49 protein-coding genes and 4 pseudogenes (1 of these 53 running past the window's edge) are annotated in these 57,671 nt (G+C 45.3%); 34 read left to right on the top strand and 19 right to left on the bottom strand.

The features are described 5' to 3' along the window. From mltG to OU793_RS10080, 6 genes are all read left to right on the top strand, one after another. Nucleotides 1-533, top strand: partial view of an endolytic transglycosylase MltG gene (mltG, locus tag OU793_RS10105; protein WP_025532771.1) — the 3' portion only. Its footprint begins 484 nt before the window's first position; only the last 533 of its 1,017 coding nucleotides appear in the window; its start codon lies beyond the left edge, outside the window; it ends in the stop codon at nucleotides 531-533. Further along, on the top strand, nucleotides 530-1,162 hold the full coding sequence (tmk, locus tag OU793_RS10100) for a dTMP kinase (RefSeq protein ID WP_005490472.1): 633 nt from the start codon (nucleotides 530-532) through the stop codon (nucleotides 1,160-1,162). Before mltG ends, tmk begins: the two co-directional genes overlap by 4 nt. A 24-nt stretch (nucleotides 1,163-1,186) precedes the next feature. Then, on the top strand, nucleotides 1,187-2,149 hold the full coding sequence (locus tag OU793_RS10095) for a DNA polymerase III subunit delta' (RefSeq protein ID WP_140103382.1): 963 nt from the start codon (nucleotides 1,187-1,189) through the stop codon (nucleotides 2,147-2,149). Then, nucleotides 2,140-2,907 carry a TatD family hydrolase gene (locus tag OU793_RS10090; RefSeq protein WP_005483719.1) on the top strand — a complete coding sequence of 256 codons (768 nt, stop codon included), beginning with the start codon at nucleotides 2,140-2,142 and terminating at the stop codon, nucleotides 2,905-2,907. The genes OU793_RS10095 and OU793_RS10090 overlap by 10 nt, the downstream gene beginning before the upstream one ends. A 445-nt stretch (nucleotides 2,908-3,352) precedes the next feature. Continuing rightward, nucleotides 3,353-4,783 carry a PTS glucose transporter subunit IIBC gene (gene ptsG / locus OU793_RS10085; protein WP_005453963.1) on the top strand — a complete coding sequence of 477 codons (1,431 nt, stop codon included), beginning with the start codon at nucleotides 3,353-3,355 and terminating at the stop codon, nucleotides 4,781-4,783. A 295-nt stretch (nucleotides 4,784-5,078) separates the two neighbouring features. Continuing rightward, nucleotides 5,079-5,480, top strand: a complete 402-nt coding sequence (locus OU793_RS10080) for a hypothetical protein (protein WP_005453959.1) — start codon at nucleotides 5,079-5,081, stop codon at nucleotides 5,478-5,480. 40 nt (nucleotides 5,481-5,520) lie between these two features. Here OU793_RS10080 and OU793_RS10075 read toward each other — a convergent pair whose 3' ends face one another. The 3 genes and pseudogenes from OU793_RS10075 to OU793_RS10065 all read right to left on the bottom strand — a co-directional run bounded on the left by OU793_RS10075 (nucleotide 5,521) and on the right by OU793_RS10065 (nucleotide 8,147). Further along, nucleotides 5,521-5,616: a MetS family NSS transporter small subunit gene (locus OU793_RS10075; protein WP_005494570.1), complete on the bottom strand. Its 96-nt coding sequence runs from the start codon at nucleotides 5,614-5,616 to the stop codon at nucleotides 5,521-5,523. Beyond that, nucleotides 5,613-7,079 (bottom strand): annotated as a pseudogene (locus OU793_RS10070) (sodium-dependent transporter). The gene OU793_RS10075 and the pseudogene OU793_RS10070 overlap by 4 nt, the downstream one beginning before the upstream one ends. 477 nt (nucleotides 7,080-7,556) lie before the next feature. Continuing rightward, nucleotides 7,557-8,147, bottom strand: a complete 591-nt coding sequence (locus tag OU793_RS10065) for an outer membrane protein (protein WP_140103834.1) — start codon at nucleotides 8,145-8,147, stop codon at nucleotides 7,557-7,559. A 127-nt stretch (nucleotides 8,148-8,274) separates the two neighbouring features. On the opposite strand from OU793_RS10065, the gene OU793_RS10060 reads away from it, so the two are divergent. Next, nucleotides 8,275-8,367, top strand: coding sequence for a YnhF family membrane protein (locus tag OU793_RS10060; RefSeq protein ID WP_005494575.1), 93 nt, complete (start codon nucleotides 8,275-8,277; stop codon nucleotides 8,365-8,367). A 30-nt stretch (nucleotides 8,368-8,397) separates the two neighbouring features. Then, nucleotides 8,398-9,549 (top strand): patatin family protein, encoded by a 1,152-nt coding sequence (locus OU793_RS10055; protein ID WP_005453952.1) that lies wholly within the window; start codon nucleotides 8,398-8,400, stop codon nucleotides 9,547-9,549. Nucleotides 9,550-9,617: 68 nt separating this feature from the next. Here OU793_RS10055 and pyk read toward each other — a convergent pair whose 3' ends face one another. After that, on the bottom strand, nucleotides 9,618-11,060 hold the full coding sequence (gene pyk, locus OU793_RS10050) for a pyruvate kinase (protein ID WP_005453949.1): 1,443 nt from the start codon (nucleotides 11,058-11,060) through the stop codon (nucleotides 9,618-9,620). A gap of 421 nt (nucleotides 11,061-11,481) precedes the next feature. On the opposite strand from pyk, the gene OU793_RS10045 reads away from it, so the two are divergent. Further along, nucleotides 11,482-12,699, top strand: a complete 1,218-nt coding sequence (locus OU793_RS10045; protein WP_021453636.1) for an ROK family protein — start codon at nucleotides 11,482-11,484, stop codon at nucleotides 12,697-12,699. Between the two features lie 288 nt (nucleotides 12,700-12,987). Next, nucleotides 12,988-13,941 (top strand): chemotaxis protein CheV, encoded by a 954-nt coding sequence (locus tag OU793_RS10040; protein WP_005494587.1) that lies wholly within the window; start codon nucleotides 12,988-12,990, stop codon nucleotides 13,939-13,941. Between the two features lie 58 nt (nucleotides 13,942-13,999). On the opposite strand, the gene OU793_RS10035 is transcribed toward OU793_RS10040, so the two are convergent. The 4 genes from OU793_RS10035 to OU793_RS10020 all read right to left on the bottom strand — a co-directional run bounded on the left by OU793_RS10035 (nucleotide 14,000) and on the right by OU793_RS10020 (nucleotide 20,059). Beyond that, nucleotides 14,000-17,074, bottom strand: coding sequence for an error-prone DNA polymerase (locus OU793_RS10035; protein ID WP_159404050.1), 3,075 nt, complete (start codon nucleotides 17,072-17,074; stop codon nucleotides 14,000-14,002). 6 nt (nucleotides 17,075-17,080) lie between these two features. Next, a complete protein-coding gene (locus OU793_RS10030) occupies nucleotides 17,081-18,484 on the bottom strand; it encodes a DNA polymerase Y family protein (RefSeq protein ID WP_159404051.1) in 1,404 nt (467 codons plus the stop codon). 4 nt (nucleotides 18,485-18,488) lie between these two features. Continuing rightward, a complete protein-coding gene (gene imuA / locus OU793_RS10025; RefSeq protein ID WP_140103837.1) occupies nucleotides 18,489-19,181 on the bottom strand; it encodes a translesion DNA synthesis-associated protein ImuA in 693 nt (230 codons plus the stop codon). Between the two features lie 131 nt (nucleotides 19,182-19,312). Continuing rightward, nucleotides 19,313-20,059: a YciK family oxidoreductase gene (locus OU793_RS10020; RefSeq protein WP_005453938.1), complete on the bottom strand. Its 747-nt coding sequence runs from the start codon at nucleotides 20,057-20,059 to the stop codon at nucleotides 19,313-19,315. Nucleotides 20,060-20,314: 255 nt separating this feature from the next. Between OU793_RS10020 and sohB the strand changes: the two genes are divergently transcribed. From sohB to OU793_RS09980, 8 genes are all read left to right on the top strand, one after another. Then, nucleotides 20,315-21,376: a protease SohB gene (sohB, locus tag OU793_RS10015; RefSeq protein ID WP_005494599.1), complete on the top strand. Its 1,062-nt coding sequence runs from the start codon at nucleotides 20,315-20,317 to the stop codon at nucleotides 21,374-21,376. Nucleotides 21,377-21,623: 247 nt separating this feature from the next. Further along, a complete protein-coding gene (gene cmk / locus OU793_RS10010) occupies nucleotides 21,624-22,304 on the top strand; it encodes a (d)CMP kinase (protein WP_005494601.1) in 681 nt (226 codons plus the stop codon). Between the two features lie 110 nt (nucleotides 22,305-22,414). After that, nucleotides 22,415-24,085, top strand: coding sequence for a 30S ribosomal protein S1 (rpsA, locus tag OU793_RS10005; RefSeq protein ID WP_005494602.1), 1,671 nt, complete (start codon nucleotides 22,415-22,417; stop codon nucleotides 24,083-24,085). A 204-nt stretch (nucleotides 24,086-24,289) separates the two neighbouring features. After that, the gene (gene ihfB / locus OU793_RS10000; protein ID WP_005491075.1) at nucleotides 24,290-24,571 is read left to right on the top strand and encodes an integration host factor subunit beta; all 282 of its coding nucleotides are present in this window, start codon (nucleotides 24,290-24,292) and stop codon (nucleotides 24,569-24,571) included. A gap of 250 nt (nucleotides 24,572-24,821) precedes the next feature. Next, nucleotides 24,822-25,115, top strand: coding sequence for a lipopolysaccharide assembly protein LapA domain-containing protein (locus OU793_RS09995; protein ID WP_005457987.1), 294 nt, complete (start codon nucleotides 24,822-24,824; stop codon nucleotides 25,113-25,115). 18 nt (nucleotides 25,116-25,133) lie between these two features. Beyond that, on the top strand, nucleotides 25,134-26,309 hold the full coding sequence (gene lapB, locus OU793_RS09990; protein ID WP_140103838.1) for a lipopolysaccharide assembly protein LapB: 1,176 nt from the start codon (nucleotides 25,134-25,136) through the stop codon (nucleotides 26,307-26,309). A 90-nt stretch (nucleotides 26,310-26,399) separates the two neighbouring features. Then, nucleotides 26,400-27,101: an orotidine-5'-phosphate decarboxylase gene (pyrF, locus tag OU793_RS09985; protein ID WP_025502055.1), complete on the top strand. Its 702-nt coding sequence runs from the start codon at nucleotides 26,400-26,402 to the stop codon at nucleotides 27,099-27,101. 434 nt (nucleotides 27,102-27,535) lie between these two features. Then, the gene (locus tag OU793_RS09980) at nucleotides 27,536-29,374 is read left to right on the top strand and encodes an extracellular solute-binding protein (protein WP_005457989.1); all 1,839 of its coding nucleotides are present in this window, start codon (nucleotides 27,536-27,538) and stop codon (nucleotides 29,372-29,374) included. A gap of 71 nt (nucleotides 29,375-29,445) precedes the next feature. Here OU793_RS09980 and OU793_RS09975 read toward each other — a convergent pair whose 3' ends face one another. Further along, on the bottom strand, nucleotides 29,446-29,685 hold the full coding sequence (locus OU793_RS09975) for a hypothetical protein (RefSeq protein WP_005481665.1): 240 nt from the start codon (nucleotides 29,683-29,685) through the stop codon (nucleotides 29,446-29,448). A 490-nt stretch (nucleotides 29,686-30,175) separates the two neighbouring features. Here OU793_RS09975 and OU793_RS09970 point away from each other — a divergent pair, with 490 nt between their 5' ends. Genes OU793_RS09970 through OU793_RS09955 form a run of 4 tightly spaced genes read left to right on the top strand, consistent with a single transcriptional unit; the run spans nucleotide 30,176 to nucleotide 34,369 of the window. Then, nucleotides 30,176-31,180 carry an NAD-dependent epimerase gene (locus tag OU793_RS09970; protein ID WP_159404052.1) on the top strand — a complete coding sequence of 335 codons (1,005 nt, stop codon included), beginning with the start codon at nucleotides 30,176-30,178 and terminating at the stop codon, nucleotides 31,178-31,180. Between the two features lie 53 nt (nucleotides 31,181-31,233). Continuing rightward, nucleotides 31,234-31,983 (top strand): glycosyltransferase family 2 protein, encoded by a 750-nt coding sequence (locus OU793_RS09965; RefSeq protein WP_005457975.1) that lies wholly within the window; start codon nucleotides 31,234-31,236, stop codon nucleotides 31,981-31,983. Continuing rightward, entirely contained in the window at nucleotides 31,980-32,648 is a 669-nt protein-coding gene (locus OU793_RS09960) for a TVP38/TMEM64 family protein (RefSeq protein WP_005457981.1), read from the top strand. The genes OU793_RS09965 and OU793_RS09960 overlap by 4 nt, the downstream gene beginning before the upstream one ends. Beyond that, entirely contained in the window at nucleotides 32,645-34,369 is a 1,725-nt protein-coding gene (locus OU793_RS09955) for a glycosyltransferase family 39 protein (protein WP_140103511.1), read from the top strand. Before OU793_RS09960 ends, OU793_RS09955 begins: the two co-directional genes overlap by 4 nt. A 91-nt stretch (nucleotides 34,370-34,460) precedes the next feature. Here the strand turns inward: OU793_RS09955 and OU793_RS09950 are convergent, their stop codons facing one another. From OU793_RS09950 to dsrO, 8 genes and pseudogenes are all read right to left on the bottom strand, one after another. Beyond that, nucleotides 34,461-35,039 carry a membrane integrity-associated transporter subunit PqiC gene (locus tag OU793_RS09950; protein WP_024700284.1) on the bottom strand — a complete coding sequence of 193 codons (579 nt, stop codon included), beginning with the start codon at nucleotides 35,037-35,039 and terminating at the stop codon, nucleotides 34,461-34,463. After that, the gene (gene pqiB, locus OU793_RS09945; protein WP_005457973.1) at nucleotides 35,039-36,685 is read right to left on the bottom strand and encodes an intermembrane transport protein PqiB; all 1,647 of its coding nucleotides are present in this window, start codon (nucleotides 36,683-36,685) and stop codon (nucleotides 35,039-35,041) included. Before pqiB ends, OU793_RS09950 begins: the two co-directional genes overlap by 1 nt. Beyond that, nucleotides 36,678-38,009: a paraquat-inducible protein A gene (locus OU793_RS09940; protein WP_029805403.1), complete on the bottom strand. Its 1,332-nt coding sequence runs from the start codon at nucleotides 38,007-38,009 to the stop codon at nucleotides 36,678-36,680. The genes pqiB and OU793_RS09940 overlap by 8 nt, the downstream gene beginning before the upstream one ends. A 313-nt stretch (nucleotides 38,010-38,322) precedes the next feature. Further along, nucleotides 38,323-39,375, bottom strand: a complete 1,053-nt coding sequence (locus tag OU793_RS09935; RefSeq protein WP_140103512.1) for a c-type cytochrome — start codon at nucleotides 39,373-39,375, stop codon at nucleotides 38,323-38,325. Nucleotides 39,376-39,383: 8 nt separating this feature from the next. Then, nucleotides 39,384-39,995 carry a cytochrome c gene (locus OU793_RS09930; protein WP_159404053.1) on the bottom strand — a complete coding sequence of 204 codons (612 nt, stop codon included), beginning with the start codon at nucleotides 39,993-39,995 and terminating at the stop codon, nucleotides 39,384-39,386. A 164-nt stretch (nucleotides 39,996-40,159) separates the two neighbouring features. Then, nucleotides 40,160-43,217: pseudogene (locus OU793_RS09925) on the bottom strand (tetrathionate reductase subunit A). 16 nt (nucleotides 43,218-43,233) lie between these two features. Further along, nucleotides 43,234-44,364 carry an NrfD/PsrC family molybdoenzyme membrane anchor subunit gene (nrfD, locus tag OU793_RS09920; RefSeq protein WP_140309756.1) on the bottom strand — a complete coding sequence of 377 codons (1,131 nt, stop codon included), beginning with the start codon at nucleotides 44,362-44,364 and terminating at the stop codon, nucleotides 43,234-43,236. Beyond that, on the bottom strand, nucleotides 44,361-45,128 hold the full coding sequence (gene dsrO, locus OU793_RS09915) for a sulfate reduction electron transfer complex DsrMKJOP subunit DsrO (protein WP_140351587.1): 768 nt from the start codon (nucleotides 45,126-45,128) through the stop codon (nucleotides 44,361-44,363). Before dsrO ends, nrfD begins: the two co-directional genes overlap by 4 nt. Before the next feature lie 178 nt (nucleotides 45,129-45,306). Between dsrO and OU793_RS09910 the strand changes: the two genes are divergently transcribed. Both OU793_RS09910 and OU793_RS09905 read left to right on the top strand, forming a co-directional pair. After that, entirely contained in the window at nucleotides 45,307-47,142 is a 1,836-nt protein-coding gene (locus tag OU793_RS09910; RefSeq protein ID WP_159404054.1) for a PhnD/SsuA/transferrin family substrate-binding protein, read from the top strand. A gap of 20 nt (nucleotides 47,143-47,162) precedes the next feature. Beyond that, nucleotides 47,163-47,774 (top strand): response regulator transcription factor, encoded by a 612-nt coding sequence (locus OU793_RS09905; protein WP_005457930.1) that lies wholly within the window; start codon nucleotides 47,163-47,165, stop codon nucleotides 47,772-47,774. A 19-nt stretch (nucleotides 47,775-47,793) separates the two neighbouring features. On the opposite strand, the gene OU793_RS09900 is transcribed toward OU793_RS09905, so the two are convergent. Beyond that, complete coding sequence (locus tag OU793_RS09900; RefSeq protein ID WP_025623342.1) at nucleotides 47,794-48,690, bottom strand: LysR family transcriptional regulator; 897 nt, start codon at nucleotides 48,688-48,690, stop codon at nucleotides 47,794-47,796. A gap of 140 nt (nucleotides 48,691-48,830) precedes the next feature. Between OU793_RS09900 and OU793_RS09895 the strand changes: the two genes are divergently transcribed. From OU793_RS09895 to OU793_RS09885, 3 genes are all read left to right on the top strand, one after another. Continuing rightward, the gene (locus tag OU793_RS09895) at nucleotides 48,831-49,229 is read left to right on the top strand and encodes a hypothetical protein (RefSeq protein WP_005494637.1); all 399 of its coding nucleotides are present in this window, start codon (nucleotides 48,831-48,833) and stop codon (nucleotides 49,227-49,229) included. A 61-nt stretch (nucleotides 49,230-49,290) separates the two neighbouring features. Next, complete coding sequence (locus OU793_RS09890) at nucleotides 49,291-51,402, top strand: protein-disulfide reductase DsbD (protein WP_025621811.1); 2,112 nt, start codon at nucleotides 49,291-49,293, stop codon at nucleotides 51,400-51,402. Further along, on the top strand, nucleotides 51,399-51,914 hold the full coding sequence (locus tag OU793_RS09885; RefSeq protein WP_005486384.1) for a protein disulfide oxidoreductase: 516 nt from the start codon (nucleotides 51,399-51,401) through the stop codon (nucleotides 51,912-51,914). Before OU793_RS09890 ends, OU793_RS09885 begins: the two co-directional genes overlap by 4 nt. A 49-nt stretch (nucleotides 51,915-51,963) precedes the next feature. On the opposite strand, the gene OU793_RS09880 is transcribed toward OU793_RS09885, so the two are convergent. After that, nucleotides 51,964-52,497 carry a hypothetical protein gene (locus OU793_RS09880; protein ID WP_140103516.1) on the bottom strand — a complete coding sequence of 178 codons (534 nt, stop codon included), beginning with the start codon at nucleotides 52,495-52,497 and terminating at the stop codon, nucleotides 51,964-51,966. 315 nt (nucleotides 52,498-52,812) lie between these two features. On the opposite strand from OU793_RS09880, the pseudogene OU793_RS09875 reads away from it, so the two are divergent. From OU793_RS09875 to OU793_RS09845, 7 genes and pseudogenes are all read left to right on the top strand, one after another. After that, nucleotides 52,813-53,109, top strand: a pseudogene (locus tag OU793_RS09875) (hypothetical protein); the annotation flags it as partial. A gap of 25 nt (nucleotides 53,110-53,134) precedes the next feature. Beyond that, entirely contained in the window at nucleotides 53,135-53,890 is a 756-nt protein-coding gene (locus OU793_RS09870) for a class I SAM-dependent methyltransferase (RefSeq protein ID WP_140103517.1), read from the top strand. Nucleotides 53,891-53,909: 19 nt separating this feature from the next. Next, complete coding sequence (locus OU793_RS09865) at nucleotides 53,910-54,335, top strand: GNAT family N-acetyltransferase (protein ID WP_005481688.1); 426 nt, start codon at nucleotides 53,910-53,912, stop codon at nucleotides 54,333-54,335. 3 nt (nucleotides 54,336-54,338) lie between these two features. After that, the gene (locus OU793_RS09860; protein ID WP_140103518.1) at nucleotides 54,339-54,899 is read left to right on the top strand and encodes a GNAT family N-acetyltransferase; all 561 of its coding nucleotides are present in this window, start codon (nucleotides 54,339-54,341) and stop codon (nucleotides 54,897-54,899) included. A gap of 227 nt (nucleotides 54,900-55,126) precedes the next feature. Beyond that, nucleotides 55,127-56,260, top strand: coding sequence for an efflux RND transporter periplasmic adaptor subunit (locus tag OU793_RS09855; protein WP_005376722.1), 1,134 nt, complete (start codon nucleotides 55,127-55,129; stop codon nucleotides 56,258-56,260). Beyond that, complete coding sequence (locus OU793_RS09850; RefSeq protein WP_025521065.1) at nucleotides 56,253-57,524, top strand: TolC family protein; 1,272 nt, start codon at nucleotides 56,253-56,255, stop codon at nucleotides 57,522-57,524. The genes OU793_RS09855 and OU793_RS09850 overlap by 8 nt, the downstream gene beginning before the upstream one ends. After that, nucleotides 57,521-57,671 (top strand): annotated as a pseudogene (locus OU793_RS09845) (ABC transporter permease); the annotation flags it as partial. The gene OU793_RS09850 and the pseudogene OU793_RS09845, both read left to right, overlap by 4 nt.

Here is a 57,671-nt window from a genome sequence, read left to right as displayed (position 1 = left end):
TGGCTGAAACGTACCACTACACCGCTGGTGCGAGCGAAAGTCAGTTGCTAAAGCGTGCACATTCCAAATTAAATAAAATACTGGATGCGAACTGGAACGCTCGTCAGGAGAAGCTGCCTCTCAAAGACAAGTATGAAGCGCTGATCCTTGCCTCGATTATCGAAAAAGAAACGGCGATTGATTCAGAACGCGAACGTGTTGCTTCTGTGTTTGTTAACCGTTTGAATAAACGTATGCGACTTCAAACGGATCCGACCGTTATCTACGGAATGGGGGATGCTTACGATGGTAACATCCGTAAGAAAGACCTACGCACCCCAACACCATACAATACCTACGTTATTAATGGTTTGCCGCCGACACCTATTGCAATGGCCGGAGAAGCCTCTATTGAAGCTGCACTAAACCCAGAAAGCAGTGATTACTTATATTTTGTAGCAAGTGGGACGGGCGGACACGTTTTCTCGAAATCACTTGCTGAGCACAATCGTGCTGTTCGAGCCTATTTAAGAGAACTAAGAAAGAACAAATGATGAAAGCAAACTTTATTGTCGTAGAGGGCCTTGAAGGCGCAGGGAAAAGCACTGCGATTAAAACGGTTTTGGACACGCTCAAACAAGCGGGAATCGAAAACATCGTTAACACGCGTGAACCTGGTGGGACACCTCTTGCCGAGAAAATGCGCGCTTTAGTCAAGGAAGAGCATGAAGGCGAAGAGTTGAAAGACATGACAGAGTTGCTTCTGTTGTACGCCGCGCGTGTTCAACTGGTTGAGAATGTGATTAAGCCAGCGCTTGCAAACGGACAATGGGTTGTTGGCGATCGCCATGACTTGTCATCACAAGCTTACCAAGGTGGTGGCCGTCAAATTGATGCGTCACTCATGAAAAACCTTCGTGACACCACGTTGGGTGACTTTAAGCCCGCATTTACACTTTATATGGACATCGACCCTCGTATCGGTCTTGAGCGTGCTCGTGGTCGTGGCGAGCTAGACCGTATTGAAAAGATGGATATCAGCTTCTTCGAGCGCACTCGTGAGCGTTATTTGGAAATCGCCAATGCTGATCCGTCAATTGTTGTGATCAATGCAGAACAATCGATTGAAGAAGTGTCTCGTGATATTCAAGACGCCTTGAATGAATGGTTGTCTCGCCAGTAAGTAAAAAGCGAATATAGGTTACGCATGTTTAATGATTTTCCTTGGCTAAAGCCAGCATGGGAGAACCTCAAATCTGGGTTGGATTCAGATCGAATTCCTGGAGCTTTATTGCTGCAAAGTGATAAAGGCTTGGCAGTAGAAAAGCTTGTTGAGTTTTTTAGTCATGCACTTCTTTGTCAAAACTACAGCAGTGAAGCTTGCGGTTTTTGCCATAGCTGTCAACTGACGAAATCTCAAAGCCATCCAGATTTGCACTGGATTAGGCCAGAGAAAGAAGGCAAGGCGATTACGGTTGACCAAATTCGCGCTTGCAATCGTCTAGCTCATGAATCTTCTCAGCTGAATGGTTACCGTTTGTTTGCGATTGAGCCAGCCGATGCGATGAATGAATCCGCTTCTAATGCGCTATTAAAAACGCTGGAAGAACCGGGCGAAAAATGTTTGTTTTTGCTGGTCACTCATAATCAAGAAAGATTGCTACCGACGATTCGTAGCCGATGCCAGCATTGGGTTGTGACGCCGCCTTCAACCGATCAAGCTATGCAGTGGATTGGGGAGCAAGGCTTGTCTCAAGTACCGGCTTTCGCGTTGAAACTGAATATGGGTTCTCCATTAAAAACGCTTGAGTCGTTGAAAAATGGTGAGCTAGAGGAGTATTCGGCTTTCGAACGTTGTTTGGTTGAAACACTGTTATCTCCGACGTCTGATGTCTCCAAATGTGCATCGTTAATGGCAAAAAATCCAGACCAAGCGCTGGATTGGGCATGGTTGTTATTGACGGATGCTCAGAAGGCGCAGTTTGGTGTTGTAGACGAAGGCATACTGCCTGGTGCCGCGAAATTTCAGCCCCATCATTACGATGGGTTGTATGCATCAACAAAGAAACTCATGGAGCTCAAAGCGCAAATGCAAACCTTTCCGGGTTTGAACCTTGAGCTACTATCAATGAACTGGTTAATTGAATCACGAGAGGCATTATGTTCGTAGATTCGCACTGTCATTTAGACAAATTGAATTACGATGATCTTCATATCAATATTGAAGACGTTATTAACAAAGCAAAGCAAGCTAACGTAAAAGAGCTGCTATCTGTAGGTGTTACGTTAGACTCATTTCCTAATATGTTGGAGATGATCGAACCTTACGAGAATGTGTACGCTTCTTGTGGTGTTCACCCATTGGATGTTGAGAGTGCGTTTTCCATGGAGACTTTGCGTCGCCATGCTAGCCACGAAAGAGTTGTTGCTATTGGCGAAACCGGATTGGACTACCATTACAAACCAGAAACAGCGGCACTTCAAAAAGAGCGTTTTGAACAGCAGGTTGAGTTGGCGGTTGAACTGAACAAGCCACTTATTATCCACACCCGTAATGCGCGTGAAGATACATTGGACATTCTACGTAATGGTGGCGCGGAGAAATGTGGTGGTGTCATTCATTGTTTTACTGAAGATCTTCCCTTTGCTGAAGCTGCTATGGATTTGGGTTTTTATATCTCGATTTCAGGTATCGTGACTTTTCGTCAAGCAACCGAGTTGAAAGAAGTGGTGAAAGCGTTGCCATTAGAGCGATTGCTGATTGAGACCGACTCACCATACTTGGCTCCAATTCCTCATCGAGGAAAAGAGAACCAACCGGCTTATGTTGTCGAGGTTGCCGCGTATATTGCGCAACTTAAGTCATGTGCACTGTCTGAAGTTGCGCATAAAACCACCGAAAACTTCCGAAATCTTTTTTTGCGATAAAAAATGACATCCGGTATTAAAAAGGAGCGAAAGCTCCTTTTTTTGTTTACAAATACGTCAGATGTACTCTTCATTTTAATGTTTACGAAAAATGTTGATTCAATAACATTCAAATTTCACAAATGTAATTTTGTTACTAAAAATAACATTGTTCTGTATTTTATTTACGCCTTAAAATTAATAATATAAATAATAAAATCTTTATAAAACAGTAATATAGGTTAAATGCAAACCTTTTCATTGACCGTTTTTGGGTGTGATCTAAGACTTGTTTTGAAACTAAATTTCGTAACTGTGTGGAAAGTTTGAGGGTCATCAATATATATTTAGAGCCGGAAAATATAATGCAGTTGTGGTTACATTTTCATTGGGTGCTAACCTTTAGGCTACGGGGGTGTGCCGTTAGTGCCCAAATAATACTTATAAATTTATCAGGAGCATAAACATGTTTAAGAACCTTTTTGCTAACCTGCAAAAAGTTGGTAAGGCGCTGATGCTTCCAGTATCAGTTTTACCAGTTGCAGGTATTTTACTAGGTGTTGGTGCTGCCCACCTAAGCTTTATTCCAGAGATCGTTTCTAACCTTATGGAACAAGCTGGTGGTTCAGTATTCGGCCAAATGGCACTTCTATTCGCTGTAGGTGTTGCACTAGGCTTCACAAACAACGATGGTGTAGCTGGTCTAGCTGCAATTGTTGGTTACGGCATCATGACTGCAACACTAGGTGTTATGGCTGGCGTAATGGGCGTTGAAAAAATCGATACAGGTGTACTAGGTGGTATCCTTGTCGGTGGTGTTGCTGCTTGGGCATTCAACCGTTTCTTCAAAATTCAACTTCCAGAATACCTTGGCTTCTTTGCTGGTAAGCGTGCAGTGCCAATCATCACTGGTTTTGCAGCGATCATCCTTGGTGTAATTCTTTCTGTAATTTGGCCACCAATCGGCGGTGCAATCTCTGCATTCTCTGACTGGGCTGCGCACCAAAACCCACAACTAGCATTCGGTATCTACGGTGTTGTTGAGCGTTCACTAATCCCATTCGGTCTACACCACGTTTGGAACGTACCTTTCTTCTTCGAAGCTGGTACTTGTGTTAACGCAGCAGGCGAAACTCAACACGGCGTTCTAACTTGTTACCTAGTTGCTGATGAAGCATCTCGTGCTGCTGGTAATGGCTTCGGTCAGCTAGCGGGTGGTTACATGTTCAAGATGTTCGGTCTACCAGCTGCAGCAATCGCGATTGCTCACTGTGCTAAACCTGAAAACCGCGCGAAAGTAATGGGTATCATGGCGTCAGCTGCTCTGACTTCATTCCTAACAGGTATTACTGAGCCAATCGAATTCTCATTCCTATTCGTTGCTCCTGTTCTATACGGTATCCACGCTCTACTAGCTGGTTCTGCATACATCGTTGCTAACACTCTAGGCTTTGTACACGGTACATCTTTCTCTCACGGTCTGATCGACTTCCTAGTTCTATCTGGTAACGCTCAGAAGATGGGTCTGATGATCGCTGTTGGTCTAGTTTACGCAGTAATCTACTACGTAGTGTTCCGTGCAGTAATCACAGCTCTTGACCTAAAAACTCCTGGTCGTGAAGATGAAACTGAAGAAGCTGCGGCGACTTCTAGTTCAGACATGGCAGGTGAGCTTGTTGCAGCATTCGGCGGCAAAGCAAACATCACTGGTCTAGACGCATGTATCACTCGTCTACGTGTTGCTGTTGCAGATACTGCTGCGGTTGACCAAGACAAACTAAAACAACTTGGCGCTGCTGGTGTTGTAGTTGTTGCAGGTGGTGTTCAGGCTATCTTCGGTACTAAGTCTGACAACCTAAAAACTGAAATGGATGAGTGGATTCGTAACCACGGTTAATCCCCAACATTCATTGTTTTGAAAGGAGGCTAAGGCCTCCTTTTTTGTGTTTTGGATATCGCTGAATCACTTATTATCTATTGCCTGCCTGCCTGCCTACCTGACTTTCTTGCCTATATTTTTTGCCTATTGGTTTCATGAGTACGACCTAGGCTCACCTTATTGAACCTTGTGATCTCAAACTCATCTTTACTTTTGTCGGCTTTTTCGTACAAACCGTTTACTCACTGATGACATAACAAATATTGAACATGTTTGAATTATGCACGATGTTTTTTAAGAATTGATAACGTGTATGAAGAATAAAATTATCTTAGCAGTGGGTCTTATTTCTAGCTCGGCAATGGCGGCTAACGAGCCTGCTAATCTGTCTGTCGGTATGGCAGTAGACCAGCAATTGAGCGTGGTTGTGGAAGTTGACAACAAATATCGAGGTATCATTGGCAACGATGGCATGGCGTTCGACTATATTGCGAAGCGTGGTGCGTTTGACCAGAATATGCCAATCACTTGGTATGTCGGGGTTGGTGGCTGGTATGAGTGGGATGACGAATTTGGTATTCGTGTTCCACTTGGCGTGAACTGGGACCTATCGAAAGGATGGGACGTTTATGCGCAGATCCATCCTGAGCTCGATCTCTATAAAGGCCCTGACTTACAGTTGGGTGGAGCTGTTGGTGTGAAATACAGCTTCTAGCCCTCGGCATTTTGTGTCTGATTAAGACGGAATTTCAATCTTACTGTTTGTTCATCGCACGTTTAATGCAGATAGCTGCACCACCCCAAGTGATGCCCAAACCAAGAACCATCATAATGATTGCGCTAACGGTCATTTTACTGCCTCCTTGCGGTTTGCTGCGTTGATAAGTAAGCCAAAGATAAAGAGTGCGGCAATGATTGCCCAACCTAGAGTTAGATCGTAGCCACCATAGCCTTCTGTAAATAGCGCATAAAGCTTAGTTGCCAAGATGATTGCTAACATGATTGGTGTGACAAAGCGTAAACAAATCTCAAACCATTGACCGATAGAGAAGTCAGAACGCTCATTCACGTAGCCGCGTACTTCTGGTACACGATTTAGCAACCAAGCCATCAATACGATTTCAATCAAGCCACCAACCATAATACCAACGTTGTTTGCAAAGTGATCGACTAAGTCTAGTAGCAGTAGGCCACCGTTGGTCGCAAATGCCATCGACACAACAAAGCCAGTACCGATTACCACATTTGCTGCTTTCTTACGGCTCCACTTTAACTTATCAATAATGGCTGACGTCACTGCTTCCATAATCGAAATGTGTGAACTTAGACCGGCCACAACAAGCGCAAAGAAGAACAGCGGGCCAAGAATGTAAGGTGCTGGCAATAGGTTAATTGCCGCAGGTAACGTCACAAAGGCAAGGCCTACGCCGGCAGAGACAACTTCTGTTAGTGGTTTACCTTGCTCTTGAGCCATGTAACCCAATACAGAGAAGATCATGATACCTGCAAGGATAGAGAAACCACAGTTGATCAGTACGGTCATAAAGGCGTTGTTTGTGATGTCAGACTTCTCAGGCAAGTAGCTTGAGTAGGCCAACATGATTGCAAAGCCGATACTTAGGGTAAAGAAGATTTGACCATACGCGGCAGCCCATACTTTTACGTCCCAAATCTTGCTGAAATCGGGTTCGAACATATAGTTCACACCATCGAGTGCACCGGGTAGGAATACCATGCGACCGATCAGAAATAGAACCATCAAGAATAGGATTGGCATCATGATTTTTGATGCGCGTTCGATGCCGGACTTAACGCCACTTGCAATGGCAATGTAAGTAACAGCCCAAGCAATGGTCATCGCTATAGCAATTTTCCATTGAATACCGCCTAAGTTTGTTGGTGAGTTATCACCTAACTTTAGGTATTCGCTAAAGAAAAACGCGTTAGTGTCGGTTCCCCAACTTTGAGTAAACGACATACCAAAGTAAGAGATAGACCAACCAATTACCGCAACATAGTAAACGGCAATAACAGCAGCAACGCCAACTTGGAACCAGCCAAGCTATTCAAACTTCGAATGGATTTTTGCTAGTGTTTTCGGTGCTGAACCACGGTATTTTTGTCCCATACTGAACTCAAGGATCATGAATGGGATACCGGCAGTGATCATGGCAAAAAGGTAAGGAATAAAAAATGCGCCGCCACCGTTTTCGTAAGCCATGTATGGGAAACGCCAAATGTTACCCAATCCGATGGCTGACCCGACTGCTGCTAAGATGAATCCTGCACGGGATCCCCATTGTTCTCGCTTCATATCTGACTCCTATACGACTCCCTAAGGAATGAAGCTCTCTCAGTTGATCTGCAATCCCTGCTAAATTGTTAAAAGAAAGGACAACTGTTATCCGTCAGTTTTATGATCCTAAATTCTAACTTGTCATTAATTTGCAGAGTTATGTTTTGCCTAACGTAAGAGAAGTTAGAGATTAACTCTTATTATGTTGATGTGTGTTTGATAAAACTGAAATATTTATCTGTTTTCGTTATTCAGACTAACTTCTAATAATACAGAGCGCAATAGATTCTAAATGTTAACAGTAGTGTTTTGTGTGGTTTTAATGTTGTTAAATAGTGAGAAAATAGGTGATCTGAAAGGTTGGCTAGGCGGTTTAGTGAAATAAATGACTGCTATATTGCTATTTGAATGGTCTTATGGACTATTTTTATCATTTAGGGCGTACGACTATCTTTTGCACACCCTATAGATAATGTTCCGGTTAATTTGCCTCAGTTAAAAGCGAAAACTAAAGCCTACGTTTGACTGAAATTGGTTCATCCAATCAGTATCGAATTTGATGATGCAGCTTGAACCATCAGATGGCAAAGTGCATGCACCAGATGTGTCATTATCTACGACCGTACCTAACCAGCGTACTTGTGCCGTTAGAGCAAAGTTTTTTGAAAATGCGTACTCTAACCCAGCAAAAGCACTGGCAGAAAAACCGTATTTTTTATCAGCCCAGTCGACGTCGGTGTAAGACCCGCCAACCCCCAACCCTACATAGCTTTGCCAACCTTCAGCGAGGGGATAGTAAATATTGCTTTGGAATTGTAAATAATGGATATCGGCGGAGTTCGACAACTCTTTGAGCTCTGTCGGTTGTGCAGAATAGAAAAGGCCGATTTTTCCCATTTCAAAAGGTGTTTCTATTGATAAGGCGTAACTGAGGGCAGGGTCTATGTCATAGGTGTTTTTGTTTTCATCTTCGACTTGCCCGCCGCCAGTAAAGCCAATAAATGGGGTTACGATAACATTTGCTTGTGCGCTCAATGCGCAGCTCATTAACATGCCCCCAACTAGCCAACTGAGTTTATTCTTCATGTCCTATCTCCTTATTATGACTAAGCTAATTGTGATGGCTTAGTCAAAATCGCGCGACTAAATTAACCAAATCTTGAACATGTTTCACACTGGTGTTATTAATTTGTTACAGGTCAAGGAGGCGTTTATGGAACACGATCTAAAATCCGCACTAATCATTGTCGTCAGTGTTTTCGCAGTGCTTTTGTCGTTCGGAATTATTGCGATTACGACGGCCTAACAATAAGCATCAGAAAACTGGCGTGAGCCGATGATACGTAACAGCGGTATAATCACCGAAAGCCATACAGAGCTCGATATAGAAGTTTATGAGCACTTTAGACATGGCAAAACTGCTCTAGTCACACAAGGAGGAGGGCAGCGAGGGATTTTTACCGCTGGAGTGTTGGATGCACTACTCCTTTCTAATTTCGATCCTTTCGATGAGTTTTACGGCACTTCTGCCGGTGCTCTAAACCTTTGCTCGTATTTATGTCGTCAACATGGCATGGGTAAAGCGTTCATTACCGAACTGACTACTTCTCCTGAGTTTTTTAATCTTTTCCGCTACATTCGTAAGCAACAATACTTGAGTCTTGAGTGGGCGCTAGAAAGAATCCAAGATTTTCCTTACAAACTTGATCTCGATTTAGGGCGTAAGACCTTGGCTGGAAGAGGAGCGTTTGCAGCCGTTACGAACGTGGAAAATTTATCCGATCAGTATTTGCCGATTCTTGGGGATGATTGGTTCCACACCATGCTAGCCACTTGTGCGATTCCTAAGTTGTACCATGGCCCCGTCGATGTAAATGGGCAAAAGTTTGTGGATGGTGGTGTATCAGCCTCGATTCCGGTTCAAGAAGCGTGGCGACAAAATGCGCGCAACATTATTGTGATTCGCACAGAACCCTTCTCTGAGATAGAGGCGAGGGCGCAAAGTGAAATCGGAGACGTGCCAGTAGAATGGTATCGCGAATCCATAAACTCGGTGCAGCAATCTTGGCAACAAAAAGTCAGCCAATGGAAGTCTGACTGGACGTCTTTCTTCCAACAAAAAATTAATACTGCGCACCAGTCTAAGTTAACTGGGAAAATGCTTCTCAACGGTGGTCGTTGGTTATTTGGTGCTGATAATTTGTATCGATTAAGCCATTTGATTGGTGAGAATTTTGATTCTGGCTTGGCCGATATGCTGATGATTCACTACCAGACCTTTGAGCTAACGCAGGCGTTTTTATCAAACCCACCGGACGACACGTTTATTTTGCAAATTGCACCCAAAGAGGGCTTGAAATCTTCTTCACTCCTGAGTGAACCAGAAGCGTTAGAGCATGATTATCAATTGGGCTTGCAAGCTGGGTTTAATCTGGTTCAGTTATACGATCAACTGAATATGGATCTTGAAGGTCGAGAAAGTGCTTAAGCTAGCGTAAGTCACCTAAGTGATAAACAAAAAAGGGCTCCACTGGAGCCCTTAGCATTTCTATTACGTTAGACTGGCAGAATACGCATGCAGTTGGTTGAACCAACGACGTCCATCACGTCACCTTGAGTGATGATCACTAAGTCACCTTCATGTAAGTAACCTTGATCTTTGAGGCTGGAAATTGCGGCTTGAGCGGTTGGTAAGCCCGCATCGCATTTCGCATCAAAGTACACTGGCGTCACGCCACGATATAACGCTGCGCGGTTGAGCGTCGATTCGTTACGCGATAAAGCAAAAATCGGCAAACCAGAGCTTAGGCGTGACATCATCAAAGCAGTTCTTCCTGACTCTGTTAATGCAATCATCGCTTTAATGCCTTCCATGTGGTTCGCTGAGTACATGGTTGCCATTGCAATGGTCTCTTCTGCTGTTTCAAAGGTGCGGTCGAGACGGTAGGTCGATAGACTTGCTTCAGACATCTTTTCTGCGCCAATACAGACATCCGCCATTGATTTCACGGTCTCTACCGGATATTGACCGGCAGCGGTCTCTCCAGACAGCATCACGGCATCGGTGCCATCCAAAACGGCGTTTGCTACGTCCATGACTTCTGCACGCGTTGGCATTGGGCTATTGATCATGGATTCCATCATTTGAGTTGCAGTAATGACGACTCGGTTCAAACTTCGAGCTCGACGAATGAGTTTTTTCTGAACACCGATCAGCTCAGGATCGCCAATCTCAACGCCTAAATCGCCGCGAGCGACCATCACGACGTCAGAAGCTAGGATGATATCGTCAATCGACTCGCTCGTGGCGACGGTTTCTGCACGTTCTACTTTTGCGACGAGTTTTGCTTCTAAGCCGGCATCCCGGGCCAAGCGTCTGGCATAGTGCATGTCCTCGCCATTGCGAGGGAAAGAAATGGCCAAATAGTCGACCTTAATTTCTGCGGCTGTGATGATGTCAGCTTTGTCTTTTTCCGTGAGTGCATCGGCTGATAAGCCACCGCCTTTTTTGTTGATGCCCTTGTTGTTGGATAATGGACCACCAACGGTCACTCGGGTATGGACTTTATTTCCTTCTACGCTGGTGACTTGCAATTGAACTCTGCCATCATCAAGCAGTAGAATGTCGTTCGGTGAAACATCTTGAGGCAGTTCTTTGTAATCCAAACCAACGGATTCTTGGTTCCCTTCGCCTTTTGGTAAGTCGCTATCTAGTGTGAATTTATCGCCGACTTTGAGTGTGATTTTACCGTCTTTAAAGGTCGAAACACGAATTTTAGGTCCCTGTAAATCGCCAAGAATGGCAACCTGACGCCCTAATCTTGCGGCAATCGCGCGTACTTTTTTAGCACGTTGAATGTGGTCTTCACTTGTACCGTGAGAAAAGTTCATACGAACGACGTTCGCACCAGCTTTAATGATCTCCTCCAGCACATTGTCTTTATCAGTTGAAGGGCCAAGAGTGGTGACAATTTTCGTTCTTCTTAATTTGGAAGTCATAGATTCTCCGAAGAATGCAGGTGTAGGACAAAGTAACTCAAATTTTATTCTTACTTAATTTAACCACTGTCGAGGTCAGTATTTTCTAAGCTCGATGCCAGTTAGGTATAAGTATATGCACAGATTGTTTGCATGAAGAGTGACACTCGCTAAAACAGACGGATAATACATAGAGGACTAACGAGTTAGCGAAAACCTCTTTGTAGGGATGCTCTGTGGTCGCTTATGTTGCTCTCCTAATTTGAAGAATAAAATAAGTTATTTTTCAAACAATTTAACAGGAGTAGATTTCCCGTTATTTGATTGAATACACAAACAAACATGTTTATACGTGATGCTTGTCACGGGGATTTATTAATTCACTTCACAATTACTTCGCAAAGTAAAAAAATTGTCTCGTTATAGAATTTCGGAGTGCAAGATGTACATGGCTCAACCGGGCCATATTGATCATATCAAACAGGTCAATGCTGGTCGTGTATATAAACTTATTGACCTAAAAGGTCCAATTTCTCGAATTGATTTGTCGAAGCAAAGTGAGCTTGCGCCTGCGAGTATCACCAAAATCACTCGAGAATTAATCGAAGCACACTTGATTCATGAAACTACCGTACAAGAGGCGACAAGTCGTGGTCGTCCTGCCGTAGGCCTACAAGTTAACAACGAAGGTTGGCAGTTTCTGTCGATGCGTTTAGGTCGTGGCTATCTGACAATTGCTCTGCATGAGTTGGGTGGCGATGTCTTGATCGATACCAAAATCGAAATTCATGAACGTGACCAAGACGATGTTCTTGAGCGTCTGCTCTACGAAATTGACGATTTTTTTCAGACGTATGCCGATCAACTCGATCGCGTTACTAGCATCGCGATTACGCTTCCAGGCCTTGTAAACTCTGAGCAGGGCGTGGTGCTACAAATGCCTCACTATAACGTCGAAAACCTTGCTTTGGGGCCAGAGATTTACAAAGCGACGGGTTTGCCGGTCTTTATTGCCAACGATACGCGAGCTTGGGCTTTAGCTGAAAAGCTCTTTGGCCATTCCCAAGAAAATGACAACTCTGTTCTTATTTCGATTCACCATGGTTTAGGCGCCGGTATCATTCTTGATGGGCGAGTTCTTCAAGGCCGCCACGGTAATATTGGTGAACTAGGGCATATTCAAATTGATCCCAACGGGAAGCGATGTCACTGTGGCAACATTGGTTGCTTAGAAACGGTTGCCAGCTCGCAAGCGATTCGTGAAGAAGTGGTAAGACGCATCTCTGAAGGTGAAGCCTCCATTCTTGCGGATCAAGAAGAGATGAGCATCGAAAGTATCTGTGAAGCCGCGGCAAATGGCGATCCTCTCGCGGTTGATGTGATTGAAAAATTGGGACGCTATTTAGGTTCTGCGATTGCTATCGTGATCAACTTGTTTAACCCAGAAAAGATTTTGATTGGTGGGGTAATTAACCAAGCGAAAGAGGTGCTTTATCCAGCCGTTCGCCGTTGTATTGAAGAACAAAGCTTGCCTGTTTATCACCAAGATCTTGAGCTGGTGGAATCTCGCTTTTATAAACAAGCGACGATGCCGGGCGCTGCGCTGATAAAACAAGCTCTGTATGATGGGCAGTTGTTAATGAAGGTGGTGGAAGGTTAATCACTTCTTTCTATCTTTAATTTGATTTAGGGTGTGGCTTAAGAGCGCACCCTTTTTTGATCTTAAAAAGCCATCAAATGACGAATCTGAGCAGCAGTGCATTGCTATGTGCACGTCATTGATGTAATTTGCACTTATATCTAATTTGGCTCATGATGTTAAACGTATCAAGCTAACGTATTGAGTTTACTTAGATATCTATACACTCATTAAAAAACGTCGCCTTGTATTCTCAGCAAGGTTTCCAATAAAGAGTGAAAAATAATCGTTCAGAATTTAGGTAGTAGTATGTCCGGAGTTTTAAATACGGTTGATCAGCGTACGAACTTAGTGGGTGAAAACCGACTGGAACTTTTGCTGTTCACGTTAAACAGTCGTCAGTTATTTGCGATTAATGTGTTCAAAGTGAAAGAGGTGATAAAGCTTCCGCCGTTGACTAAGCTGCCTGGCTCACACTACAACATCCGTGGTGTTGCTTCTCTTCGAGGTGAAGCCGTACCTGTGATTGATTTGCGTTGTTCGATTGGTTTTCCTCCTCTTCGTGGAGAAGCGGAAGAAGAAAACTTGATCGTGACGGAATATAACCGTTCGGTGCAGGGTTTCCTTGTTGGTCCGGTACGTAACATCATCAATACCGCATGGACTGAAATTCAGCCGCCGCCATCGACTTCTGGACGCTCTAACTACCTCACAGCTATCACCCAAGTGAAAGATGGTGATACTTCTCAAATCGTTGAGATTATTGACGTTGAGAAAGTGTTGGCGGAAATCGTTCATTATGATGTCACTATCTCAGAAGATATCTTAGATCACGACTTATCGCAGTCGATGGTTGGACGTAACGTTCTTATCGTAGACGACTCTTCGACAGCAAGAAACCAAGTACGTGACACCCTTTCTCAATTGGGTATGAACATCATCGAGTGCCGAGATGGTTTAGAGGCATTAACGGTGCTCAAACGTTGGTGTGATGAAGGTCGTGATGTTGAAAAAGAGCTGTTAATGATGATCACGGACGCTGAAATGCCAGAGATGGATGGTTACAAATTGACTCACGAAGTCCGTAGCGATCCTCGTATGTCGAAGTTGTTCATCACGTTGAACACGTCACTCAGCGGTAGCTTTAACGAGGCGATGGTGCAAAAGGTAGGCTGTGATCGTTTTATCTCAAAATTCCAGCCAGATTTGTTAGTTGAAGTAGCACAAGATCGTTTGCGTCAGGTGCTTTCTACAAACGCCTAACTCATCAATGAATGTAAACAAAGGGAGGGTAACCTCCCTTTGTTGTATCTACTCATTCTTAATGAAAGTCACGAGACTTACTCTGCAAGTTGGATAAGTAATGAGTACAGTCAATCAATTTACCCGCAATGACGTGGATGACTTCTCCCTCTCGTTCCAAAATACCTTTTACTATCAATATTTTTGAGGTGAGGTAAGCTTGCTTTTGCGCTCTTGCCGTCGCACTCCATACCACAACGTTAATGTTGCCAGTGTCATCTTCTAAGGTGAAAAATGTAACGCCTGCTGCAGTGCCTGGGGACTGCCTTCCGGTGACGACACCTGCCACAGTCACAAGCGATTTATGCTCTTTATCAACCAATTGCTTCATACGCGTAAAGCGAGGAAGTATTCCCGTTTCTTCTAGCAGAGTAATTGGGTGTCGATTCAGCGAAAGACCTGTACTGGCATAGTCTTCAATAAGGCTTTCATATTCAGATGGCTGTGCTTGATAGCTAACGCTTGGCTCTTCGATATGATGAAACAAAGGCAAATCGGACAGTGAATCCATCGCTGCCCAACGTGCGTTATAACGGTTACCCGATAAGATCTGAAAGGCATTTGCAGAAGCTAATAATTCGATATCACGACGACTTCTCAAGATTTGTTTGACCTCTTGTATTGAGTGATAGCCCGTTTTTGGTCGTCGTTCGACTAAGCGAGTCGCGCCTTCCTCATTAAAGCCTTTAACCAATCGAAAGCCCAGTTGCACACCAAGTCGGCCATTGGGGCGTTGAATCAAATGATGCTGGTAATAGGAATGATTGACACAGATAGGCAGAACTTCGACGCCGTGACGACGAGCGTCTTGCACCAATTGAGAAGGGCTGTAAAACCCCATTGGCTGGCTGTTTAACAGTGCCGTATAAAACTCTGCGGGATAGTAGTATTTTAGCCATGCCGAGCAATACGCCAAAACGGCGAAAGACGCTGAATGACTTTCTGGAAATCCGTATTCACCAAAGCCACAAATTTGTTCAAAAATGCGCTCCGCAAATGCTAAGTCGTAACCTCGCTCTTGCATGCCATTGAGCAGCTTAGGCTTAAACTTGGCTAAATCACCATTCTTTTTCCATGAAGCCATGGCTCGACGAAGTTGATCGGCCTCGCCACCACTAAACCCCGCAGCGACCATGGCAAGTTTGATGACTTGTTCTTGGAATATAGGCACGCCCATGGTTCTTTCTAAAACGCTTTTCACTGCTTCTGATGGATAGCTGACAGGCTCTTCGCCGTTGCGCCTTTTCAAAAACGGGTGAACCATGTCGCCTTGAATCGGCCCTGGGCGTACGATCGCGATTTGAATAACTAAGTCGTAATAACAAGCTGGTTTTAAGCGAGGCAGCATGCTCATTTGCGCGCGAGATTCGATTTGAAAAACGCCAACGGTGTCTGCTTTTTGGAGCATGCGATATACATGAGGATCATCTTGTCGGCGAGTGATCTCAGCAATTGAAAGTGATCGCTGATGGTGTTTCTCAATTAATTGAAAGCATTTACGGATAGCATTGAGCATCCCGAGCGCCAATACATCGACTTTCAGAAGCTCTAAGCTTTCGAGATCGTCCTTATCCCATTGAATGATAGTTCGATCTTCCATTGCTGCATTTTCAACGGGCACCAATTCATATAATGGACCAGATGAAATCACGAAGCCGCCGACATGCTGAGAAAGATGACGAGGAAAACCAATAATCTCGTTCACCAGTTGGATAAACTGTTGACCTTTGAGCGATTCCGGTTGCAAACCAAGCTCAATAATTTGTGCTTGCCAACCTTGGCTACGATCTCGGCGGTTAACATTTTTGATGAAAAAATCCAATTGGGTCTCTTCAATACCTAACGCTTTTCCGACCTCACGTACCGCACTTTTGAAGCGATAACTGATCACTGTTGCGGCAAGAGCGGCACGTTCACGTCCGTATTTTTTATAAATGTATTGAATGACTTCTTCACGGCGCTCGTGTTCGAAGTCAACGTCGATATCTGGTGGCTCTTTGCGTTCCTTACTGATAAATCGTTCGAACAAGACGGAGATTTGTCTTGGATCGACGGCGGTGATTTCTAAGCAGTAACACACGACGGAATTCGCCGCTGATCCTCGGCCTTGATAAAGAATGCCTTGCTGTTTAGCAAACATGACGATGTCATGAATGGTTAAAAAGTAATAATGGTACTTGAGGTCTTCTATCAACCTCAGTTCGTTTTCGATGGTTTGGTTGATGTCCTCCGGCACGCCTTCAGGAAAGCGACGCTCTTTACCTTGTTCCACCAACATTCGTAAGTAAGAATTTGGTGTATAGCCATTAGGAATCAGTTCTGTAGGGTATTCGTATTTCAGATCAGACAATTTGAATTCGCACAAATCCGCGATGTACTTACTTTCCTCTAGCCACTCTGGTTTGTAGATACGAACCAACTTATTCAGTGGTCGTAATGCGCGTTCAGCATTAGAAAGACGTTCAAAGCCCAGCTTATCAACACTGCAACCATGCTTAATGGCGGTGAGTATATGTTGTAAAGGCAGGCGCTCAGTCGTGTGCATGAGTACGCCGCCACAAGCTGTAATAGGCAGTTGCAATTCGTGAGCTAGCTTCTCGCAGTGATTTGTGTAGGCATCATCGTCGCCACCAAGATGACGTTGAATCGCAACCCATAGTCGATTGTTATGGTGTTGATTGAGCCAGCGCCCCCAGTAATGGTCACTCGCTTGATGGGTAGGAAGCCACAATACTAAGCAGTGACGAATCGACATCAGATCCCACTCAGAAAGCTGATAACTGCCTTTTTCGCTGCGTCGTCTCGCGTTAGTGATGATACGGCACATCTCAGCATAAGCTTTACGGCAGGGGCAAAGTAGGACTATTTGGCACTCTTCGTTGAGCCAGAACATACTGCCGACGATCTGTTTGATATCAAGTTTATGCTGCTCAATCGTTGCATGGGCTTTGACCACGCCAGCGACCGAGCACTCGTCAGTAATCGCGATGGCATGGTAGCGATAAAAAGCCGCTTGCAACACAAGCTCTTCTGCATGAGAAGCGCCAGTGAGGAAAGAGAAATTAGACTGACAAAATAATTCTGCGTAACTCATAACGACTCAACAAAAATAGCCATGAAGAAACCAATGTTTATGTTGATCGCGAAATACCCATAACCAGCGACCTTGCTTGGTATGAGCAATGTAGTAATCGCGCATAATTTCGTCGCCATCCCACCATCCGGATACGATTCGTTCTGGTCCATGCACCAGCGATACTTGCTCTTGTAGAGCAATGGGGGCAGGCAGTTGCATTGCTGGGCGCAGCAAATCTGGGATGCTATGAGTGGGTACGTCTGGCTCATCGGCTAGTCGGTATTGGCTGGCTTTCCCCGGTCTTGGGTCGCAGGCAATATCTGGTTTGAGCACTGCACTTTTCCCAAGTTTAGCTTGGAGTAAAGAGAGCAGTTCTAACGCATTCATCTGTCCTTTGGGTCCAGAAAAAAGATCTCGCGCAGCACTTAAAGGCTCACCCTGACGAACAACTTTGAGTGTCAAACCGACCACCGCTCCATTAAGCGTGAGCGACTCTAAGCTCAAACTCGCCAGTTGTTGCCAGCGATGGCATAGATAATCGCCTTGAGCTGAGGTGAGCTGAAGATGCTGCTCGTGTTTATCGCGTTGATGGAGCGTTAAGCGAAGTTCAAAGGCGACTTTGTCTCGCAATTTTAGAAAGGTTTCGAGTTGGCGAAGGAGCTTTGCTAACGGTTTTTCAATCCACTGAACGTTTTCGATCTCAAACAGTAACTCCAAATACACTTGGAACGACTCGCTTGGATGGTAAAAGTCGACAGGGTGTTTGAACTGACCAGTAAGTCGTCCGACGTAGTTGACTAAATCAATATCAAAACGGCGAGCGATGTCTTGCAATGGCAATTCCAGTAACCCTTGCAGCGTTGTTACGCCCACTCGTTGGAGTTTTTCAACATTGGAGGGCGATAAATCGGTTAGGGTTAATGGCAACGGAAATAAAGCTTTTTGGATAGAAGTTTTATCTTCGTTAAGCACATTCGCACCAGATAATGCCATCAATTTAGCGGAAAAAGGTGAGAAGCCACAACCAAACTGAAAGCTCAATTTTAGTTCATCTAAATGAGTTCGGATTTTATTCCAATAGTTTTGTAATCCTTCATAGAGATTAAGCATTGGCGTCGCACGCAGCAAAATACCTTGGTTTGGTATCAATACGACATCAGAAGTGACCAAATACATCCATTGAGCCACCTCTTGCAACTTATTCCACTCCGTTTGTGGGTGGTAAGGATGCACTTGCAAGTCATGACACAAAGACGCAGCACTGCCTAAGCCCATATTTGGCTTAATGCCTTGCTGCTTGGCCGTCTCGTTGTATTGAATAATCCGGCAGCGTTGACTTTCGACAATGACGACCGGGTGCTCTTGGTTGTTGCCAAACAGCGCATCCAACTGTAGGCGAGGGAAGTGCAAGTAGATCCACAAAACCATGTGATTATCCTTGATTCGCCAATGGGAAGTTCACCACAGTCGATGGGATATGAGTCATCACTGGCATCACTAACTGCGGGTAATCATGTTGAAAGTCGATATTGATACTGCCTTTGTTCCAGCCCCCTTTGCGTTTCAATACTTCCACATTTACGCCTTGTTCATGACCTTGCAGCTTTAAGCTCAATGACACAGGTAGGGACAAGCGATTTGCCATGCTCGGTTTGAGCATAAAAAGCGGACAAGCGCCTTGTTCACTGGCAACCTGTAAGCGTTTTACTTGGTGGATTTCTAGTTCGTCTTGCCATAGCAATACGTTGGCACAAACACCACTTTTCAGACACTGTTCTGCGGTCCACAAAGCATCTCGATGATGTGTAGGACTTACGATCCAAACTTGATTTATATCTAAGCCAATATTGTGTAGAAACAGCGAATTCATTAACGCTGGAGGCTGAATGAATGCGGTTACCCCTCTCGAAAGAGACGCTTTTAGATATGGAGCGAGTAAACGCAGTTCACCAATACTGCCTACGGATTCCATCTCTACCACACCGTGAGAAGGAAAGCCGCCACCAAGCAATTCATCTAGCTCAGCAAAACCGGAGCTGCTTAGGAATTGATGGTCGTCCGCTTTTGTTAAATTGGCCTGCCAAACAAGATGCTGGCTTTTTAAGTGTTGTATGATGTCTTGCATAAATAAAATACCTGTATATATATACAGTATATTTCTATAATGAAAACACGCAAGATTTTTGTCAGTGAGAAAATGAAAAAAGGCAGCGTTTGCTGCCTTTTTAATCGATTATGTGAGGTTGTGATAATGTATTACTTACGCTTAGGTTGGGCGTCAATACACTGGCCGTGTATGTCTGTCATCGCAGGATCCATCAAATGCAGATACAGCGGCATAATGTCTAGCGGTGTTTTCAGCGTGTTCGCGTCTTCACCTGGGTACGCTTTCTCACGCATGCGAGTTCGAGTCGCACCAGGGTTAATTGCGTTAACGCGCATTGGCGTGTCACTCAACTCGTCCGCCAATACTTGCATCATACCTTCCACTGCGAACTTAGATATCGCATATGGACCCCAAAAAGCACGGCCAGAATGGCCAACGGTAGAAGAGGTAAAGATAATGCGACCTGCTTCAGACTTACGCATGACAGGCAGTAGCGCTTGAGTCATCAGCACCTCGGCTTTTACGTTAATCTGCATGATGTCATCGAAGTCCTCTTCGTTGATCTGCTCGAACGGACATAACGCGCTAAGAACACCAGCATTGTGTAATAAACCATCTAGTTGACCAAATTGACCTTCAATGGTTTCGGCCATATCAATGTAGTTTTGCTTGGTCGCGCCTTTTAAATCGAGAGGGATGATCGCGGCTTGTGGGTAACCTGCGGCTTCAATTTCGTCGTAGATGGATTCAAGATTCTTAACGTTTCGACCTAATAGAATCACAGTCGCGCCGTGCTTGGCGTAAGAAAGCGCCGCTTGGCGGCCAATGCCATTACCTGCACCAGTAACAAGAATGACTTTACCTTCTAGGGCATCTTTTGAAACGGAGTAGTTCACGGTATTTAATCCTTATTATTGTAAGAGGGTCCATGTAGTGGGTTAGCGCTAAAATACGCCTGTTTCTCAATGGAAAATCTTGGTAATCGTGACAAGTTGGTTACAATACACCAATTCATGTGTTATACCAATTCCAGAACTTTCGTTAGGTATGCTATCAATCAGAACAAGTGGTTACAAACCACGTTGCCTTCTCTCTGATTTATCGGTGTAGCATAGCGACATATTCGCTGGAATGAGATAAAGGAGCTCTCATTGGAATTTTTATTAGATTACGGCTTATTCTTGGCCAAGATTGTGACAGTTGTTGCTGCGATCATTGTCATTCTCATCCTTGTTAAATCGGTTGGTAGCAAATCGGGCGCTGCAAAAGGCGAACTCGAAGTGACGAATCTTTCTGAACAGCACAAGCAATCTATCGAGCAGCTTGAACACTATTTGCATGACGATGCTTTTATCAAAGCTCGTGACAAAGCGGTGAAGAAAGAAGAAAAAGAGAAGAACAAATCTCGCGAGAAAGAAATCAAACAAGCGAGCAAAGAGGGGGCGCTAGACAGCAAACGCGAACCACACCTGTTTGTTCTTGATTTCAACGGTAGCATCGATGCAAAAGAAGTCGCGTCTCTACGTGAAGAAATCACTGCCATTTTGGCTGTTGCTCGTGAAGGCGATGAAGTATTGCTTCGTCTAGAGTCTGGTGGTGGTATGGTTCATGGTTACGGCTTAGCCTCCTCTCAACTTGATCGCATCAAAGCTGCCGGACTTCCTCTGACCATCTCGGTTGATAAAGTAGCAGCAAGTGGCGGTTACATGATGGCTTGTGTAGCAGACAAAATTGTTTCTGCACCATTTGCGATTGTGGGTTCGATTGGTGTCATCGCACAAATTCCAAACTTCAATAAGCTGCTGAAAAAGCACGACATCGAGTACGAGCAGTTAACGGCTGGTGAATACAAACGCACGCTAACCATGTTTGGTGAAAACACCGACAAAGCACGTGATAAATTCAAGCAAGAGCTAGAAGAAACGCACGTATTGTTCAAAGACTTCATCCGTGAGCGTCGTCCAAGTTTAGAATTGGAAAAAGTGGCGACGGGTGAGCACTGGTTTGGTACTCAAGCTAAAGAGTTGGGACTAGTGGATGAAATCAGCACCTCTGATGATCTTGTTGTTGCTGCGTGCAAAGAAAAAACAGTGTTAGCCGTTCATTACGTGCAGAAGAAAAAATTGGCAGACAAGCTTGCTGGTGTAGCAAGTAAAGTCGCTGACAGTGTTGTGCTTAAACTTGCAGAGCGTGGTCAAAAACCAATTGTCTAATCAATGAGATAATTCGGTCATTCAACATGGCGAGAGTGAAAACTCTCGCCATTTTTATTGGAACTAATTTGTCTACAAACGACTCAATATCCAGTACTTATTTTTATGTGTCCTGATGAACCCAAGTGAGCATTGGGTGTAATGCTTTACACGACATTTTTCCTCGCTCCAGAAGGCGATTACCCGTATAATACGCGCCTCGAAAACCGAGCAAATTGCTAAAAAGAAACTATAGGTGGAGAAGAACATGTCCTCTCAAACTCCGGTTGTAACCGTAGATGGACCTAGTGGTGCAGGTAAAGGCACTTTATGTATGTTGCTGGCGAAAAAGTTGGGTTTCCAACTCTTAGACTCTGGCGCAATTTATCGTGTACTTGCACTCGCTGCGATTCACCACGGTGTTGATACTGAGTCTGAAGATGCTCTTGTCCCGCTAGCGACACACCTAGACGTCCAATTTATCGCCGAAGGTGACCTAGTGAAGGTTATCTTAGAAGGTGAAGATGTCTCAGGTGAGCTTCGTAAAGAAGAAACGGGTATGGCTGCGTCTAAAGTGGCTGCATTACCACGCGTTCGCGAAGCATTATTGCGCCGTCAGCGTGCGTTTGAAGCCGCTCCTGGCCTTGTTGCTGATGGTCGTGATATGGGTACGGTTGTATTCCCAAGTGCTCAAGCAAAAATTTTCCTTGATGCAAGCGCGGAAGAGCGTGCAAATCGACGCCTTAAACAGTTGCAAGATAAAGGGTTAGATGTTAAATTTGCTGACCTTTTAAGCGAGATCCAAGAGCGTGACGACCGAGATCGTAACCGCCCAGTGGCGCCACTACGCCCTGCAGAGGATGCGCTTGTGCTAGATTCTACGTCGATGACTATCGACGAAGTAGTAGAAAAGGCACTACAATATATCGAATCGAAGCTAGCTGAGTAATGATACTCGACTAAGCTAAGAGCGTTGGTCGCAAGGATGATGACCGGCGAATTTAATAACCCCATGAGGTAGGATACCCGTGGACGTTTAATTTATTGAAGATTAAATAAATGACTGAATCTTTTGCTCAACTCTTTGAAGAGTTTCTAAACGAAACAGAATTCCAACAAGGCAGCATCGTTAAAGGTACTGTAGTAGCTATCGAGAACGGTTTCGTTCTTGTTGACGCTGGTCTTAAGTCTGAATCTGCTATCCCTGCTGAACAGTTCAAGAACGCTGCTGGCGAACTTGAAGTTGAAGTTGGCGCTGAAGTAGACGTAGCTCTAGACGCTGTTGAAGATGGTTTCGGTGAAACTCAACTTTCTCGTGAGAAAGCTAAGCGTCACGAAGCTTGGATCGTTCTTGAGAAAGCTTACGAAGAAGCTGAAACTGTTGTTGGTATCATCAACGGTAAAGTTAAAGGCGGTTTCACTGTTGAACTAAACGGTATCCGTGCTTTCCTTCCTGGCTCTCTAGTAGACGTACGTCCAATCCGCGACACTGCTCACCTAGAAAACAAAGAGCTAGAGTTCAAAGTTATCAAACTTGACCAAAAACGTAACAACGTAGTTGTTTCACGTCGTGCTGTTATCGAATCTGAAAACAGCGTTGAGCGTGACGAGCTTCTAGAAACTCTACAAGAAGGTTCTGAAGTTAAAGGTATCGTTAAGAACCTTACTGACTACGGTGCGTTCGTTGACCTAGGTGGCGTTGACGGTCTTCTACATATCACAGATATGGCTTGGAAGCGCGTTAAGCACCCATCTGAAATCGTTAACGTTGGTGACGAGATCCAAGTTAAAGTTCTTAAGTTCGATCGTGAGCGTACTCGCGTATCACTAGGTCTTAAGCAACTAGGCGAAGATCCATGGGTAGCAATCGCTAAGCGTTACCCAGAAGGTCACAAACTAACTGGTCGCGTAACTAACCTAACTGACTACGGCTGCTTCGTTGAAATCGAAGAAGGCGTTGAAGGTCTAGTACACGTTTCTGAAATGGATTGGACTAACAAGAACATCCACCCTTCTAAAGTTGTTAATGTTGGCGACGAAGTTGAGGTTATGGTTCTTGAAATCGACGAAGAACGTCGTCGTATCTCTCTAGGTCTGAAACAGTGTAAAGCTAACCCATGGCAGTCATTCGCTGAAGCACAAGCTAAAGGCGACAAAGTTACTGGTAAGATCAAGTCAATCACTGACTTCGGTATCTTCATCGGTCTAGAAGGCGGCATCGACGGTCTAGTTCACCTATCTGACATTTCTTGGAATGTTGCTGGCGAAGAAGCTGTACGTGAGTACAAGAAAGGCGACGAGATCTCTGCAGTTGTTCTAGCAGTAGACGCTGAGCGTGAGCGTATCTCTCTAGGCATCAAGCAAATGGAAAACGACCCATTCAATGCTTACGTTGCTGACAACAAGAAAGGTACTCTAGTTAACGCTACTGTAACTGCAGTTGACGCTAAAGGTGCTACTGTTGAAATCGCAGAAGGCGTTGAAGGTTACATCCGTGCTTCTGAAGTATCTCGCGATCGCGTAGAAGATGCTTCTCTAATCCTAAGCGCTGGTGATGTTGTTGAAGCTAAGTTCACAGGTGTAGACCGTAAGAACCGCGTAATCAACCTATCTATCAAAGCTAAAGACGAAGCTGAAGAGCAAGAAGCAATGGCATCTATCAACAAGCAAGACGAAGCTGCTTTTGGTAATGCAATGGCTGACGCTTTCAAAGCTGCTAAAGGCGAATAATATACTCGCTTAAGCTAAAAAGGAGCCGCAAGGCTCCTTTTTTATGTTCAAAGTAGTAATACTAATGCTGGTAAACTATCTTAATAAAAGGCATTTCATCATTACGCAATTTGCGTAAATTTTGTCTAGAATTGTTAGCAAGTGTTTGTTGGAATTAGTATTACTTACTATAATGAGTGATAAAGATACTCAAAGAGGGCAACTATGACTAAGTCTGAACTGATTGAAAGACTCTGCGCTGAGCAAACACATTTATCAGCGAAAGAGGTAGAGGATGCTGTAAAAGATATTTTAGAGCACATGGCCTCTACACTAGAGAGCGGTGATCGTATCGAGATCCGTGGCTTTGGTAGTTTTTCTCTTCATTACCGTGAGCCTCGCGTCGGTCGTAACCCTAAAACGGGCGACAAAGTGGAATTGGAAGGTAAATACGTTCCACATTTCAAACCTGGTAAAGAGCTTCGTGAGCGTGTGAATCTAGGCTAACGCACTCTTATTGGATTAAAAAAGCGGCATACTTTTGTGTATGCCGCTTTTTTGTAATATCGCTTACGAAAATTCAATTAGGTCATTTCATACGCAAGTTGTGATACCCAAATAACTTTAACTTCTAGGGTGTGTCTACAAACCCAGCATCTTGAGGTTACTTGGGTATAGATTATTGCTAATATACGTAGTCTGAAGAAGCATTTTCCTGCATAATCTTACCTACTTACTCCTCGAAGGGTGATGTAAAATGAAAATTATAAAAATCGTTGCTGTTTTAGTTCTCTTTTTAGTTGCACTGGCTTTAGGCTCACAAAACCAAGAACTGGTGACCTTTAATTACCTTTTAGCGAAAGGAGAATTCCATTTATCAACGCTATTGGGCGTGGTATTTGTGGTTGGTTTTGCTGTAGCTTGGGTTATCTTCGCTAGCATTCAACTAAAAACTCAGCTTCAAGTTCGACGTCTTAAAAAGAAACTGAAAAAGTACGAGCCGGCTGAAGCAGAAAAAACTGCAAAGCCAGCCATTGAAAAACAGGCATAAGGATAAGGCTTAACTTTAATGCTTGAACTACTCTTCTTGTTGTTGCCGATAGCGGCTGCGTATGGCTGGTACATGGGGCATCGCAGCGCTCAGCAAGACAAGCAGAAGCAATCTCATCAAATTTCCCGTCAGTATATGGCGGGTCTGAACTTACTGCTCTCTGATCAATCAGATAAAGCCGTAGACCACTTTATTGAATTGCTCCAAGTTGACAACGAAACGATTGATACCCACTTAGCGCTGGGTAATCTTTTCCGTTCTCGTGGTGAAGTCGACCGTGCTATTCGTATCCACCAAAATCTCATTTCTCGTTCTGGCTTGACTCTAGATCAGAAAAACCTAGCCCTGCAGCAGTTAGCGAAAGACTATATGGTGTCGGGGTTTTTAGACCGAGCTGAAAAAATCTTCGAACAATTAGTTGAAGAGCCCGATTACAAAGAGGCGGCGCTCCAACAGTTAGTCACTATTTACCAGCAAACGCGTGAATGGGAAAAAGCGATTCATTACGCCAATCAGCTAGCTAAAATGGGTAATCAGCGTAGTCGTATGCGTACAAATATTGCGCATTTTTGGTGTGAAATTGCCATGCTAGACCAAGCTGATGGCAATACGAATAAAGCTATCCAGCATTTCAAAAAAGCACTTTCCGAAGATCCAAAATGTGTTCGAGCAAGTATTTCGCTCGGCCGGATTTACTTGGAGTCAGAAGACTACAAACAAACCATTAAGTATCTAACGGGTGTATTGGAGCAAGACAAAGACTTTGTGAGCGATGTTTTGCCGACAATTGCTGAGTGCTATCACCATCTCGGGCAAGAAGATGAACTGGTCGAGTTTTTACGCGCCTGTATTGATAAAAAGGCAGGGGTGTCAGCGGAGTTGATGCTGGCTCAGTTAGTCGCTCACCATGAAAGCGTCGGCGCTGCCCAAGAATTGCTGACGAAACAGCTACTGAAAAATCCAACCATGAAGGGCTTTTATCGCCTGATTGACTACCACATTGCAGAGGCTGAAGACGGTCGCGCAAAAGAAAGTTTATCTACATTACAAGCGATGGTTGGAGAACAATTAAAAGTAAAACCGCACTACCGATGCAGGAAGTGTGGCTTCTCTACTCATTCCCTTTATTGGCATTGCCCTTCCTGTAAAGGGTGGGGGACGATCAAGCCAATCCGCGGATTGGATGGTGAATAGTTTTAATGCAGCTGGCAGAGTTTCTGTCCGCTGCATTTTTTTAACCTTATGTCTAACAAGTAAAAGAACCAAAAATAATTAGGAGATGAAATGATCGACCAAAAAGTTATTGTCGCACTGGATTATGATAACCAAGCTGATGCGCTAGCGTTTGTAGATAGAATTGATCCTGCGTCATGTCGCCTAAAAGTCGGCAAGGAAATGTTTACGCTATTTGGTCCTGATTTCGTACGTGAACTCCACAAGCGTGGTTTTTCTGTATTCCTGGATTTGAAATTTCATGATATCCCGAATACCTGTTCAAAAGCGGTACGCGCTGCTGCTGAGTTAGGTGTATGGATGGTGAACGTTCATGCAAGCGGTGGTGAACGTATGATGACAGCATCACGTGAGATTCTTGAGCCATATGGTAAAGACCGTCCACTTCTGATTGGTGTAACGGTACTGACTAGCATGGAACAAAGTGACTTGGCAGGTATTGGTCTGAATGTCGAACCGCAAGAGCAAGTGATTCGTCTAGCGACATTGACTAAGAACTCAGGTCTCGATGGTGTAGTGTGCTCTGCGCAAGAATCTTCACTACTTAAAAATGAGCTAGGTAAAGAGTTTAAACTGATCACTCCAGGAATTCGTCCTGCTGGTTCTGAGCAAGGCGACCAACGTCGTATTATGACGCCAGTTGATGCTATTCAAGCGGGTTCTGACTACCTTGTTATTGGCCGTCCGATCACTCAGGCGACGGACCCTGCTGCCGTATTGAAATCTATCAACGACAGCTTAGCTAGCAAGTAATAACTCTCGAGCATTAAATGGATAAAGGTGAGGCTAGGATGCCTCACCTTTTTTCTTTCTCAGAACAACGAATTACCCGATGAGAACAAAGGTTCTACGGATTATTCTTAGTCCTACAGGGGAATGCACTATATCGATCACACTTTAATAACATAATTGATAATGATAAGCCGAAAATGCAACCATGTGCTGTAGATGGCTTGCGTTACAAATAGGTAACGAATACTATGTCGAAGATGCATTCACTGCGTTGTAAGGTCTAGGATGACCTGGTGAAACTCTTTGAAATCAATATAGAAGTCGGCAGGATGTCGCTTTCATATTATGCTCCTACTATTTCCTATCTGCGTACTGTCGTGTCCGCAGCCTATCGTGAGCTTCACACTCGTCTTCCTTGTACTGACCTTAGTGCGCAAACACAACAAGGAAGAAATATGACCAAAAAAATGCCATTTTCAGTTTTGGCTGCACTGACTGCTGTCAGTTTTCAACTGCATGCAGCTGAGTTGCCTGCTGATATCGAGTGGGTTTCAAATAATAATGAGCCGTTATTTGCTTCGGAAGAAGCCGTTTATGGTGGAACTTACCGCACTTACATCGAAAGTTTTCCGCAGACATTACGTAGTGTTGGCCCGGATGCTAACTCTGGATTGCGTCAATATTTGATGGATGGCACGCCCAAAATGGCTCAACGTCACCCAAATACGGGTAAGTGGATTCCTCAATTGGCTAAGTCATGGGCATTTGGTGAAGATAATAAAACGGTTTATTTTAAGCTTGATGACACCGCGAAATGGTCTGATGGTGAGAAGATCACGGCCGATGATTATGTCTTCATGATGCAGTACTACACCTCAAAAGACATTATTGACCCTTGGTACAATGACTTTTTTACCAACAGTATTGTTAGCGTGGAAAAAATTGATGATTACACCATCCGTGTTAATTTAGCGGTTGCACAGAGTCATGATTCTCTGATGGTCATGATTAATATGCCAAGCAATGGCTTCCAACCTCGTCCAAAACACTTTTTCAAAGGTGAGAAGGATGAAAACAACGATGGCATGCCGGATAACTTTGTACGTAAATTCAACTTCAAAGCTGAACCAACGGCAGCACCATACTACCTAGATAAGGTTAAAAAAGGGAAAAGTGTTACCTTTAAGCATGTTGGTGAAGATTGGTGGGGCTACAACAATCGTTACTACAAGAACCGTTATAACGTAGAGAAAGTCCGTATCACAGTTATTCGCGATCCTGACATTGCGATGAAGCACTTCGAAAAAGGTAATCTCGATTACTTTGAAATGGTGCTACCAAGCTTTTGGCACGATAAAACGAACACTGATGTTTACAAAAAAGGTTATATCCAAAAGTATTGGGGATTCAACCAATCACCACAAGGCGCTGGTGGCGTATGGATGAATACGGCAATGCCTTTGTTGGATAATCTTGAAGTGCGCAAAGGCATCATGGCTGCAACAGATTTTGATGGCATGATAGAGAACATCATGCGTGGTGACTACTCACGTAAGCCACATGGTTTGGGCTTTGGTCATGGTGAGTATGACGATCCAAACAACACACCGCCAAAGTTTGATGTCGATGCTGCGGTTAAGCATTTCGAAAAAGCAGGTTTTGATACTTTAGGTTCAGATGGTATTCGCGTAAACGACAAAGGCCAACGTTTAAGCTTTGCGATTACGTACGGTTACAACTCATGGACACCTCGTATTGCATACTTAAAAGAGCAAGCGAAGCTGGCAGGTCTAGAGTTCACATTGAACTTGGTCGATGGTTCATCTGCGTTTAAGTACATTCTAGAGAAGAAGCACCAGCTGGCATTCCTGAACATGGGATCTGGTGAGATTCCAGCTTACTGGGAATACTTGCACTCTGACAATGCGAACAAGCCGCAAACCAATGCTCACACCAACTACAGTAGCCCAGAACTCGATAAGTTGATCGAAGCGTATGATGCAGAGTTTGATCAGAATAAACGTTATGAGCTGTCGCACCAGATTCAAGAATACGTAAAAGAAGCAAATATTATTGTTCCTGGATACATGGTGCCTTACTCACGTGTAGCACATTGGCGTTGGGTTAAAATTCCAAAAGATGGCATGACTAAAGCAACGGAATGGGTTCTGCACCCAATGGATATCGGTAACTTCTGGATTGATGAATCCGTTAAGAAAGAGACTGAAAAAGCCATGAAGAGCGGTAAATCCTTCCCAGAAGTCACCGTGATTGATGATCGCTACAAGCTGTAATCGTTACTGACTAAGATAAAAAGAAAGCCCCACCATATGAGTGGGGCTTTTTGTTTGTGGATTATGCTGCGTTAGCTAACTAAGTAAGACGCCTCTAATAGGTAAGTTTTTACATCACCTAGGGGCGAAAACGCTTTGTCGATCGTTTTAAATCGTTCATCAATAGAATCACAGGCGATGATTTGACTGAATGTTTCGATTGATAAAGCTTCATTTGTTTTGAAAAACTGATGGACGTTTTCCAACTGAACTTTATGAACGTGTTCGACTTTAGTTAGTGCATTCGTTAGATCTGAAATATTAATCGACATTGCTACTTAATGACCTTATCTACAGGCTTTGCTGAGCCATAGGACGTGGGCTTTATATTTGGCGGTAGAGTATCACTAACCTGTGGAGCACAGACTGATGGAGATCAATTTGTGCAGTTCGTACCAGTGTCAAACGCTTTGAGATAGAGGTGAGCTAGCAGAAAGTCTAAGTATCTAATGTTTGGATGGCGATATTATGCTTAATGTAAAACCGAAGTAAGTATTTTTATTCTTTATCAAATGTAGATTATGAATGGAAATAATTGAGTTTTCATTAAATAAATATGAAATATAAATAACGTAATAAAAATACTCTTGCTGGTTAACTTCACTATTAATATTGATGTTTTTCTTCGTTTTTCATAATAATCTAGATCAAAATCACAGCATCATTAAATTCAATATGACCAAGAGGTATCGATAGTTAATTAGCTTTACATATCAATAAATTACTTCTATTTTTGTTGTATGTGTCTTATGGTGTTAATTTATGAAGTACTTAGTTACAGGTGCGGCAGGTTTTATTGGTAGTGCAACTATTAGAAAACTAAACTCATTAGGATATGAGGTTATAGGTATTGATAATATCAATGACTATTATGATGTTGAGTTAAAGTATGCAAGATTGAATTTTATAAAAAATCCATTATTTCGATTCTTTAATATAGATATATCAAATGAAAATGAAATAGAACGTTTATTTGAGAAAGAAAAGTTTGACAGAGTTATCCATCTTGCCGCACAGGCTGGTGTTAGATATTCACTTGTAAACCCACATTGTTACGCTGAATCGAATTTAAGTGGATTTTTAAACGTCTTAGAAGCTTGTCGTAAAAGCCATATCAAGCATTTCATATATGCATCTTCCAGCTCCGTTTACGGCTTAAACAAGAAAGTGCCTTTCTCTACATCGGATAATGTTGATCACCCCGTTTCTTTATATGCAGCGACTAAAAAATCTAATGAATTGATGGCGCATAGTTATTCTCATCTCTATCAACTTCCTACAACAGGCTTACGTTTTTTTACTGTGTATGGTTCTTGGGGACGTCCAGATATGGCGCCTTTTATCTTTACTGAGAAAATAATTAACGGTCAGTCTATTGATATTAATAATAACGGTGATATGTGGAGGGACTTTACCCATATTAATGATATTGTCGAAGGGATAGTCAGAATTTCTGATGTCATACCAAGAATTAATCAGCGATGGCAGTTTGAAAATAGTACTCCAGCGGATAGTTCTGCTCCTTATTCTATTTACAATATTGGTTATGGTTCACCGATTTGTTTGATGGATTTTATCAAAGCAATAGAAAATGAACTCGGAATAGAAGCAAAGAAGAATTATCGAGAGATGCAGCCAGGAGATGTATACCAAACCTATGCTGATACAACAGCTTTCTATCAAGCCACTGGTTACCGGCCGTCAGTTTCCGTAGAAGAAGGCATTGCCGAGTTTGTCGCTTGGTACCGGAATTTTTATAACAAGTAAAAGATTTGTCATTCAGAACTTTCAAGGTCGAGAGTTCACATAAGGTTAGAGCTATGTTACCGAGTATATCAGTCGTTATTCCTGCAAAAAATGAACAAGGAAATATCGGGAAGTTAGTGAAAGAAATTCATGCCAGTTTAGAAGCATACCCTAACGTCGAAATTGTCATTACGGACGACGGTAGTACCGATGATACGGTGCAAGAGGCACTTGAAGCTGCTAAAGAATGTGGGTGTGACCTGCAAGTGGTAAGCCACGAACATAGTTGCGGTCAAAGCACAGCAGTGTTAACTGCCGTCAAACATGCAAAAGGCGAGTGGATTGTTACCTCCGATGCTGATGGGCAGAACGATCCGTCGGATATGCCTAAGATGCTTGAGCTTGCTGCTAAAGTCAGCAATCCGAATTTTTGCATCGCGGGTTATCGAGCAAAAAGGTTAGATACAGCTTGGGTTAGGTTTCAATCGAAGGTGGCGAACAAAGTGCGCCATGCATTACTAGGTGATGGTGTTCCAGATTCTGGTTGTGGACTTAAAGTCATCCCTAAATCGACTTATCTGCGCTTGCCGTATTTTGATCATATGCATCGGTTTTTGCCTGCACTCATCAAAGCGATGGGCGGGGAAATCGTCGTTCACCCAGTCGCGCACCGAGACAGAGAAGCAGGCACTTCCAATTACAATGCATGGAACCGTGCTTGGGTAGGGATTGTTGATATGTTTGGTGTGATCTGGTTACAAAAGCGCACGAAAAATCCGATGATCAAAGCTGTCAGCATTGCCAATGAAAATGCAAAACAATGAAATGGTTAAAGCTTGCACTTCTTATACTTGCTGGGGTTTTGTTAGCAAATCAGCTCGATAATCCCGTTTTATCTCACCTCACAGATAGGAACTGGCTGGTTGGCTACATTCAAAAAAACGGGGCTTTAGGGCATGTGGTCATCTTCACATTCAGTGTGGTGTTTTTGTCGTTGAGTGGGCCAAAGCAAGCCATCGCATTGGTATTCGGCTATTTATACCACGTCCAATTAGGCGTGCTTATCACCTTATTTGCTTGTGTTTTTGGGGCGACATTTAACTACGCCTGCGCGCGCTTTCTCATCGGAAATTGGCTATATCGAAGGTTCCCGAAAAAAATGACGCGTTTTAATTCATTTGCGAGTCGTAAGCCGTTTTACAAAATCCTTTTGCTACGTTTGTTTCCGATTGGGAATAACGTCGTGACCAACGTTTTATCGGGTAGTGTCCGAGTGCCGTTCTTTGCCTTTATCTCCGCCAGTCTGTTGGGATACTTGCCTCAAATTATCATCTTCGCATTGATGGGCGCTGGTATTCATTCATCGAGTAATACAATGATATATCTCAGTATTTTCTTTGGTATCGTTAGCGCGGTACTCACAGGGTTTCTCTATCGAGATCATATTAAAAGTCGTGTTGAATTATTGAATATGGAAGAGGAAGTATGAGCTTAGTGACGTCCAAGTGTCGACAAGTTTGGCAAAGTGATGACTATTATCAAACCCTATGGTTTTTGTTGTTCCTCGCCTTCATCATTATTTTTTCGGGGATAGGGTTACGCGACCCGTGGCCTGCCGATGAACCACGCTTTGTCGAAGTTGCTCGAGAGATGGTGCAATCGGGAAACTGGTTTTTTCCTACCAGAGGGGGAGAGCTCTATCCCGATAAACCGCCAGTATTTATGTGGTCAATGGCGGCTTTTTATTGGTTGACCGGCAGCCTAAAAGCAACGTTCATGTTACCTAATGCGATTGTCAGCCTAATTGCTTTGGTGTGCTGTTACAATATTTCCGCAAAGCTGTGGAATGTCAAAACTGCGCGAAATGTGGGCTTTCTACTATTGCTTGCTCCACAATTTATTATTCAAGCAAAAGCGGCGCAAATTGATGCGATGGTAGCCGCGTGGATCACCATCTCCATGTATGGGCTGTTGCGACACTTCTATATTAAGACCAACTGGGTTTGGTATTGCTTGGCTTGGGTGTTTATGGGGCTTGGCATTATTACAAAAGGTGTTGGATTTCTTCCCGCGTTGTTTTTGATACCCGTTTTGTTTTTGCATTTTTCTGGCAGACACCGTTTTGAAGATGCGGTTTCATGGAAGCTATTACTGGGCCCAGTGTTCATGCTTTTGACCATTGCATGTTGGTTTGTGCCTATGGTTTCGATTGTAGAGATCAGTCATAACCCTGATTTTGCTGCTTACAGAGACAACATCTTGTTTAAACAAACGGGTGAGCGTTATGCGAACTCTTGGGGACACATTCAGCCATGGTATTACTTTATTGTCAGCGTGATTCCCGTTATGTGGTTTCCACTGTACTTGGTGTTCTTCAATAAGAAGTGTTGGCAGCAACTACGATTATCACCTGCGTTATTAAGTTTGTTCGCTTGGGTTGTGCTTGTTATCGCTTTCTTTAGTCTGAGCCCGGGTAAGCGAGGTGTTTACATATTGCCAGCGCTTCCAATGCTTGCTGTTATTGCGGGTTATGCGTTAACGAACCAAGCTTGGCCTAAATGGACCGACAAATTACTTAAAGCTATCGTTTTGATTTTAAGCGTAGTTTTGTTTTCTGCCGCTGTTGTTGCAGGTCTAGAGGTTAAATCCGTCACGAAGCATTTAGGTGAGTACGATTCTATATTCCCTTACGTCGTATTCTTTCTTGTTGCCGCAGCGATTTGGGTTGGCGCATTTTTTAAAACGCGCACGGTACAGGCTCTATATACCTTTTGGGTGGCTCTTGCGCTGACTTGGGTCTGGTATAGCGTTGCGGGATATACATTGCTTAACCCAGTTCGCACGCCGGCTAAAGAGATCATGTCAGAAGCACAAAAAGCAATCGGTAAAGATGGTGAGTTAGGACTGACGCTATTTAAAGAGCAATTTTTGCTGTTTTCACCTGTGTCGGTAACACATTTTAGCTATTTGTCAGATCACAAAGAGCAAGAGCGCAATGCTTGGTTGTGGCTACAAGAAAAGCCGAATCGGTATATCTTGACCCAAGGTGGGAATGAGATGGAATGTTTCGATGCCAACAAAGCGAAAAAACTAGGGGAAGCCCATCGCCGGGATTGGATTTTATTTGATGCCGAGAGTGCGCTTGAATCCTGTCAGCCGCCAAGAAGCATCAAACGATATGAGCTACATATCGATAAGCCATATTCTTAATCTCTTGAGCTGCTAAACATACATAAACAAGAGAGGGGAGCGTGATGCTCCCCTCTTTTATCTGATGACTTTCGTCTCTGGTGTCTATTTACTATAGCTGCGCAGCCATATCGTCGGTTAGTTGGTTCAAACCTGCCGACAGTGCATCAACCAGAGCGTCGTAGCCTTCATCTTGCAATGGCATCAATATCTTTATTTGCGAGCTGCGAACGATGTTGCCGCTTGCATCGATGAGTAACCATTCACCTTCAATCTCCGCGTTACCTTGGTAGCTACCATTAAACTTGTTCAAAGTAAGTTGAAGCTTGGATTCTCCACTTTGATCCAGAAGATTATTCATTTCAACTGGCCAATAGTCGCTTTGTTTTTGGCGCAGCTCAGCCACAACACGTTGGGTAATTTGCTCAGAAATACTTTGAGCCCACTGGTGGCGTTTGGCTTGAACAATCTGAGTATCTGATGTGCGATACACAATACTATTGTCATTCAGGTAGCTAGCGAGTTGAGCCGGACGAATCACCAGTAAAGGGCGTTCTGCAACGCTCATCTGGTTAGACGTTTTTGTCTCAGCTTTAGGTAAGAGATACAGCGCCCCCGTTGCTTCTGGTGCGCTGCTGCATCCTGTCAATCCGGTTATAAGTGCTGTCGCTAATAAAAATACACGTTTCATTATTGTTGCCCTCTAACAGGAATTGGATCCTTCACTTCATCTTCTCCAAATACTAATGAGTTTGGTTTTTCATTTAGCTGTTTTAAAACAGGTTTGAATTCCGTCATCACCTTCTCTAGCTCTTTCAATGTCGATTCCATCTCACTGTACATTGTCGAGTTAGGGCCGTATCCATCCAGCGTTTTTTGCAGTTGCTGCAAGCTTTGGCGAATATCTGCAGGTATCTCTTGTGTGTCTTTTTGGCTTAAGAGCTTATCAATGCTATTCGCCACTTTTTCTGCGGACGCCAAAGTGCGCTCAGACGTTTTCAACGTTGCGTTCAGAGACGTTAATGTATCTTCCATTGGCAAGTTATTAAGCTTGTTTAAGAAGTCATTTACTTGGCGCTGAACCTGTGCAAAGCCACCTCGCATTGTAGGGAAGACGTCTAGCCCTTCATACGTGTTTGCTTCATATGGCGTATCGTCTGGATAAAAATCCGCGTCAATGTACAGTGCACCAGTCAACAAATTCCCGGTTTTTAGTGTGCCGCGAAGCCCTTTTGCAAACTCGTCTTTTAGTTTCTCTTTGAACATTTCCATCGAGTGGGACTCAACATCACCGTATACACGGCCAAGCTCAATACGGACTAACACCGGAATTCTCTTCGCCGAGAAATGCTCTTCTGGAGTTGGAAGACGCATAGGCACTCTCATTACTGTACCAATGCGCAGGCCTCGGTATTCAACCGGAGCTTTGCGTTTTAGGCCACGAACGGACTCTTCGAATAGCATCACGAATTCGATGTATTCGTCGTACATGCCTTCGCGTACTTGTTTAACATCATCGTACAAACGGAAGTTCGTCATGTCTTTGGTAAGAGCTTCGCCTGACTCCATTCCAGGAATGCTATCAAAGGTGACGCCACCAGTAAGAAGGCTTTCAAGCGAGCCAAATTTCACTTCAAATCCTTCCGCATTCAACTGTAAATCGAGGCCTGAATTGAGCCAGAATTTGGTGCGAGTGCGCACTAAACTGTCATAAGGCTTAAAGATGAAAAGTTGGTAAAGAGCACGGCGCGTATCTACGTCAAAGCTGGTTTTCTCTACTCGCCCAACCGTAAAGCCTTTATAAATAACCGGGTCACCCACACCAAGCTTACCTGCTTCACGGTGAGTCAAGACAATGCGCAGACCTTCTGCGTCAGGCGAAGCGACCGGTGGAACATCCAGAACTGCGAAATGATCTTTTTCGACCTCAGAACTGCCCGGTTGCAATTGAATGTAAGCACCGGAGAGAAGGGTTTCCAAACCAGAGACGCCATCACGGCCAATGCGCGGCTTCACCACCCAAAACATGGTGTCATCTCGCAGCATGCGCTCCGCGTCTTTATTCATCTGTGCTTTGGCGATGATGTGATCGTAGTTCTCACTGAGTGTGACTTCAGTGATCAGTCCCACTTTTACATTCAGTGCGCGGATTTCTGTCTTGCCGACTTCAATCCCATCCGCAGTTGGCAGCTGTAAAGTAATTTGTGGGCCAGTACTGTTGATGTATTGGAACAGCATCCACGCTCCCATGGCTAGCGCAAGGATCGGAACAATCCAAATAGCAGAAATCTGCTTTTGCGGTTTTATTTGAGCGGTTGCGTTGTTCTCATCACTCATATTTGGCTTTCTCAGTTAGGTTATTAGTCATCGGCTCTTGCACTTCGCTCTGTGGTAGTTGCCACAACAAACGGGAGTCAAAAATCATCGCAGAGAGCATGGTGAAAATGACCACTGCGGCAAAAGATAATGCAGCAGGGCCGGGGTAAATTGCCATTAAGTTTTGCAACTGAACCAGTGCAACCAAAATGGCGACAACAAAAATATCGATCATTGACCAACGGCCAATGAATTCGGTTAATCGGTATATCTTTAAGCGCGAAATGCTCTCTTCAGGTGGAAGGTATTGAGCCTTTTGCGCATTGTAATATAACCACGCCAACGCCAACATTTTCGCCATCGGGATAAACACACTCGCGAAGAAAATCACCATGGCGATAGGGTAGGAGCCTAAATGCCACAGCAAGATGACGCCTTCCATAATGGTTGAACCTTCTGAGTGCCCAAGACTGACGGTGTACATCATAGGGTAGAGGTTTGCTGGGATATAAAAAATCACCGAGGCAAACAACAATGCCCACGCTTTTTGTAGGTTCTCGCTCGGGTTGTATTCGTGAAGTCGACTGTAACAGCGAATACAGCGCTGATGTTTTTTATCCTCGATGGGATTGAGTTGGTGGCAAGTGTGGCAACCGATGTGATTGTGGTTGTGGTGAGTGTCACCTTCTTTCACGCTTGGTAACTCGATTGCCGGAATAAAGTGCCCCCACAGCCAGCTTTTATCGACCATTGAAATGCATTTCACCACCAATATCGTGTATACACAAAACGCCCAAAACGAGCTGCCCATACCGATGTCGGCCAGAGACGCAATTTTAATTAAGCTCACCAATACGCCAATTAAAAACACATCGACCATTAACCACGGTTCAACTCGAAACAGAATTCGGCAAAGTACTTTGGCCATACGCTGCTGCTTTTTAGACGGCGGATGGTTGCGAACTTTTAACGCCTCAAAGTGCAGAAAAAGGATCAAACCCACATAGATAGCTGGCAAAACGACGACCGTCGCGAGCAGAAGCGCACCAAGAAGAGCGTTTTGAAATTCAGCCAGCATTTTGGCTGCGTGAAGTAGAGTGATCTCTTGCGACAACCCTTGCACGCTGAATGACATGAATGGGAAAGAGATACTGAGCACCAGCATGATCAAACACGCAGACGATACCGCAATCACGCTTTGATAAGGCTTGGCGTTAATTTTTGTAAGTGAATGCGAACATCGAGGGCATTGAGCTTTTTGCCCTTGCTCGATCTCCGGAATGCGGACGACAAGGCCACATTCTTCGCAAGAAATTAACTGACGTGAATTAGGTTGAATACTCATTGGGTAGGTTTTGAATTCATTTGTCCTAAGAATACTCTGTTTTCACTAGACACGCTTGTGTTGATTCAGGAGTTTACGAGTTTCTTACTTTTGCAATCACCGTACTCGTGTTGCTAAAACATGCCAAGCGGTGCTGAAAAGTATGCAACATTTTACTGCTAGGGTTTGAAATTGGGAAGTCGTTACCGCATAGAAGTGGTTTGAGTGAAGCAAATGAAATGGTGATCTTTGGGATGAGGGAGAGAAAGAACCTGCCCAAGCATAGGGCAGGAATGTATATAAGGATGTAGCTATATTGCAAGCTCTAACGTTGCTACTCAACCGTTCCGCTTGCAAATGCGCTTTCACCTATTTGCTTACCGTTTAGTGTTTTGCCGTAGTAACCTTGATGCTGGTGGTATTTTTCTGCATTTGCGGTGACGCTGCCTTTAAATCGAGGATCTTGTGGGCGTTCGTGACTATTGATGTACGCAGCAACGTCCCAAGCTTCTTGCTCAGTCAGCTGCACACTTTTTCCAAGTGGCATGTTCTCATAAATAAAATAGGCCGCTGTGTTAATGCGATGCATACCTGCGCCCCAGTTATATGCAAATTCGCCCCAAAGCGGAGGAATGTATGAATGGCCGTCGGTGCCTTTGATACCCGAGCCGTCGGCGCGATGACAAGTCTCGCAGTTCTTTTCATAGACTAAAGCCCCTCGCTCTGGTGATGGTTCTTGCTTCGGTGCGGCGATTTTTGGGTAGCCACGTCCTGCTAGGTTGCCGCGCTCTTTAACGGGTAATGCTTGAGCAATAGCATCTGGCAAAGGGAAGTCTTGCGTTTTACCACCCACTTGGAGAGCTTTAATGTCTAGCTCTGGCACCGCTTCATCGTTCATACCATAACTATCGAGTAATCCACCCATTGCCAACCAATAAGCGTAAGCGCTGAGGGCAACAATTTCGGGTGAGTCGTAAGCGGGGGCTTTGCCGTTCATGGAGTATTCGAAGCAACCTTGAATACGGTCTGCGTAGCTGTTTACGCGATCGTTTTTCTTGCGATAAGCCGGGTAGGCCATGTACGCCGCCCACAGCGGTGCTGCATTGGCTTTTCGTCCTGCTTCCATATGGCAGTTCACACAGCTTTGCTCATTGCCAACGTATTTACCGCGCATCTGTTGCGAGTTAACAAAGAGCGAGTAACCACGTTTTACTTGCTCACCAAATGCGGTGTTTGGAATTTTACTCAGATCGCGAGGCTGCAAATATTCACCGTGATTCTCTTTTTTTACTGCGGGCAGTTCAGTTTGACGATCCGGCAGTGGCTCGTTGGCCAAAGTAGCAGCAGAGATGAGAGGCAATGCGAACAAAGAATAGAAACGTTTCATGTCTGCTCCTAGTAACGTAATGAGGCAAAGTAGTAGGAAAGGTTTTCAATCTCTTCGTCAGTGAGATTTTTCGCGATAGTACCCATCATATTGAGCGGGTCACCACTGCGAGTGCCGTTTTTCCATGCCATCAATTGCGTTTTTAAGTAATCAGCATGTTGGCTTGCGAGGCGAGGGAATTTGTCGACGCCCATTCCGCTGGCTCCATGACAAGTCGCGCAAGCTGGAATGTTTCTATCCCAATCACCTTGGAAGATCAATTTACGATACGGGTTACGAATGTCGGCTTGGTCGCCGCGTTGCTCTGGGTTAGTGAACTCGTAGCTTGGAAGATTAGCAAAGTAATCCATGACTTCTTTACGAACGGCAGGATCGCTAAGCTCTTTCGCCACGCCTTGCATGACTACGTTTTGTCGTTCGCCACTAAGGAAGAGTTCTATTTGGGTGTTGAGATAATTCGCGTTCAGACCAGCAATCATAGGCGCAATGTTTGGTTGACCCATGCCATCTTGGCCGTGACAACCGCTGCACACGCTGACTTTTTCAGGAATAGACGAGGCGCTTGCGCCCATTGTGGTTGCCAGCAAACAGGCCGTCACCACAGGTAGTATTTTTGACATGCTGACTCACTTTAATTGTTATTAATATCTCCAAGTGTCTACTGTGATAGTGACTTGGGTGCTGTATTGTCGGCTTTGTCAATAACTAAAGGTATTGTGGATTTCCACATATTTAGAGGATGGGAAGAGCCGCTAAATGGCAGCTCTTCAGGTTTGGTTGTCTACTAAGCTTTGCGGATTTTGGCTGGTAATGATTGGCGAGCCGCGGCTCCTACCACCCAATCCAACAACACGCCTTTCCCTTCTCGGGTTGGGTCAATTAATCCGATGTCGTTAATGTTAACGCCATCTTGGCTGCGAGTTTTTACGGGTTGCTGTTTATCGCCGATCCAGTGCGATCGTTGTCCTAGCTCGGTATGACCAAACCCATGCTCAAATCCTAGTGTGCCAGGGCGAATCCCGCTGACTATCATCGCAAGTGCTTTGGTGCTTGCAGATGGAGTCTCGATAACAAACTCATCACCCGTTTTAATGCCTGAGCGCTCGGCATCGATTGGATGGATGTACACAGGGTTTACGCCTTTAATCGAGTTCAACCTTGGCGATAGGTTGGATACCGCACTGTGAATGTTGGATTTAAAGTTAGTCAGGCTGAAAGGCCATTCTGAGCTTGGGAACTGGTCTTCCATTGGTGTGCCGTCGGCCAGTTTTTGTGGATGCCATGTTGGGCAACCCGTGTAGAAATCTCCCGTCATGGTGTTTCTTGCGCTGCCGACACGTTCATTCCATATCGCAACAGGTCGTGTCCATTTGTGCTTCATTTGATCACCTTGATACGCTTCGGTTGCATTTTCAAAGCGTCCGCCGCGAGCAAAAATAAACGCCACTCGTTTCATCTCATCCGCTGTTAGCGTTCTTTGCATCGCTGGCATTAAACGCTCTAAGCCTGACCATGCAATGTCTTCTGCCGAAACTTCAGGCACGCCGCCTTTCACATAAGCCAAGTTTGCCGCAGCTCGCAAATAGAAATCTTCGGCGCGATGGAGAGCGTGCCAGTTGCCTTGTGCATCTTGAATTGCATTGTCACCAAAACCGCCCAGCTGCATTTTCTTAGCAACATCAATCAGAAAGTTCTCTAAGCAAATCGAGCGACCGTCGGCGGTTGGTGACGGTTTTCACCGGAACATCGTGCCAAGGCGTTGCCATGCCCCAGCTTTCGTAAGTAACGGTGTCCGGCACAATGTAATCCGACAACGCGGTGGTTTCGTTAATGAATGCATCAACAGACACAATCAAACCGAGCTGCTTTGGATCTTTAAGCTTGTCTTCCAGCAGTGTTTTCAAACCGGGTACACCATACATCGGGTTCGCCATGTGGTTGATCCACGCTTTAACGCGATATGGATAACCATCAATAGCCGCAGATAGGTGTTCTGTCAGCAGTGGCGCTGCAAACGGATACCAAGGTGCGCGAGTTGGGTAAGGGGATTTTCCTGCCTCAACGCGACGTTTGTATTCGCTGGTTTTGTGGTATGGGAATTTACTGCGCGATAAAAAGACGCCTTTCGGGCCGACTTTGCCAGCAAATTTGGTGAAGTCGTAACGAGGACCCGCAGCGGAAGTTGGGTAGCCACCCGCTTTCGCCATCGCGCCGCCTTTCATGTTGATGTTACCAATCAACGCATTGAGCATCATGATGGTAAACGAGTTATAGAACCCATTGGTGTGCATGTTGCCACCGTGGGTATCGACCACCGCTTTTGTGCCATAGCTTGTGAAGCGTTTCGCTAGTTCTGCGATTTGCTCTACAGGGATCTCACATTGTTGACTGTAGAACGCAAGGCTGTATTTAAACGCCTCTTCTTTGAGCCTTTGCAGAGACGATTTTACGCGCACTTTGCCTGATGCAAGCGAAACCGTTTTATCGACAAACAGTGTCGCTTCCTCAGTTTGGGTATGAACACCAAATTGGCCACTTTGCTCTTCCACGATGACGTACGGGTCGGAATCAGACAACGCTTCGCCCTCGAATGGCAGAGTCAGATCCGATGCGCGTAAAAACGTGCCGTTTCTCGGGTGCTGCTCATCGCTTATCACGAGATGTGTAGCATTACACCAGTGCGCGGTGCCTGCTCGTTTCATCGCGTTTGCCCCCGGCTGCGCCAAGAAGGTTTTGTTGTAGCGTTGGTTTTCGATAATCCATTGGATCATGCCAAGCACGAGGGCAGAGTCGGTGCCCGGTTTGATTGGTATCCAGCGGTTATTGTCACCTGCCGCCAAGCTCGATGAACCCGCCGGCAAACTTGGTGTGATGATGGTGTATTCCAAGCTGCCTTCTGTTCGCGCATTGGCGAGTTGGCGCGCCTGACGCTTAAAAGGGTTACCCGCTTGAGCTGGCGACATACCGATGAAGATGATGTATTCCGCATTATCAAAGTCTGGCTTTAAGTGTGCGTTCTTATCTAAATCGTTCATAAATGCGCCGCTGCCAGCACGAAATGCATAGCCGCAGTAAGAGCCATGATGCCCAAAGTTACGCGTACCATAGCTGTTGAACGCGAAGCGTTTGAATATGTCGTCTCGGCCTTCGTTACCTGCGTTGGTCATTAACAATTGGTTGGCTTTCGGTCCATATTCTGGGTTTTCAGGATCAACGGGCGTTGTTAAATCGCGAATATCGCGTAAGCCATCAACATGGCCTTCACCAAATAAATCACCACCTTCAACGACTTCTTTTATCAATTGCTCGTAGCTGATCGGAATCCATTTTCCTTCGCCGCGTTTGCCAACTCGTTTCAGCGGCTGAGTAATGCGGTACGGGCTGTTGCGAATTTCTAGCATCCCGTTTCCTCTTGCACAGGCGGTCGAACGGCCGTCAAGGCCCGCTTCTCCTGCCAAACTCAAATAAGCATCTTTGACTGGCGTTTCGAAAGGAATGTGTTGCTGATGAGACAGCGGGTGATATGGGTTGCCACTGATACGCAAGATCTCGTCATTGCGGTTATCAATGCGTACACGCAATCCGCACAGTGACCAGCAACCAAAACACATCGATGGTGCAACACGCTGGTTTGGATTTGGGATCAGATTACCTTGGTCATTAACGGCGTATTCTGGTTCGAGGGAATTGCCGTGGTGAATATCGCGGGTCTTTTGCCCAGCAGTGCCTTCCAGCGCACCTTCTACCATGTGCTTGGTTGTGGTGGCGTAACCTGCAGCAAATGCACCAAGCCCACCGACTGCAAGGCCTGATTTCAAAAACTGACGGCGTTTGTTATCCATAATGAAATCCTCTTGATTAGCGTTCAGTTAAGGTGAGTGATGATGCGTTTGCTAAGATATCTTGTTTTGGCTGAACCAGCTCTGAGCCGAGCAGTGCCAGTGTAAGCCATAATCCGAGCATGCCGATAATGCCTATCCAGCCATTTCCATCCATAGTTAGTTGGTATGGATACAGCCCTGCATCGAACTTGGCGATGGTTTGCACTTCCATGATGGTGAACCAGCGAATCAGCCACGCGCTTGCCAGTGCGGCAGCAGACACAAAACCGAGCCCTATGACGTGACGAAATCTGGCTGATGTGGACTTTGGGGTATCGTGCAAGAAGATGAAGGCGAGCAAAACACAACCTAAAACGACAAAAGTGAGCAAGGCAATGTTGTGCATCCATCGTTCGCTAGAATAGAGCGAAAATGTAGAGTTGTTGGAAGCCCAGATAGGTAGGAGAATCAGCGTCAGAACGCCGCTCGTTACCAGTGATTTTTTGAGTAAATTGTTATCACCAGAAGTGAGAGTTTTCGATTGGCTAGGCAGCAGTAACCAAATCAGCAGAGAAAATCCGACAGCGCCCATAAATGCAGTGACAAACCAAAGAATTGGTGACGCGGGTTGGTGCCATAAAGGGCGCGATTGAACGACTGCAATTTCAGCTCCAGTATAAAGGGCGATGGTTAAGCCTGATAACACGGTGATTGCAGATATTGTGAGCATCACTTTGCGAGAAATAGCCCATTCACCAAGCGACAACTTAGATAACAGAGGTAGTACTTTTCCCGGTTGATTTCGCAGTGCGATAAGATCCTGACGCAGATACAGCCATGCTGTCGCAACCGCCAGCGCAGAAAAAACAGGCAGGAACAGCGAGCCTAGAGACATCCATGACCACGGCGTGATGTGCGCGTAAAAATGCCAAGCTCGTCCCGGCTGGTGAAGGTCGCCAGTTAACGCCAACGGGCCTACGATAGCGCCGATGGCCATCGTTAGCACCAGCGCGGCGCGTAACCGATGACTGGTGTGTTGCTCAAATAACAGTGCGATTAGGAACAAAATAGCGGCAGCGTAAGCAGAACCGATGTAAAAGAAGTACTGCACCGCCCACGGGAGCCAAGCCATTGCTTGAGGTTGGACTAACACTTCGGTGATGTTCATGCGCGCTCTCCTTGTGGGTCGTAAATAGCTGGCTGCCCGTCGATGTGGCTGGTGAAGCGTTCATCCATGCCGATGTAAAACACATGCGGCTTGGTCTCTTCATTGGGCTTTAGCACTTTGATGTCGTCTTGGTGCTTCGCAATTAAGCGGCGGACTTCACTTGATGGATCATTCAAATCACCAATCACGCGAGCGCCGCCCACGCAGGTTTCCACACAAGCGGGTAACAAACCTTGTTCTAAGCGGTGTGCACAGAAGGTGCATTTGTCTGCGGTGAGCGTGTCTTCATTGATAAAACGCGCATCGTAAGGGCAGGCTTGTACACAATACGCACACGCTACGCAGCGACGGTTATCCACCATGACGATGCCATCTTCTCGCTGAAAGGTTGCTTGAACGGGACAAACGGCTACGCACGGCGGGTTATCGCAATGATTACAAAGTCGAGGCAGCATAAAAGCCTTCGCTTCTTGTGTGGTTGTGGAACCGTCATCGAGCGTGACTTCGTATTGTTTCACTGTGGTTCGAAACTGACCGATTGGCGCTTGGTTTTCAATGCTGCAACCTACGGTGCACGCTTGGCAGCCGACGCATTTACGTAAATCGATCACCATGGCGTAACGTTTTCCGACTTGTCCTTTTCGGTCGGCGGATTGGTTATTGCGAATAACATTGCCCGCGGTTGCGGTGCCAATACCTGCAATGGGGATCAACGCGGCACCCGCTGTAATGGCGCTAAGAAAGCGACGTTTGGTGGAATCCATAACTCACCTGCTGTTAGTTGAATTTGAACTGACTGATTCCATTGTGAGAAATGCGCTGCGACGTCGATATAGTGGATTTCCACATACCCAGATCAAAGTTGATCTAAAACAAATGTGGTTTACGGAAGGTAGCTGTTATTCTTGCTTCATTATTTTCGGAGGAACGATTCGACTCATCATGAACAAAACGCCACGGTTGCTTCAGTTTTGGATTCTGTGCTTGGCTGTCTTTGCATCTTTAGCTCAGGGCGCTGTTTCTGAACAAGAATATCTGCAAGGAATGCAACAGCAAAAGACGGTGCAGCCAGAAGCCAAGCAGAAAGTCGAAGTGGGCGTGTTAGCGATACGTGGTCACCTTTATGCCGAGCAGAGATGGCAACCGACCATCGATTGGCTCAACCAGCAAATCTCGGACGTGCACTTTGAACTGCATCCGCTCAATTTGGACGAAATGGGGGAGGCGGTGAAGTTTCAGACCATGGACTTCATCTTAACCAACCCAGGTCAGGCTGTGCGCTTGGGCAGACAATATGCGCTGTCATGGATGGCAACATTGACGGGGCGCGCACCGCAAAACTCGAACTATAGCATTGGTTCTGCGCTAGTGGTTCGGGCAAATTCGCCATACCAAACATTAAAAGATGTTTCTGGATTCCCTGTTGCGGCAGTGTCCGAAAAAGCGTTTGGTGGTTATCTGACACTGCGCTATCAAATCGTGGAAATGGGACTCGATCCGAATGACTTTTTTGCGGATGTTCGCTATCTCGGTTTTCCAATTGATGCCAACCTCTACCAACTACGTGACGGCAATGTTGAAGCCGCTGTCGTGCCTGCTTGTCTACTGGAACAGATGCAAAATGAAGGTCTGTTACAGCACGGTGATTTTCGAGTCTTAAACCAACAGCCAAATGAACATTCTTCGTGCGCTGTTTCTACGCCGTTATATCCAAACTGGTCGTTTGCCAAAACAGAACGCGGCTCGTCTCTTCTGGCGAAAAAAATCGCGCAAGTCTTGCTTGCTATGCCGCCAGAGCACCCCGCCATTATTGCCGCTGGCGCGTCAGGCTGGACATCGCCCGTTAGCTTGTTGAGCATCGATAAACTCTATCAGGCGTTGGATTTACATCCATTGCAGCAACCTTGGTGGAGTGAGGCGCTGCGCTGGTTGCGCAGTCATCAAGAATGGGCATGGGCACTGTTCATGTTTGTGATTGTATTGAACGCGTACCACTTTTGGCTTGAGTATCGTTTTAGCAAAAGCAAACAAGCATTAGAACTGACATCGCTAAGGTTGAAAGAGAAAAGCGAGCAGTTAGAACATTCGCAAAGAGTGGCGATTGTCGGGGAAATTGGCAGCAGTCTGGCTCATGAATTAAATCAACCGCTGGCAGCCATTCGTAATTACAGTGAAGGTGGGTTGCTGCGTCTTGCGAAGAAGCGTCCGCATGAAGATATTGTGCCTGTGCTAGAGAAAATACAGGGGCAAGTGGAACGAGCCGATGCCATCATTCAGCGTTTAAGAACGTTGATACGCAGACGCAGTGTTGATAAGACACCATGCGATATTCAAGCCTTGATTGCAGACACCATTGAGCTGCTTCATTTTCGAATGCAAAAGCAGAACGTCGCCATTGTGACCAGCGTTGAAGGAGAGATGCGTCCTCTATTGGCAGACTCCGTGGGCGTTCAGCAGGTTTTGGTTAATGTGATCAACAACGCCATTGATGCGTGTGCTTTGTTTCAGGATAAATACCACTCTTCGGGCTACCAAGGTAAAATTGCCCTGCATTGTGATTACCAAGCTAACCAGCTTTCTATTCGCATATTGGATAACGGCACTGGGTTACAACAAGATAATCCGACCCAAGCTTTTGTGAGCTCTAAAGCTGAAGGGCTTGGGCTGGGGTTAGCCATTTGTCGTGACGTAATGGAAAAGCACGGCGGCGAGTTTCTCATTGCTTCGACCACGCCGCACGGCTGTTTGGTTGAGCTTGTGTTTCATTATCAAAACTAATCGGTATTTAGGAGCAGTTAATGATCAGCAGTGAAAAGCAGCTGCCTGTTTATGTGGTTGACGATGATGAATCGGTACGTGATTCGCTGGCTTTTATGCTGGAGGAGCATGATTTTAACGTGACGACTTTTGCTGATGGTCAATCTTTTCTCGACGAAGTGAACATTCATCAGGCCGGATGCGTGATCCTTGATAGCCGAATGCCTAACCTTCGTGGTCAGCAAGTTCATCAATTTTTGAATGAGGCGCATAGCCCATTAGCGGTGATTTATCTGACCGGTCATGGTGATGTACCGATGGCGGTCGATGCGTTGCAAGCTGGGGCGGTCAACTTTTTCCAAAAACCAGTCAAAGGCGATGAACTGGCTCAAGCAATATTACATGGTCAGATGCAGTCCGCGGCGAGCCTCGATATGGTGGCAGCAAGAGCGGCGTATGAATCACTAACGCCGCGCGAAAAAGATATCTTACGTTTGATCATTGCTGGTAAGCGCAATATTCGAATTGCGGATGAGCTGTGCATTGCAATGAGAACGGTGGAAGTTCATCGAGCCAGCTTACTGAAAAAGTTCTCAGCCAAAACCGTCGCAGAATTGGCCTATATTTATGGCAAGTTGGAGAATCCCATCTAGCGAGAGCTGAGCTGTAAGATTAGGAGCCTTCAAACTTCTGTTTGATGAAATCGATAAAAGTTCGCAGTCGTTTCGGTTGATAGCGATCTCGATGGAATATGGCGGAAAAGGGCACCGACGGGATTTCCCAATCTGGCATCACTTTTATCAGTTGGCCTAGCTCCACTTCTTCTGCACAGTAACTCAGTGGAACACGAATAATGCCGTTGCCGTGCAGCGCGCCCATGACTAACGCTCGTCCATTTTTACAGCGCAAGTTGCCTTTTACGACCACATCGGCGTGGTCATTTGGGTTCTCTGCTTTACGATAGTTCCAACGCGTAACCGAACCAGTCAGAGTTCGATGTTCGGCCAGCTCTTTTGGGTGTTTTGGCATGCCATATTGCTGCACATAGCTCGGGCTTGCGAGCGTGACCATGTCAACCGTCATCAGCTTGCGCGCTACAAACCCTGCATCATCCAATTCCCCCATGCGAAATGCGACATCAAACTGATCTTCAATCAAATCAATACGAGGCGAAGAAAAGTCCAAATCAATGCTGACGTTCGGGTACTGTTGCATAAACTCACACACGTATTTGGCGATGATGTCTTCGCCGATGTAGCCACCCACACAGTTCACTCGAATCACGCCGCGAATCTCTTGAGTATCATCGACGGCGGCAATCAACGCTTGGTCGATGTCTCGCAAAGCTTTTTCACAGTCGTGATAAAAGCGCTCGCCGGCATGAGTCAAACGCAGCGTGCGTGTGGTTCGGTTGAGTAGTGTTACGCCCATTTGCGCTTCAAGTCCGCTGATCTGGCGAGAAACGTGAGATCGAGAAACGGACAGAGCTTCCGCCGCTTTGGTGAAGTTGCCAAGTTGGGCGATCAAAACAAACGAGCGAATGTCGGCGAGATTAACTTTATTGAGCATAATGAGCGTGTTGCAAAAAGCGATGGGTTTAAGGTTATCACAATTATTTACCAATCATATCGGCAAGCAAGGTCGAACGACTTGAGCTTTACGACAACTTGCGTATTATTTTCTGCGTTTCCATCTTTATCTGACTTTTTATGAGCTTATTGATTTCACGACAAGGCACGCCTCAAAAGCGCGCGAAATGGCTGCTAGCAATGATTGGCTGGGTCATCGTCGTGTGTCTGATGCAAAATTCTGGTTTGGTTTCGGCATGCTCGATGAGTGATGACCAAACCTTGGTTTCTGCTTTATCTAGCGATGATGCTCATGTTGTGAAAGCTGATAAAGTCAAAGAGCCGAGTAAGTGTGAACTGTCTGAAAAGTTGATTCAGTTTACCCAGCATCAGCTCGAAGCCTTCATTGTCGTTTTGTTCATTGGCATTGTTTTAGCCGCAGTTTGGCGATGCAGTGCCTTTGTTAACGCGAGGCAATGGACTGAGCCCATCTACGACAAGCATCGAATTCATCTTACCTTTTGTGTGTTCCGAGAATGACAAGTGGTTCTGGGCGAAAACGCCAGCCATTTTCTACACTTGTTATTAATTAGGAATCACTATGAATCACATTACTAAAGCGACTCAACTCGCGTCCATATTCTTTATGGCGTTGGTATTGGGTTTGTTCTCTCTTACTCTCTCGGCGCAAACTACTGACACGGGATGGATGACCAACCCACAGCATCCACCTGTGCAAACGCGTTTTGTTTTGACTGGTCAACAAGATCCGCAAGCAAAAACGCTCACTGGTTATTTGGATGTCAAGTTAACCGGAGACTGGAAAACTTATTGGCGATCGCCGGGCGAGGGTGGTGTTGCGCCGTCGATAGATTGGCAAAACTCGCAAAACCTGAGCAAGGTTGATTGGCAATGGCCGTATCCGCAAAAGTTCGAGTTATTGGGCATTGAGACTCTCGGTTACAAAGGCGACACTTTGTTCCCAATGACGCTGCATATCGACGATATGTCGAAACCCGTCACGATTGATGCAGTACTCACGCTCTCTTCCTGCACCACCATCTGTGTGTTGACGGACTATCAAATTCAACTGACCTTCCTGCCATCTGAGCTGAAAATCGACGAGCAGGTGATGTTCAGTTACGCCCAAGCGGTGAGCAATGTGCCCCAGCCATCGCCGTTTATTGATGTCACTCAAGCAAGTTGGGATGCAAACCAATCGAAGTTGCAAATCAAGCTCATGAACTCCCAAGGTTGGAACCAACCACAAGTGTTGGTGGACGGTGTCGATGAGGCAACGCGAGACTATAGCTTCAAGCTTGAAGGTATGCATCAAGAGGGAAATACCGTTACCGCGAGCTATTTGGTGGATACTTGGTTAGGCGATGTGGAGTTAAGTGATCAGTCGCTGTTTGTGACCATCAAAGACGCCAACTTGTTGGCAGAAGAAACCACTCAAGCAATAGCTGAGGCGATAGTAGAGCCACTGCCGAGCACGTCTGTAGTGAGTATTTTTCTGTTCGCTTTGCTCGGTGGTTTGATTCTCAACATCATGCCTTGCGTTCTTCCGGTTTTGGGGATGAAGCTCAGTAGTATTGTTGCCGCTCAAGGTATCGAGCGTCGTCAAATCCGCGCTCAGTTTGTTGCGTCTTCACTTGGCATCTTAACGTCGTTTTGGATTCTCGCTGGTTTTATTTTGGTGCTCAAGCTAACAGGTAATGCCATTGGTTGGGGCGTTCAGTTCCAAAGTCCTTGGTTTTTAGGATTGATGGTTCTGGTGACAGGTTTGTTTGGCGCCAACATGCTAGGACTGTTTCAAATCCGTCTTTCGTCTGGCACCAGTACATGGCTCGCGTCGAAAGGCGACAACTCGTTAGCTGGACACTATGTGCAAGGGATGTTTGCAACCTTGCTTGCTACGCCGTGTTCTGCGCCTTTCCTAGGAACAGCCGTGGCGTTTGCTTTGGGTGCGGATGTAGTTACGCTGTTTGCAATTTTCACCGCCTTAGCGTTGGGGATGGCGTTGCCTTGGATTATGGTGGCAATTTTCCCAAGCATTGCGCTTAAATTGCCGAAGCCGGGTCAGTGGATGAACGTGGTCAAAAACGTATTTGGTGTGATGATGTTGGCCACCAGCGTTTGGCTACTGTCTTTGATGGCCAATCACCTACCAGTGTTTTGGGTCATTCTCGCCGGTTTAGTCGCGTTTATTGTTCTGATGATTCGCGTTAAACGCATTCATGGCGATAAAGCACTCGTGGTATCCGGCTCTGCATCGCTTATCTTAATCGCTGGCGGGCTGTTACTTGGCAGTGTCACCGCAAATCAATGGGCGACACCGCTTCCTGAGGACTTATCATGGCAGAAGCTTTCTAACTCGGCGATCGAACAGCACGTCAATAATGGGCGAGTGGTGTTTGTGGATGTGACTGCGGATTGGTGTGTCACGTGTAAAGCGAACAAGATCGGCGTGATCTGGCAAGATCCTGTCTACTCATTGCTGCAAAGCCCTAATGTGGCGACGTTAAAAGGGGATTGGACACATCCGGACGGCTCGGTAACGGACTTTTTACGAGCTCATGGGCGTTACGGTGTGCCGTTTAACATTGTCTATGGCCCGGCGGCGCCACAAGGTATCCCGTTACCTGTGATTCTGACTGATGATGTTGTTTTAAGCGCGGTGAAACAAGCGAGTGGGGGAGCCATTCAATGAGTTCGACAAAGCAGCGTAGAACATTCCGATATTGGCTCATTCAAATCGTACAGATGGTGCTCATTGTCACCGCTATTTCTATCGCGATGGATTGGTATCGCACCAAAGATATTCCTAAACAGGAGGCTCCACCATTGAGCTCCGTATTGAGCGATGGTGAATACTTCGATGCAATCGCGCAAAGTCATGAACAACCTGTCGTTGTTTACTTTTGGGCGACTTGGTGTCCCGCTTGTAAATTTGTAAGCCCAAGCGTGAGCTGGCTGAGTGATGACTATGCCGTAGTTGGCGTTTCTGGCTCATCGGGACCGAATGAGCGCGTGGCGCAGTTTATGCAGGCAAAAGAATATCGTTTTGAAAACATAAACGATCCTTCAAGCGATATTATGCGTGAATGGAAAATTAGCGTGACTCCAACCATTTATATTTTAAGAAATGGTGAAGTGACCTCTATTACGACAGGCATCACAACGCCGATAGGAATATTGGCGAGAATTTGGTTGGCTCGATAACGAAATAAAAATCCGATATTCAAAATACTGAATATCGGATTTTTTCTTTTTATTTTCTCGCTCCAACGGGAATCATAATGTGTGCGTATGGCGTGCCTTTCCACATCACGTATGGGCCACCATAACTTGGGTCGGTTGGTAGAGAGTCCAGCAACGCTTGGTCTGGGGTAATAATCATCAAGTGTGGTCCTTCCACAATCCATTGATTATCGTCCGTCATCCCTTCTGCAAATGGGTCGGTGTTACTGGCACCGCCATCACCCGCTAACATGTAAGAAATGCCTAATGCTTTGGCTTGGAAAGGTTTTTTGTTCATCCAAGCGTCTGCCCATTCCATCCAAGGACCATCCATACACATTGGCGCTGTGCCTTCCAATTGAGGTGGCGTTGGGAAGCAAGTGTATTGGCTAGAACCTTTTTGAAGAACGTTATTGTTCCAGTCCATCACCGTTACTTTATCGCGAATAGTCGGTGGCGCTGCACTCAGTGCATCTTCTAAAAGTGCTTTTGAATCATCGGTTGCGATTGCGCCAAAAGCGCAGCTGACCGAAACAACAGCAGTTAAATAAGGAGTTAGTTTCATAAATTAAACCTCAAGTTAATACAACATGAGAATTTGAGCACTTTAATTATAGAGTGATATTAACAATAAGAATCATTATTTAAATGAAAAATAATAAGCGATAGGTTTGTTATGTTAATTTAAATATTGTTTTTATATACAGCGAATAGAATGATGGAAATAAGATTAGCTGAATAATCTAAGACAGATTATCAGGACATATTTTCTCTTTATGCACTTAAAAATCCCATCGGAATTACGGGCTAATACTTTTCAAAATTTCATCTATTTCTACTGGTTAGCGCTGAATAACCAGCCGGTTACGTTTCATAAAAAATTAGCCATTTAATAAGTGCTTAGGTGCGTATTGCGTGTTACATTCGAGCATCGTTCTGGTTATCAAGGAGGAAATGATGGATGTTTCAATACCACGATCCGGATGGACAAGATTTGCCTCGAAATACTTATAGTGGATCGGTCGTGCATACGACATATACCGAAAGTGAAGTTGAACAACTCTGTCAGCAGGCGGGGTTGGAAGTGGTTTCCTTAGAAAATGTGATTGGTTACGTATCTGGTGTTGGTTATGTGTGTCGATACTTGATGCTAGAGCTGAAAAAGTCACACCGCTGAAATAAGTAACAAACAAGGACTGTTTTTGAAAACACAAGATTTAACCGAGTTCGGATCGGGCATTGAATACGATGCCCAATACGAGCAGCATTACCATCACGATATTGCTTTCATCACAAGGTTAATCGAAGAAACCAATGCTCGAAGTGTGTTGGATGTCTGTTGTGGTTCCGGCATTGTCACGATTCCAGTCTCTGAGCAACTCAACGAAGCCATTGGCATTGATATTTCTGGAGGGATGCTCAAACACGCAAAGGACAAAGCCAAAAGCAGGAGTAACTTGCGTTTTCTTCATCTCGACGCAACCCAGTTTTCGTTAGGTAAGAAGTTTGACCTAGCTATAATGACAGGGAATGCATTCCAAGCCTTTTTAAGTGATGAGATGCTAGCAGGTGCACTGAGCTCAATATCAAGACACCTCGAAAAAGGTGGGCGATTTGTCTTCGATACGCGTTTACCAACGCCAGAGAATCTAGAACTGGATCATGAGATGGCGCTATGGCAAACCTATGTTTCTCCAACCTATGGTGAAGTGAATTATTTCGGTATGAAGGCCGAGTATGACTTGCAAACGTCCATCATGTATTTGAACAAAGAGCGCCATTTTGAAAGTGGAACGATTGAGCATTCCAGCATTGATTTAAAATATCGCCCGCTGGAAGACATAGAGGTTTTCCTTGAACAAGCGGGATTCAGAATTATAGAGAAGTACCAATCTTGGTCAGCGCAAGTATTTGAGGCGAATGCCAACTCGCTTGTCTGTGTGGCTGAGAAAATATAAACCAATGTTGAGGGATACAATGCAAGGGTTTCGAATTACTACATTGTTAGATGACATGGATTTAGGCGTTATCTACGAGTTCATTTCAAACAGTTATTGGGGAAAGGGCATTCCAAGAGAACGCCTTGAGAAGTCATTGCGCCATTCGTTCTGTTTCGCGGTTTTGGATGACGAAAATCAACTCGTCGCTTTTGCTCGGTTAATTACCGATCGCACCACGTTTGCGTACCTTGCCGATGTGTTTGTTGTGGAGGCACACCGTGGTAAAGGCATCAGTAAGTGGTTGATCTCAGAAATTGTTGCTCATCCAGAACTACAAGGCTTACGCCGTATGATGCTTGCAACCCGCGATGCTCATGGATTGTACGAACAGTTTGGGTTCACTCCTATTGCTCCAGTAGAAAACTTCATGCAAATCTGGAAACCGAATGTTTATCAGAGCTAAATCATGATGAGAGTTGAATCTCAACAAGTGGCAATCAGACACCTCAAAACAACAGACGCTGCTCCCCTGTTTGAAAACTATTTAGGCGATGAGCAAGCATGCCGCTTCCTCAATCGCCAAGCCCACCAAAATGTTAATCAAACCCTTGAAGCTATCGAAAGATGGCGTGCTCAATATGATCAAAAGTCTCCCAATCTATTAGTCTTCACCATTGAAGAACTTACTTCTCAAACTCCTATAGGCTGTCTGGTGCTGATACCTGAGCAAGACAGCAGTGAAATCCATTTTGGTATTTCTGCTCGCTATCAGGGAAAAGGCTATGCAACCCAAGCCTGCAAACTTGGCGTTGTTTACCTGCAAAGCTTGGGTATAACGCGCATTCGCACTACCCCGCATATTGGCAACCACGCGAGTATTCGTGTGTTGGAGAAATGTGGCTTTATCAGCCAAGGCATTTTAAAAGCGCATGCGGTTTTTCCTGCTTTAGGACGTGAGGCGCAAGACTGTATGGATATGCGATTGAAGGATACAGAACTGCGCCATTTTGCACGTTGTTCAGAATGAAATGGGTGGCGGTTGAAACGAGCGGTTACAGAGCTTGTTAGTCGCCATTGTAGACAGCGTCTTTGCTGAATGATTCGTCGAGATTTTTTAGTCTTTGATTGTCAGAGGCGACTGACAAAACCATACCAACTGTGACAACCAAACCGCTATTAAAGCAGGATATTATTCCTTCAACTTTGTGTTTTAGGAGTAGTCATTAGACTACCCAATAATTGTTGGAATAAATAATGACGAAACGTTGGCTTGTCTCCGCTGTGAGCATCGCGCTGCTCGGCGGTGGTACGTATTTCTATCTCCAATCTGCTGCTCAACCAGAATTGCTGCCAACATTGATTGTGGAAAAAGGCACGATTGAAAAACAAGCGGTGGCTGTTGGTAAAATTGTCCCTGCACACTCCGTGTCTATAAAGTCACAAATCGACGGTATCGTCGGTGAAATTTACGCGAAAGTTGGTGAAAAGGTGAAGCAAGGCCAGCCGCTGATCAAAGTACGACCAAACCCAACTCCCCAAGCATTAACGGATGCATCGGCAGAACTCATGCGTAGCGAAGCCGATCTGGAATCCGCCAAACAAAAACTGTCCAACTTAGAAAGCTTGGTCAAGCAGGACATTATTCCAAGTAACTACGACGAATACGTAAGTGCGCGCTCGGCAGTCAAATCTGCGCAAGCGGATGTATTGCAAAAGCGCCAGAATCTCGAACTCATCCGCAGTGGTGAAGCGTCTATCGGTGATGCGCGTTTAACGTCGACGATCTACGCGCCAATTGATGGCACGGTACTCAACCAGAAAGTTGAGGTCGGAGAGCCGATCATCTCGACTCAATCAAGCCAAGCCGCGACTGAAATGATGTCATTGGCCGACATGAACAGTCTGATTTTTAAAGGTAGCGTCAGTGAGCATGATGCTGCGCAGTTGTCTCCGGGAATGCCCGTTATGTTGACGGTTGCGCCTTATCCTGATGTGGCGATTTCTGGTGTGCTAACCAAAGTGGCGATTCAATCTGAGAACCTTAACTCACCAGAGGGCAATGCTTCTGCAAAAAGTTTTGATAACGGTTTTGAGGTTGAAGTGGGAGAACTCAAGATCCCACAAGATGTGTTGCTTCGTTCTGGTTTTTCATCGACGGCTCAAATCATTCTGAAGAAGTCTGAAAACGTGCTCACTCTACCGGAGCGCGCTCTGCAATTTGATGGTGACGCACCGAATGTTCTGATCCCCGATAGCTCAGAACAAGGGTTTCATAAACAACCTGTGAAACTCGGTCTGTCAGATGGCATCAATGTCGAAGTGCTTGACGGCGTGGAGCTTGATGAAGAGGTTATCGACAACAGCATGATGGGAGCGGCGCATGGTTAAGCTGCAACGATCAAAAATCGCCTTTGTATTGTTGGCTGCCACGCTCAGTTTGCCGACCTACGCAATTTCTATTGAACAAGCTTGGCAACAAGCAAAGCAGAACGATCCTAATTACGAAAAAGCGAAAATCGGCGTCCAGCTTGGCGAGGTTGGCGTACAGAGTAACCGCAGTGCGTTATTGCCGGGCTTAAGTGCCAGTGCGTCAGCGGATTGGAATGAGTCCTCAAGCCATTCCAACAGTTACGGCGCTACCTTAACTCAAACTATTTGGGATAGCAGTTTGTGGTCGGAACTGGATCAAGCGAATGCCAATTATCTCAAAGCACAGTTAGAGCTATCTCAAGCGCATAACGAGCTTGCGCAAAAGTTGCTCACCGCTTACCTAGATGTGGCAAGCGCACAGGGCGACCTCAAATTGGCGCAGTCCAAGCTGGAGGAGGGGAAAGAACTTCTCAACATCATCGAGAAACGCTATCGAGCAGGCAAAGTGAAGTCGGTTGATGTTGAAGAGATGCGAGCGAATCAAGTCTCTGAGCAAGCAAGTATCCTCAATGCAAAAGCCGATCTCGAAGTGAAAAAAGCAGAGCTTGCGGCGTTAATCAATCAAATGCCGGAGAGTGTCGACCAAATTCGAACGGATTCTTTGATTCAGCCGCCGATGCTGGTGGACTCTCAGGAGCAATGGCTAAAGCTGGCGAAAGACAGCAGTCCAGAGCTGTTGGTGGCGGCGCAGATGGTGAAAGCGAGCGAGTTCGCGAAAGATTCAGCTAAAGGTGGATACTACCCGACCGTCAAAGGCAGTGTGGGCTACAGCGATGGTGATAATCGTTCAAACGGCGAGTTTAACGCTGGGATTAGTTTGAGTTTGCCGATTGACCTCAATGGGGCAGTGCGAGCGAAAGTGGACGAAGCATCGTTGAACATTTTAAGTGCCAAGCAAGATATGCGTAGAGTGGAAATTGATATTCAGAAACGAGTTATTCAGCAGTTTACGCAGGTCGATATCAATTGGAATCAAGTTTTAATAGCGAACGAGCTGGTTGAGTCGCGCGCCAGAGTGTTGCAAAGCAAAGAGAAACTTTACGACGCTGGTCTGCTTGAAGTGTCGGAAGTTATCAGTGCACACAACAGCTTGTTTGAGGCGAAAAACAGTCTGCAAACCAACTTGTACAGCTATTGGCGTAAGAGAATCGGCTTACTGCAAACCGCAGGAAAACTCGATGACGATACCATGGCGTTGATCTCTCGGGCTTTTCATTCATGAGCAGCCTGTTGCAACAAACTTGGCAAACGTTGATGGCGCACCGCATGAAGAGTGTGCTAGCCATTATCGCGATTGCTTGGGGCGTGATCTCTGTGGTGGTGTTAATCGCACTTGGCGAAGGCTTTTATCGCCATCAGACCCAGTCGT

It is taken from the genome of Vibrio sp. VP6, assembly GCF_028823755.1.
Taxonomy (GTDB): domain Bacteria; phylum Pseudomonadota; class Gammaproteobacteria; order Enterobacterales; family Vibrionaceae; genus Vibrio; species Vibrio parahaemolyticus.
The sequence above is the reverse complement of the archived record's forward strand: the minus strand, read 5'-3'. Positions and strand labels throughout refer to the sequence as shown.

Excerpts from the sequence above, each read along its gene's own strand:
- tmk (WP_005490472.1), top strand. The coding sequence starts at position 530 with ATGATGAAAGCAAACTTTATTGTCGTAGAGGGCCTTGAAGGCGCAGGG.
- OU793_RS10095 (WP_140103382.1), top strand. The coding sequence starts at position 1,187 with ATGTTTAATGATTTTCCTTGGCTAAAGCCAGCATGGGAGAACCTCAAA.
- OU793_RS10090 (WP_005483719.1), top strand. The coding sequence starts at position 2,140 with ATGTTCGTAGATTCGCACTGTCATTTAGACAAATTGAATTACGATGAT.
- ptsG (WP_005453963.1), top strand. The coding sequence starts at position 3,353 with ATGTTTAAGAACCTTTTTGCTAACCTGCAAAAAGTTGGTAAGGCGCTG.
- OU793_RS10080 (WP_005453959.1), top strand. The coding sequence starts at position 5,079 with ATGAAGAATAAAATTATCTTAGCAGTGGGTCTTATTTCTAGCTCGGCA.
- OU793_RS10075 (WP_005494570.1), bottom strand. The coding sequence starts at position 5,616 with ATGACCGTTAGCGCAATCATTATGATGGTTCTTGGTTTGGGCATCACT.
- OU793_RS10065 (WP_140103834.1), bottom strand. The coding sequence starts at position 8,147 with ATGAAGAATAAACTCAGTTGGCTAGTTGGGGGCATGTTAATGAGCTGC.
- OU793_RS10060 (WP_005494575.1), top strand. The coding sequence starts at position 8,275 with ATGGAACACGATCTAAAATCCGCACTAATCATTGTCGTCAGTGTTTTC.
- OU793_RS10055 (WP_005453952.1), top strand. The coding sequence starts at position 8,398 with ATGATACGTAACAGCGGTATAATCACCGAAAGCCATACAGAGCTCGAT.
- pyk (WP_005453949.1), bottom strand. The coding sequence starts at position 11,060 with ATGACTTCCAAATTAAGAAGAACGAAAATTGTCACCACTCTTGGCCCT.
- OU793_RS10045 (WP_021453636.1), top strand. The coding sequence starts at position 11,482 with ATGTACATGGCTCAACCGGGCCATATTGATCATATCAAACAGGTCAAT.
- OU793_RS10040 (WP_005494587.1), top strand. The coding sequence starts at position 12,988 with ATGTCCGGAGTTTTAAATACGGTTGATCAGCGTACGAACTTAGTGGGT.
- OU793_RS10035 (WP_159404050.1), bottom strand. The coding sequence starts at position 17,074 with ATGAGTTACGCAGAATTATTTTGTCAGTCTAATTTCTCTTTCCTCACT.
- OU793_RS10030 (WP_159404051.1), bottom strand. The coding sequence starts at position 18,484 with ATGGTTTTGTGGATCTACTTGCACTTCCCTCGCCTACAGTTGGATGCG.
- imuA (WP_140103837.1), bottom strand. The coding sequence starts at position 19,181 with ATGCAAGACATCATACAACACTTAAAAAGCCAGCATCTTGTTTGGCAG.
- cmk (WP_005494601.1), top strand. The coding sequence starts at position 21,624 with ATGTCCTCTCAAACTCCGGTTGTAACCGTAGATGGACCTAGTGGTGCA.
- rpsA (WP_005494602.1), top strand. The coding sequence starts at position 22,415 with ATGACTGAATCTTTTGCTCAACTCTTTGAAGAGTTTCTAAACGAAACA.
- ihfB (WP_005491075.1), top strand. The coding sequence starts at position 24,290 with ATGACTAAGTCTGAACTGATTGAAAGACTCTGCGCTGAGCAAACACAT.
- OU793_RS09995 (WP_005457987.1), top strand. The coding sequence starts at position 24,822 with ATGAAAATTATAAAAATCGTTGCTGTTTTAGTTCTCTTTTTAGTTGCA.
- lapB (WP_140103838.1), top strand. The coding sequence starts at position 25,134 with ATGCTTGAACTACTCTTCTTGTTGTTGCCGATAGCGGCTGCGTATGGC.
- pyrF (WP_025502055.1), top strand. The coding sequence starts at position 26,400 with ATGATCGACCAAAAAGTTATTGTCGCACTGGATTATGATAACCAAGCT.
- OU793_RS09980 (WP_005457989.1), top strand. The coding sequence starts at position 27,536 with ATGACCAAAAAAATGCCATTTTCAGTTTTGGCTGCACTGACTGCTGTC.
- OU793_RS09975 (WP_005481665.1), bottom strand. The coding sequence starts at position 29,685 with ATGTCGATTAATATTTCAGATCTAACGAATGCACTAACTAAAGTCGAA.
- OU793_RS09970 (WP_159404052.1), top strand. The coding sequence starts at position 30,176 with ATGAAGTACTTAGTTACAGGTGCGGCAGGTTTTATTGGTAGTGCAACT.
- OU793_RS09965 (WP_005457975.1), top strand. The coding sequence starts at position 31,234 with ATGTTACCGAGTATATCAGTCGTTATTCCTGCAAAAAATGAACAAGGA.
- OU793_RS09960 (WP_005457981.1), top strand. The coding sequence starts at position 31,980 with ATGAAATGGTTAAAGCTTGCACTTCTTATACTTGCTGGGGTTTTGTTA.
- OU793_RS09955 (WP_140103511.1), top strand. The coding sequence starts at position 32,645 with ATGAGCTTAGTGACGTCCAAGTGTCGACAAGTTTGGCAAAGTGATGAC.
- OU793_RS09950 (WP_024700284.1), bottom strand. The coding sequence starts at position 35,039 with ATGAAACGTGTATTTTTATTAGCGACAGCACTTATAACCGGATTGACA.
- pqiB (WP_005457973.1), bottom strand. The coding sequence starts at position 36,685 with ATGAGTGATGAGAACAACGCAACCGCTCAAATAAAACCGCAAAAGCAG.
- OU793_RS09940 (WP_029805403.1), bottom strand. The coding sequence starts at position 38,009 with ATGAGTATTCAACCTAATTCACGTCAGTTAATTTCTTGCGAAGAATGT.
- OU793_RS09935 (WP_140103512.1), bottom strand. The coding sequence starts at position 39,375 with ATGAAACGTTTCTATTCTTTGTTCGCATTGCCTCTCATCTCTGCTGCT.
- OU793_RS09930 (WP_159404053.1), bottom strand. The coding sequence starts at position 39,995 with ATGTCAAAAATACTACCTGTGGTGACGGCCTGTTTGCTGGCAACCACA.
- nrfD (WP_140309756.1), bottom strand. The coding sequence starts at position 44,364 with ATGAACATCACCGAAGTGTTAGTCCAACCTCAAGCAATGGCTTGGCTC.
- dsrO (WP_140351587.1), bottom strand. The coding sequence starts at position 45,128 with ATGGATTCCACCAAACGTCGCTTTCTTAGCGCCATTACAGCGGGTGCC.
- OU793_RS09910 (WP_159404054.1), top strand. The coding sequence starts at position 45,307 with ATGAACAAAACGCCACGGTTGCTTCAGTTTTGGATTCTGTGCTTGGCT.
- OU793_RS09905 (WP_005457930.1), top strand. The coding sequence starts at position 47,163 with ATGATCAGCAGTGAAAAGCAGCTGCCTGTTTATGTGGTTGACGATGAT.
- OU793_RS09900 (WP_025623342.1), bottom strand. The coding sequence starts at position 48,690 with ATGCTCAATAAAGTTAATCTCGCCGACATTCGCTCGTTTGTTTTGATC.
- OU793_RS09895 (WP_005494637.1), top strand. The coding sequence starts at position 48,831 with ATGAGCTTATTGATTTCACGACAAGGCACGCCTCAAAAGCGCGCGAAA.
- OU793_RS09890 (WP_025621811.1), top strand. The coding sequence starts at position 49,291 with ATGAATCACATTACTAAAGCGACTCAACTCGCGTCCATATTCTTTATG.
- OU793_RS09885 (WP_005486384.1), top strand. The coding sequence starts at position 51,399 with ATGAGTTCGACAAAGCAGCGTAGAACATTCCGATATTGGCTCATTCAA.
- OU793_RS09880 (WP_140103516.1), bottom strand. The coding sequence starts at position 52,497 with ATGAAACTAACTCCTTATTTAACTGCTGTTGTTTCGGTCAGCTGCGCT.
- OU793_RS09865 (WP_005481688.1), top strand. The coding sequence starts at position 53,910 with ATGCAAGGGTTTCGAATTACTACATTGTTAGATGACATGGATTTAGGC.
- OU793_RS09860 (WP_140103518.1), top strand. The coding sequence starts at position 54,339 with ATGATGAGAGTTGAATCTCAACAAGTGGCAATCAGACACCTCAAAACA.
- OU793_RS09855 (WP_005376722.1), top strand. The coding sequence starts at position 55,127 with ATGACGAAACGTTGGCTTGTCTCCGCTGTGAGCATCGCGCTGCTCGGC.
- OU793_RS09850 (WP_025521065.1), top strand. The coding sequence starts at position 56,253 with ATGGTTAAGCTGCAACGATCAAAAATCGCCTTTGTATTGTTGGCTGCC.